49 protein-coding genes (1 of these 49 running past the window's edge) are annotated in these 56,096 nt (G+C 70.2%); 26 read left to right on the top strand and 23 right to left on the bottom strand.

Features of this window, described 5'->3' with window-relative positions; genetic code table 11:
- A partial coding sequence (locus AB4Z01_RS16255; RefSeq protein ID WP_441694510.1) for an IS66 family transposase occupies window positions 1-205 on the top strand: 205 nt, incomplete at its 5' end.
- Window positions 206-414: 209 nt separating this feature from the next.
- Here the strand turns inward: AB4Z01_RS16255 and AB4Z01_RS16260 are convergent.
- From AB4Z01_RS16260 to AB4Z01_RS16270, 3 genes are read right to left on the bottom strand one after another with little or no spacing between them, the layout of a single operon-like run.
- On the bottom strand, window positions 415-1,713 hold the full coding sequence (locus AB4Z01_RS16260) for an MFS transporter (RefSeq protein ID WP_441695391.1): 1,299 nt from the start codon (window positions 1,711-1,713) through the stop codon (window positions 415-417).
- 36 nt (window positions 1,714-1,749) lie between these two features.
- Window positions 1,750-1,950 (bottom strand): DUF2783 domain-containing protein, encoded by a 201-nt coding sequence (locus AB4Z01_RS16265; protein WP_441695393.1) that lies wholly within the window; start codon window positions 1,948-1,950, stop codon window positions 1,750-1,752.
- Window positions 1,947-3,521 (bottom strand): FAD-dependent oxidoreductase, encoded by a 1,575-nt coding sequence (locus AB4Z01_RS16270; RefSeq protein ID WP_441695396.1) that lies wholly within the window; start codon window positions 3,519-3,521, stop codon window positions 1,947-1,949. Before AB4Z01_RS16270 ends, AB4Z01_RS16265 begins: the two co-directional genes overlap by 4 nt.
- Window positions 3,522-3,659: 138 nt before the next feature.
- Between AB4Z01_RS16270 and AB4Z01_RS16275 the strand changes: the two genes are divergently transcribed.
- Together AB4Z01_RS16275 and AB4Z01_RS16280 are read left to right on the top strand one after the other, a co-directional pair.
- Window positions 3,660-4,610 carry an MBL fold metallo-hydrolase gene (locus AB4Z01_RS16275; RefSeq protein ID WP_441695398.1) on the top strand — a complete coding sequence of 317 codons (951 nt, stop codon included), beginning with the start codon at window positions 3,660-3,662 and terminating at the stop codon, window positions 4,608-4,610.
- 206 nt (window positions 4,611-4,816) lie between these two features.
- Window positions 4,817-5,587, top strand: coding sequence for a helix-turn-helix transcriptional regulator (locus tag AB4Z01_RS16280; protein WP_441695400.1), 771 nt, complete (start codon window positions 4,817-4,819; stop codon window positions 5,585-5,587).
- Here the strand turns inward: AB4Z01_RS16280 and AB4Z01_RS16285 are convergent.
- Window positions 5,584-9,264 carry a beta strand repeat-containing protein gene (locus tag AB4Z01_RS16285; protein ID WP_441695403.1) on the bottom strand — a complete coding sequence of 1,227 codons (3,681 nt, stop codon included), beginning with the start codon at window positions 9,262-9,264 and terminating at the stop codon, window positions 5,584-5,586. The genes AB4Z01_RS16280 and AB4Z01_RS16285 overlap by 4 nt on opposite strands.
- Window positions 9,265-9,559: 295 nt before the next feature.
- On the opposite strand from AB4Z01_RS16285, the gene AB4Z01_RS16290 reads away from it, so the two are divergent.
- The gene (locus tag AB4Z01_RS16290; protein ID WP_441695405.1) at window positions 9,560-10,189 is read left to right on the top strand and encodes a hypothetical protein; all 630 of its coding nucleotides are present in this window, start codon (window positions 9,560-9,562) and stop codon (window positions 10,187-10,189) included.
- Window positions 10,190-10,491: 302 nt separating this feature from the next.
- Here AB4Z01_RS16290 and AB4Z01_RS16295 read toward each other — a convergent pair whose 3' ends face one another.
- A complete protein-coding gene (locus AB4Z01_RS16295) occupies window positions 10,492-12,762 on the bottom strand; it encodes a calcium-binding protein (protein WP_441695407.1) in 2,271 nt (756 codons plus the stop codon).
- Window positions 12,763-13,026: 264 nt separating this feature from the next.
- Here AB4Z01_RS16295 and pdxR point away from each other — a divergent pair, with 264 nt between their 5' ends.
- Window positions 13,027-14,538, top strand: coding sequence for a MocR-like pyridoxine biosynthesis transcription factor PdxR (gene pdxR / locus AB4Z01_RS16300; RefSeq protein ID WP_441695410.1), 1,512 nt, complete (start codon window positions 13,027-13,029; stop codon window positions 14,536-14,538).
- A 363-nt stretch (window positions 14,539-14,901) separates the two neighbouring features.
- Entirely contained in the window at window positions 14,902-15,846 is a 945-nt protein-coding gene (locus AB4Z01_RS16305) for a hypothetical protein (protein WP_441695412.1), read from the top strand.
- A 328-nt stretch (window positions 15,847-16,174) separates the two neighbouring features.
- Here AB4Z01_RS16305 and AB4Z01_RS16310 read toward each other — a convergent pair whose 3' ends face one another.
- From AB4Z01_RS16310 to AB4Z01_RS16345, 8 genes are all read right to left on the bottom strand, one after another.
- Window positions 16,175-17,107, bottom strand: coding sequence for a dihydrodipicolinate synthase family protein (locus tag AB4Z01_RS16310; RefSeq protein WP_441695414.1), 933 nt, complete (start codon window positions 17,105-17,107; stop codon window positions 16,175-16,177).
- Window positions 17,104-18,072 carry an ABC transporter ATP-binding protein gene (locus tag AB4Z01_RS16315; protein WP_441695417.1) on the bottom strand — a complete coding sequence of 323 codons (969 nt, stop codon included), beginning with the start codon at window positions 18,070-18,072 and terminating at the stop codon, window positions 17,104-17,106. The genes AB4Z01_RS16310 and AB4Z01_RS16315 overlap by 4 nt, the downstream gene beginning before the upstream one ends.
- A gap of 2 nt (window positions 18,073-18,074) precedes the next feature.
- Complete coding sequence (locus AB4Z01_RS16320; RefSeq protein ID WP_441695420.1) at window positions 18,075-19,091, bottom strand: ABC transporter ATP-binding protein; 1,017 nt, start codon at window positions 19,089-19,091, stop codon at window positions 18,075-18,077.
- Window positions 19,092-19,099: 8 nt separating this feature from the next.
- The gene (locus AB4Z01_RS16325; RefSeq protein WP_441695422.1) at window positions 19,100-20,026 is read right to left on the bottom strand and encodes a dihydrodipicolinate synthase family protein; all 927 of its coding nucleotides are present in this window, start codon (window positions 20,024-20,026) and stop codon (window positions 19,100-19,102) included.
- Between the two features lie 15 nt (window positions 20,027-20,041).
- Window positions 20,042-20,926, bottom strand: a complete 885-nt coding sequence (locus AB4Z01_RS16330; protein ID WP_441695425.1) for an ABC transporter permease — start codon at window positions 20,924-20,926, stop codon at window positions 20,042-20,044.
- 1 nt (window position 20,927) lies between these two features.
- On the bottom strand, window positions 20,928-21,908 hold the full coding sequence (locus tag AB4Z01_RS16335) for an ABC transporter permease (protein WP_441695427.1): 981 nt from the start codon (window positions 21,906-21,908) through the stop codon (window positions 20,928-20,930).
- A 117-nt stretch (window positions 21,909-22,025) separates the two neighbouring features.
- Window positions 22,026-23,591: an ABC transporter substrate-binding protein gene (locus tag AB4Z01_RS16340; protein WP_441695430.1), complete on the bottom strand. Its 1,566-nt coding sequence runs from the start codon at window positions 23,589-23,591 to the stop codon at window positions 22,026-22,028.
- Window positions 23,592-23,616: 25 nt separating this feature from the next.
- Window positions 23,617-24,333, bottom strand: coding sequence for a FadR/GntR family transcriptional regulator (locus AB4Z01_RS16345; RefSeq protein ID WP_441695433.1), 717 nt, complete (start codon window positions 24,331-24,333; stop codon window positions 23,617-23,619).
- A gap of 85 nt (window positions 24,334-24,418) precedes the next feature.
- On the opposite strand from AB4Z01_RS16345, the gene AB4Z01_RS16350 reads away from it, so the two are divergent.
- From AB4Z01_RS16350 to AB4Z01_RS16405, 12 genes are read left to right on the top strand one after another with little or no spacing between them, the layout of a single operon-like run.
- Window positions 24,419-25,390, top strand: a complete 972-nt coding sequence (locus AB4Z01_RS16350; RefSeq protein WP_441695436.1) for a Gfo/Idh/MocA family protein — start codon at window positions 24,419-24,421, stop codon at window positions 25,388-25,390.
- Window positions 25,387-26,403, top strand: a complete 1,017-nt coding sequence (locus tag AB4Z01_RS16355; protein ID WP_441695439.1) for a Gfo/Idh/MocA family protein — start codon at window positions 25,387-25,389, stop codon at window positions 26,401-26,403. The genes AB4Z01_RS16350 and AB4Z01_RS16355 overlap by 4 nt, the downstream gene beginning before the upstream one ends.
- 59 nt (window positions 26,404-26,462) lie before the next feature.
- Complete coding sequence (locus AB4Z01_RS16360; protein ID WP_441695442.1) at window positions 26,463-27,242, top strand: GntR family transcriptional regulator; 780 nt, start codon at window positions 26,463-26,465, stop codon at window positions 27,240-27,242.
- Entirely contained in the window at window positions 27,239-28,744 is a 1,506-nt protein-coding gene (locus AB4Z01_RS16365; protein ID WP_441695444.1) for an ABC transporter substrate-binding protein, read from the top strand. The genes AB4Z01_RS16360 and AB4Z01_RS16365 overlap by 4 nt, the downstream gene beginning before the upstream one ends.
- Before the next feature lie 2 nt (window positions 28,745-28,746).
- Window positions 28,747-30,240: an ABC transporter substrate-binding protein gene (locus AB4Z01_RS16370; RefSeq protein WP_441695447.1), complete on the top strand. Its 1,494-nt coding sequence runs from the start codon at window positions 28,747-28,749 to the stop codon at window positions 30,238-30,240.
- Between the two features lie 19 nt (window positions 30,241-30,259).
- On the top strand, window positions 30,260-31,186 hold the full coding sequence (locus AB4Z01_RS16375) for an ABC transporter permease (RefSeq protein WP_441695449.1): 927 nt from the start codon (window positions 30,260-30,262) through the stop codon (window positions 31,184-31,186).
- Complete coding sequence (locus AB4Z01_RS16380; protein ID WP_441695452.1) at window positions 31,183-32,043, top strand: ABC transporter permease; 861 nt, start codon at window positions 31,183-31,185, stop codon at window positions 32,041-32,043. Before AB4Z01_RS16375 ends, AB4Z01_RS16380 begins: the two co-directional genes overlap by 4 nt.
- 7 nt (window positions 32,044-32,050) lie before the next feature.
- Complete coding sequence (locus AB4Z01_RS16385) at window positions 32,051-32,836, top strand: SDR family NAD(P)-dependent oxidoreductase (RefSeq protein ID WP_441695454.1); 786 nt, start codon at window positions 32,051-32,053, stop codon at window positions 32,834-32,836.
- 10 nt (window positions 32,837-32,846) lie between these two features.
- On the top strand, window positions 32,847-33,737 hold the full coding sequence (locus tag AB4Z01_RS16390) for a polysaccharide deacetylase family protein (protein WP_441695457.1): 891 nt from the start codon (window positions 32,847-32,849) through the stop codon (window positions 33,735-33,737).
- Window positions 33,734-35,287: a gamma-glutamyltransferase gene (locus AB4Z01_RS16395; protein ID WP_441695460.1), complete on the top strand. Its 1,554-nt coding sequence runs from the start codon at window positions 33,734-33,736 to the stop codon at window positions 35,285-35,287. The genes AB4Z01_RS16390 and AB4Z01_RS16395 overlap by 4 nt, the downstream gene beginning before the upstream one ends.
- A complete protein-coding gene (locus AB4Z01_RS16400; RefSeq protein ID WP_441695463.1) occupies window positions 35,277-36,263 on the top strand; it encodes an ABC transporter ATP-binding protein in 987 nt (328 codons plus the stop codon). The genes AB4Z01_RS16395 and AB4Z01_RS16400 overlap by 11 nt, the downstream gene beginning before the upstream one ends.
- Entirely contained in the window at window positions 36,260-37,222 is a 963-nt protein-coding gene (locus tag AB4Z01_RS16405; RefSeq protein ID WP_441695465.1) for an ABC transporter ATP-binding protein, read from the top strand. Before AB4Z01_RS16400 ends, AB4Z01_RS16405 begins: the two co-directional genes overlap by 4 nt.
- Before the next feature lie 19 nt (window positions 37,223-37,241).
- Here AB4Z01_RS16405 and AB4Z01_RS16410 read toward each other — a convergent pair whose 3' ends face one another.
- Both AB4Z01_RS16410 and AB4Z01_RS16415 read right to left on the bottom strand, forming a co-directional pair.
- Window positions 37,242-38,606, bottom strand: a complete 1,365-nt coding sequence (locus AB4Z01_RS16410; RefSeq protein ID WP_441695468.1) for an SLC13 family permease — start codon at window positions 38,604-38,606, stop codon at window positions 37,242-37,244.
- Window positions 38,607-38,659: 53 nt separating this feature from the next.
- Entirely contained in the window at window positions 38,660-39,343 is a 684-nt protein-coding gene (locus AB4Z01_RS16415) for a GntR family transcriptional regulator (RefSeq protein ID WP_441695471.1), read from the bottom strand.
- A 133-nt stretch (window positions 39,344-39,476) separates the two neighbouring features.
- On the opposite strand from AB4Z01_RS16415, the gene mdcA reads away from it, so the two are divergent.
- The 8 genes from mdcA (at window position 39,477) to AB4Z01_RS16455 (ending at window position 46,773) form a co-directional block, all read left to right on the top strand.
- Window positions 39,477-41,117: a malonate decarboxylase subunit alpha gene (gene mdcA / locus AB4Z01_RS16420; RefSeq protein ID WP_441695474.1), complete on the top strand. Its 1,641-nt coding sequence runs from the start codon at window positions 39,477-39,479 to the stop codon at window positions 41,115-41,117.
- Between the two features lie 6 nt (window positions 41,118-41,123).
- Window positions 41,124-41,996 (top strand): triphosphoribosyl-dephospho-CoA synthase, encoded by an 873-nt coding sequence (locus AB4Z01_RS16425; protein ID WP_441695477.1) that lies wholly within the window; start codon window positions 41,124-41,126, stop codon window positions 41,994-41,996.
- Entirely contained in the window at window positions 41,984-42,277 is a 294-nt protein-coding gene (locus tag AB4Z01_RS16430) for a malonate decarboxylase subunit delta (RefSeq protein WP_441695479.1), read from the top strand. The genes AB4Z01_RS16425 and AB4Z01_RS16430 overlap by 13 nt, the downstream gene beginning before the upstream one ends.
- On the top strand, window positions 42,274-43,119 hold the full coding sequence (locus AB4Z01_RS16435) for a biotin-independent malonate decarboxylase subunit beta (protein WP_441695481.1): 846 nt from the start codon (window positions 42,274-42,276) through the stop codon (window positions 43,117-43,119). Before AB4Z01_RS16430 ends, AB4Z01_RS16435 begins: the two co-directional genes overlap by 4 nt.
- Window positions 43,116-43,940 carry a biotin-independent malonate decarboxylase subunit gamma gene (gene mdcE / locus AB4Z01_RS16440; RefSeq protein WP_441695483.1) on the top strand — a complete coding sequence of 275 codons (825 nt, stop codon included), beginning with the start codon at window positions 43,116-43,118 and terminating at the stop codon, window positions 43,938-43,940. The genes AB4Z01_RS16435 and mdcE overlap by 4 nt, the downstream gene beginning before the upstream one ends.
- Window positions 43,937-44,695 carry a malonate decarboxylase holo-ACP synthase gene (locus tag AB4Z01_RS16445; protein ID WP_441695485.1) on the top strand — a complete coding sequence of 253 codons (759 nt, stop codon included), beginning with the start codon at window positions 43,937-43,939 and terminating at the stop codon, window positions 44,693-44,695. The genes mdcE and AB4Z01_RS16445 overlap by 4 nt, the downstream gene beginning before the upstream one ends.
- Window positions 44,692-45,618 carry a malonate decarboxylase subunit epsilon gene (gene mdcH, locus AB4Z01_RS16450; RefSeq protein WP_441695486.1) on the top strand — a complete coding sequence of 309 codons (927 nt, stop codon included), beginning with the start codon at window positions 44,692-44,694 and terminating at the stop codon, window positions 45,616-45,618. The genes AB4Z01_RS16445 and mdcH overlap by 4 nt, the downstream gene beginning before the upstream one ends.
- Before the next feature lie 225 nt (window positions 45,619-45,843).
- Entirely contained in the window at window positions 45,844-46,773 is a 930-nt protein-coding gene (locus tag AB4Z01_RS16455; RefSeq protein WP_441695487.1) for a LysR family transcriptional regulator, read from the top strand.
- Here AB4Z01_RS16455 and AB4Z01_RS16460 read toward each other — a convergent pair.
- The 8 genes in view from AB4Z01_RS16460 to AB4Z01_RS16495 are tightly spaced (at most 42 nt apart) and all read right to left on the bottom strand, a layout consistent with a single transcriptional unit that may run on beyond the window.
- Window positions 46,671-48,128 carry an MmgE/PrpD family protein gene (locus AB4Z01_RS16460; protein ID WP_441695489.1) on the bottom strand — a complete coding sequence of 486 codons (1,458 nt, stop codon included), beginning with the start codon at window positions 48,126-48,128 and terminating at the stop codon, window positions 46,671-46,673. The two genes, AB4Z01_RS16455 and AB4Z01_RS16460, sit on opposite strands and share 103 nt — an antisense overlap.
- A 12-nt stretch (window positions 48,129-48,140) precedes the next feature.
- The gene (locus AB4Z01_RS16465; RefSeq protein ID WP_441695491.1) at window positions 48,141-49,169 is read right to left on the bottom strand and encodes a serine hydrolase domain-containing protein; all 1,029 of its coding nucleotides are present in this window, start codon (window positions 49,167-49,169) and stop codon (window positions 48,141-48,143) included.
- Window positions 49,166-49,954: an ABC transporter ATP-binding protein gene (locus tag AB4Z01_RS16470; RefSeq protein WP_441695493.1), complete on the bottom strand. Its 789-nt coding sequence runs from the start codon at window positions 49,952-49,954 to the stop codon at window positions 49,166-49,168. The genes AB4Z01_RS16465 and AB4Z01_RS16470 overlap by 4 nt, the downstream gene beginning before the upstream one ends.
- Window positions 49,951-50,817 (bottom strand): ABC transporter ATP-binding protein, encoded by an 867-nt coding sequence (locus AB4Z01_RS16475; protein ID WP_441695495.1) that lies wholly within the window; start codon window positions 50,815-50,817, stop codon window positions 49,951-49,953. The genes AB4Z01_RS16470 and AB4Z01_RS16475 overlap by 4 nt, the downstream gene beginning before the upstream one ends.
- Complete coding sequence (nikC, locus tag AB4Z01_RS16480; RefSeq protein WP_441695497.1) at window positions 50,810-51,730, bottom strand: nickel transporter permease; 921 nt, start codon at window positions 51,728-51,730, stop codon at window positions 50,810-50,812. Before nikC ends, AB4Z01_RS16475 begins: the two co-directional genes overlap by 8 nt.
- Window positions 51,731-51,738: 8 nt before the next feature.
- Window positions 51,739-52,812 carry an ABC transporter permease gene (locus AB4Z01_RS16485; RefSeq protein WP_441695498.1) on the bottom strand — a complete coding sequence of 358 codons (1,074 nt, stop codon included), beginning with the start codon at window positions 52,810-52,812 and terminating at the stop codon, window positions 51,739-51,741.
- 4 nt (window positions 52,813-52,816) lie between these two features.
- Window positions 52,817-54,451, bottom strand: coding sequence for an ABC transporter substrate-binding protein (locus AB4Z01_RS16490; RefSeq protein WP_441695499.1), 1,635 nt, complete (start codon window positions 54,449-54,451; stop codon window positions 52,817-52,819).
- A gap of 42 nt (window positions 54,452-54,493) precedes the next feature.
- Window positions 54,494-56,096: the 3' portion of an ABC transporter substrate-binding protein gene (locus AB4Z01_RS16495; RefSeq protein ID WP_441695501.1), read on the bottom strand. It continues 32 nt past the right edge of the window; 1,603 of the gene's 1,635 nt are visible here — the last part of the coding sequence; the start codon falls outside the window, past its right edge — the gene reads right to left on this strand; the stop codon is at window positions 54,494-54,496.

The raw sequence follows: 56,096 nt of genomic DNA on the forward strand, positions 1-56,096 counted from the left end.
GTTCACCAACAACGAAGCCGAGCGCGATGCCCGGATGATGAAACTCCGACAGAAAATCTCCGGCGGGTTCCGCACATCTCAAGGCGCAGACAACTTCGCCACGCTCCGCACCCTCATCGGCACCGCTCGAAAGCGCGGATGGAACCTGCTCGAAACACTGTCATCCTGCCCAACACAACTCATCCATAACCTCAACTCCGCCTAATCACGCCTGCACCTGGGCAGTTACGCGCAGCGAAGCAATCCATCGGGCCGCAAGGGCGGAGGCATGGATTGCTTCGTCGGCTTCGCCTCCTCGCAATGACGGTAAGGAATAGGCGTTGTGAAAAGGGCCCGCACGCGGCAGATGCAAATAGAGTGCGCCACGCCCCTTCGGGGTTCGCCATGACGGTTCAGCATTTTCAGCCGTTGGAATTACGCCAGACGGACGGCGTAGCGCCGGTGGAGCAGCCCGGCGAGGAAGGCGAAGGCGGCGACGGCGGTAAGGTACAGCCCGGGCGATGCCGGGTCGCCGGTGGCCGACAGCAGCCAGGTGGTGATCAACGCCGAAAGCCCGGCGAAGATCGCGGCGGCGATGTTGTAGGCCAGGGCGACGCCGCTGAATCGGACCTCGGTCGGGAACAGGTCGGTCAGAAGGGCGCCGAAGGTACCGTTGGCGAAGGCGCCGACCAGACCGATCGCGGCCAGCAGCAGGACGATGTCGACGCTGTGTCCGATCATCGCCTGATAGGCGGGATAAGCGCCGAGCGCGATCGCGGCGGCGCCGATGCGGTGCAGGTAGCGCCGCGGCACCGCGTCGCCGGCCCAGCCGATGGCGAGGATGGCGACCGAGAGCAGGCCGACCGCGACGTTCACCGCGAAGGAGGCGCTCACCGGATCATAGCCCGCGACCTTGGTCAGGTAGGGCGTCAGTGCCACCATCACCAGACCGTTATAGGCCTGGACCAGGGCGGCCACACCGATTCCGACCAGGAGTGGCCCGGGGAAGCGGCGGACAATCTCCAGCGCCGGCAAGCGGGCCGGCCGCTGCCGCATGCTGCGAAAGGCCGGCGTCTCCTCCAGCGCCCGGCGTAGCACGACGCTGATGGCGCCGAGCACGCCGCCGACGGCGAAGGCGATGCGCCAGCCGTAATCCTCCATCGCCGTCGGGGCCAGCACCCCGTGCAGCAGCGCGCTGATCGAGGTGCCGAGGAAGACGCCGGTGTTGGCGCAGAAGATGACGATGCCGCAGGCCAGCCCGGCCCGGCGCGGCGCGGTTTCGACCACATAGGTCAGGGCACCGGGCATCTCGCCGCCGACGCAGAGCCCCTGGATGAAGCGCAACGCGGTGAAGATCAGCGGCGCCGCAAGGCCGATCGCGGCGTAGCTGGGCACCACCGCCATGGCGAGGGTGACGCCGGTCATGATCAGCAGCGACGCCATGAACGACCGCCGCCGGCCGGCGCGGTCGCCGATATGGCTGAACACCAGCCCGCCGAGGGGGCGGGACAGATAGCCGATGGCGAAGACGGCGAAGGCGCTGATCAGCGAGACCATCGGGTCGTCCGAGGGAAAGAAGGTCGCGGCGATGTACTGGGCGAAGATGCCGTAGATGATGAAGTCGTAGAATTCGAGGCCGGCGCCGAGGCTGGCCAGGACCACCACCCGCCAGTTGATCGTGCCCGCCTGCGGTGGTGTCGTGGCCCGCCCCCGCAAATCCGATTGCAGCGTCATCTGCCCCTCCCTGGTGTTGGTTGCCGCGCCGGCGGATCAGGCCGACGGCCTGGCCTGACCGATGGCGGCGATCACCGCCTCCGGATCGCCGGCCAGATTGGCCAGGATCAGCACCAGCCGGGCGTTCAGCGCCGCGCTGGCGGCGAAATCCAGCCCGTCATGCGCCTGCAGCAGCGCGGCGTAGATGTCGTCGCCGCGGCCCGTCAGACGGTCGCGACCGAGATCATGGTCGGTCATGAGCCTCCTCCCCTCGCCCGCGCCAGCGCTGCTCGAATTTCCGCCGTCGAGGCGCCGGTCAGCCGGGCGGCGACATGCTGGTCCGGCCGGATCAGGTACAGGGCTTCGCCGTAGCGGGCGGCGGCGAAGCCATGCGGATCGCGATCGGCACCGACCCGCACTACCGGCAGGCCCGTGCCCTGCGGCACCGCGACACCGCCGACCGCCAGCAGGCTGAAGCCGCCGCCGAGTTGGTTGAGAAGGAAGGCCTCGCCGTCCAGCTGCGCGTCCAGGCATACCGCGCCTGGCGCCAGCAGCCCTTCGGCACCTTCGGCCGGCGTCTGCAGCGACAGCCCGTTCAGCGCACAGGGCAGCGACAGCCGCCCGGAATTGACCAGCCGGCGGGCGAAGGCGTGGTCGGCGGCGAGGTCCAGCACCGCCGCGCGGAACACCCGCTCGATCTCGCTCTTCGGCGTCATGAAGCGGGTGGCGCGCGCCGAGTTCAGGATGTTCTCGTCCGCCGCCCGCACCCGTTCCTCATCATAGCTGGCCAGCAGCGCCGGCGGCGCCTCTCCCCGCAGCACCAGGGCCAGCTTCCAGGCCAGGTTGTCGGCATCCTGGATGCCGCCATTGCCGCCGCGGGCGCCGAAGGGCGAGACCACATGGGCGGCATCGCCCAGGAAGATCACCCGGCCATGCACGAAGCGCTCCAGCCGGCGGCACTGGAAGCTGTAGACCGACACCCAGTCGAGCTCGAACGGCCGGTCGCCGACCATCGCCCGGATGCGCGGGATCACCCGCTCCGGCTTGCGCTCCGCCTCCGGGTCGGCATCGGGGCCGAGCTGCAGGTCGATGCGGTAGATGTCGTCCGGCTGCTTGTGCAGCAGCGCCGATTGGCCGGGATGGAAGGGCGGCTCGAACCAGAACCAGCGCTCCGGCGGGAAGCCCGCCCTCATCTCGACATCGGCGATCAGGAAGCGCTCCTCGAAGGCCTGGCCGATGAAGCCGAGCCCCAGGGCGCCGCGGATGGTCGAGCGCACCCCGTCGCAGGCGAGGAGGTAGCCGGCCTCGATCGCGTAGCCGCCATCCGGGGTCTCGACCTGGACCCGCACGCCGTCGCCGCCCGGCTCGACGCCGGTGACGCGGTTCTTCCAGCGCAGGTCGATCAGCTCCGGAAAATCGGCGCAGCGCTCCACCAGATACTGCTCGACGTAATATTGCTGCAGGTTGATGAAGGCCGGCATCTTGTGCCCTGGCTCGGGCTGCAGGTCGAAGGCGTAGACCTCGCGGTCGCGGTGGAACAGCCGGCCGACCTTCCAGGTCACGCCCTTGGCCAGCATCCGTTCGCCGATGCCGAGCCGGTCGAAGATCTCCAGCGTGCGCTTGGACCAGCAGATGGCGCGGGAGCCGACCGAGACCACGTCGTTGTCGTCCAGCACCACGCTCGGCACGCCGTGCAGCGCCAGGTCGATTGCCGCCGCCAGCCCGACCGGGCCGGCGCCGACGATGGCGACCGGATATCGCCGCCGGCCGCCGCCGGACAGCTCCGGCGGGGTGCGCACCGCGAAGCGCTGAGGGACGTATCGGGCCATGGGCCTCCCCTGCTCCGGCTCTCCCGGCCGTTTGCCCAGGATGATGCGTCGAAGGGCCCGAGTCTGTCCTCAGATCTGAGGACAGCGCAGACGGCGCGGCCGTCCTATGCTGGCCGGAACAACGCGGGAGGACCGTCCATGTCCAAGAGCTTCGCCTCGGCCGGCGACCTGGCCGAGAAGCCGATCTCCTTCACCCAGCTGGGCGACGGGCTCTATGCCTTCACCGCCGAGGGCGACCCGAACACCGGCGTCATCATCGGCGACGACAGCGTCATGGTGATCGACGCCCAGGCCACGCCGGTGATGGCGCAGAAGGTGATCGAGCGCATCCGCGGCGTCACCGACAAGCCGGTCAAATACGTCGTCCTCAGCCACTATCACGCGGTGCGCGTGCTCGGCGCCTCGGCCTATGGCGCCGGCGAGATCATCGCCTCGGAGACCTGCCGGGCGATGATCCATGAGCGCGGGCAGGAGGATTGGGATTCCGAGTTCGGCCGCTTCCCGCGGCTGTTCCAGGCGGCGGAGTCGATCCCCGGCCTGACTTGGCCGACGGTGACCTTCAAGGACCGCATGACCCTCCATCTCGGCCGCCGCCGGGTCGACCTGCTGCATCTCGGCCGCGCCCATACCGCCGGCGACATCGTCGCCTGGGTGCCGGATGCCGGGGTGATGTTCTCCGGCGACATCGTCGAGTACCGCTCCGCCTGCTATTGCGGCGATGCGCATTTCGGCGACTGGCCGGGGACGCTGGACGCCATCGCCGCGCTGCGGCCGGAGGCGCTGTCGCCCGGCCGCGGCGACGCCCTGGTCGGCGCCGCCAGGGTGGCCGAGGCGATCGAGCTGACCCGCGACTTCCTGGCCAGCACCTACCGGCCGGTCGCCCGGGTCGCGGCGCGCGGCGGCTCGCTGAAGCAGGCCTGGGATGCCTGCCGCGCCGCCTGTGACGCGAAGTTCGCCAGCTACGCGATCTACGAACACTGCCTGCCCTTCAACGTCGCCCGCGCCTATGACGAGGCGCTGGGCATCGACACACCGCGGATCTGGACCGCCGCGCGCGACCGCGAGATGTGGGCCGCACTGCAGGGTTAGCCGGCCGATGTGGTAAGAGATCGTTTGGAAATGCGCTGGTGTGAGTCGGCTGGCGGTGGTGTCGAGAACCGGCGCGCAGCGGACGTTATAGTCCGTGAGCACCGGAAGCGCAGAAACCGCCGCCAGACGGCCGCGCCAGTAGCGTTTCCAGACGGTCTCTAAGCTCCGCGCCAAAGGCGGGGGCTGGCCCCCGCGAGGGAGGAGCGATGGAGCGGATCGAAGCGCCGGACGCGCCATGGACGGCGGATGCCGACCTCCAGGCCGGCATCGTCGATGCGCTGGGCACGCCGGAATTCGGGCCGGCGGTGCTGCACGCCCTCGGCGCCATGGCCGGGGTGGAGGAGATCTTCGCCTTCCGCCGGACCGATGACGGCACCCTGCCTGCGGTGATCCTGTCCGCCGGCGCCGGGTCGCAGGCCGGCGACCGGGCCGAGGCCTATCGCCGCCACTATTTCCGCTTCGACCCGCTGAACACCGTGTTTCAAGCCGTCGACCGCGCCAGCCTTTGCCTGCGGGTGCGGCCGGACGACATCGCCGACCGCGACTACCGGCGCGACTGCTATGCCCGTCCCGGCTTCGTCGAGAAGCTGTCGATCCTGCGTCCCGGCCGCGGCGGCTGGACCACGCTCAGCCTATTTCGCCATGGCGGCGCCTTCTCCACCGGCGAGGCGCAGGGCCTCCGCGCCTTCGGCCGGCTGCTGCTGCCGCTGATCGAGGCCCATGGCCGGGCCTTCGGCGCCGACCGGCCGCCGCCCGGATCGGCCGCGGCGGTCGAGGTGCGGCTGCACGGCCTGTGCCCGGCGCTGACCGGGCGCGAGCGCTCGGTCTGCGCCCGCACGCTGATCGGCATGACCGCCGAGGGCATCGGCCTCGACCTCGGCATCCGGCCGACCAGCGTGCTGACCTATCGCCGCCGGGCCTATGAGCGCCTGGGCATCAGCACCGCCCTGCAGCTCGCCGCCCGGCTGTTCCACTAGAGCAGGAAGTCGCTGGCCGTCAGAGCATGGTCGGAGGTGACGTTGATGGCGAAGTCCGAGACCTTGTCGCCGTTGACGTCGACATAGACCACCTGGACCGAACCCGCCGTCACCACCCGCAGCTCGCCGGCATGGTGGGTATAGTCGCCGGTGCCGAAGGTGAAGGCGGTGTCGCCGTTCGTGGAGTTGCCGTCGGCGTCGATCGCCGACAGGTCGATCTTGTCGCCGGTCGAGAAGTCCAGGATCGCGTCTTTGCCGAGGCCGGACACCGCACTGTCGGACAGGGCGGTGTAGACGAAACGGTCCGCCCCGGCGCCACCCTTCAGCGCGTCGCCGCCGCCGCCGCCGGTCAGAACATCCCCGCCGCCCATGCCCCACAGGGTGTTGGCATTGGCGTCCCCGGTCAGGGTGTCGGCTTGGGCCGAGCCGACCACCTGCTCGATGCCGCTCAGCGTGTCGCCCGCGGCGTCGCCACCCGAGAAGACGCCGGTCGCGAGGTTGATCGTCACTCCGGCGGCCGAGCCGGCGTAGCTGGCCGTGTCGATGCCGAGGCCGCCGATCAGTGTGTCGGCCCCGGCCGCGCCTTCGAGCGTGTCGTTGCCGTCGCCGCCGTCGAGCTGGTCGTTGCCGGTGCCGCCCAGGATGTTGTCGTTTCCGGCCTCGCCGAAGACCTGGTCGTTCTCGCTGCCGGCATCGACCGAGTCGTCGCCGATGCCGCCATGGATGATGTCGATGCCTGCGCCGCCGACCAGCCGGTCGGCCCCATCGCCACCGCTGAGATTGTCGTTGCCGCCCTCGCCGGAGAGGCTGTCGTCGCCGCCATTGCCGACGAGCGTGTCGTCGCCGAGCTCGCCGCCGATGACGTTGCGGGCGTTGTCGCCGGTCAGCTGGTCGGCGTTGCTGGAGCCGTAGAGGTTCTCGATCCCGCTCAGCATGTCGCCTGCGGCGTCGCCGCCCGAGGTCGCGCCGGTCAGCAGGTTGACCGACACCGCCGCGGTCGAGCCCTGGTAATTGGCGAAGTCCGAGCCGCCGCCGCCGGTCAGGACATCGGCCCCGCCCCCCCCGCGCAGCACGTCGTCCCCGGCACCGCCGCTCAGCGCATTGGCGAAGCCATCGCCGAACAGCTTGTCGACGAAGGCCGAGCCGGTGACGTTCTCGATGCCGAACAGCGTGTCGCCCTGGGCATCGCCGCCCAAGCCCGTGCCGACCCCGAGGTCGATCGTCACCCCGGCCGAGGACGTGCTGTAATCCGCCGTGTCCACCCCGGCGCCGCCGCCGATCCGGTCCGCTCCGGCGCCGCCGCGGATCACATCGTCGCCGAGATCGCCGCGCAGGTCGTTGGCCCCGGCATTGCCGATCAGCGTATCGTTGACGACCGAGCCGATCAGGTTCTCGATGTTGGTCAGCGTGTCGCCCTGGGCGTCGCCGCCCGTGCCGGTGCCGGCCGAGAGATCGACCTGGACGGCCGCGGCCGACCCGGCATAGCTCGCCGTGTCGATGTCGTTGCCGCCGCGCAGCTGATCCGCGCCGCCGCCACCGAGCAGCACATCGTCGCCGTCGCCGCCAGCGAGGAGATTCGCCCCGGCATCGCCGGTGAGGGTGTCGGCAAAGAGGGTCCCGAAGACGTTCTCGATGCCGGACAGCGTGTCGCCCTGGGCATCGCCGCCCGTGCCCGTCCCGGTCAGCAGGTTGACCGAGACCGCCGCCGAGCCGGTGTACTCGACGCTATCCACCCCGTTGCCGCCACCGAGGACGTCGGCGCCGGCCCCGCCATGGAGCAAGTCGTCACCGTCGCCGGCCGTCAATGAATTGGCGCCGCCGTCGCCGGTCAGGGTGTCGTTGAAGCCCGAGCCGACGAGGTTCTCGATGCCGGTCAGCGTGTCGCCCTGGGCATCGCCGCCCGCGCCGGTGCCGGTGGCCAGGTTGGCGTTCACCCCGACGGCCGAGCTGTCGTAAAAGACCGTGTCGACGCCCGCCCCGCCGTCGATGGCGTCGGCGCCGGCGCCGGCGTTGATCAGGTCGTTGCCGTTGCCGCCGCTGACGGCGTCGTTCCCCGCGGCGGAGCGGATCGTATCGTCGCCGTCGGCCCCCGTGAGCGCATTGGCGCCGCCGTCGCCGGTCAGCGTGTCGTTGAAGGCCGTGCCGATGACATTCTCGATGCCGGTCAGCGTGTCGCCCTGGGCATCGCTACTCAGCCCGGTGCCGAGTGCGAGGTTGACCGTCACCCCGCCCGCCGAGTTGCCATAGGTCGCCGTGTCGATGCCGCCGCCGCCCTGCAGCGCGTCCGCGCCGCCGCGCCCCTGCAGCACGTCGTCGCCGGCACCGCCATTGAGGGTGTTGGCCCCGGCGTCGCCGTTGATGGCGTCGGCGAAGGCCGAGCCGGTGACGTTCTCGATGCTGCTATAGGTGTCACCACCGGCATCGCCGCCCAGGCCGATGCCGTTGGTCAGGTTGACGTTGACCCCGGCGGCGGAGAAGGCATAGGCCGCCGTGTCGCTGCCGTTGCCGCCCTGCAGGGTGTCGGCGCCGACCAGACCTTCGAGCACGTCGTTGCCGTTGCCGCCGTCGAGGATGTTGTTCACCCCGTTGCCGTACAGGGTGTCGTCGAAGTTCGACCCGATCAGGTTCTCCATGTTGGCGAAGGTGTCGCCCTCGGCCCAGCCCCCGTGGCCGACGCCTTGCAGGTTGGCGATGACCCCGGCGGTGGACCCGCCATAGGTCACCGCGTCGGTGYCGGCGCGGCCGTCGAAGAAGTTGGCCGCGGCGCTGACGCCGAAGAAATCGTCGAATGTCGAGCCGATCACGTTCTCGACCCCGATCAGCGTGTCGCCCTGCGCATGGCCGCCGGACGCGACGCCGTTGTCCACATTGACGATGACCGCGGCGCTGGAGTTCTCGTAGCCGGCGGTGTCGCTGCCCGCGCCGCCGTTCAGGACGTCGCCCAGCGCCCCGCCCTGAAGATAGTCGTCACCGGCGCCGCCGCTCAGCGAGTCGACGCCGCTGGTGCCGATGACGTTGAGAAAATCGTCACCAACCAGGGTGTCGTTCCCATCACCGCCATTGAGCGTGTCGTCGCCGCCCAGCCCGCCCAGGGTGGAGCCGCCCACGGCGGCGGTCAGGACGTCGTTGAAATTGGTGGCGATGATGGCCTCGAAGTTGGCGAAGGTGGTGCCGGCGGCCCCCCCGCCGCCGATGCCGGTGGCCACGTTGATGATCACGCCCGAGCCGGAGGTGCGGCAGTCGAGGAAGTCCCCGCCGGCGCCGCCATCGAGAAAGTCGGTGCCGCCGCTGATCGAGATGATGTCGGTGCCGCCGCCGCCGCTGATGGAGTTGCTCCCGGCATCGCCCCCGAAGATGTCGTTGAAGTTGGAGCCGATGATGGCCTCGAAGCCGGTCATGGTGTCGCCCACGGCTTCGCCGCCGAAGGCGCCGCCGTTGATATTCACCCACACCCCCCCGGTGGCGTTGGCGAAGCTGAGCGTGTCGAAGCCCGCGCCGCCATCCAGGATGTCGGCGCCCAGGCCGCCCGAGATCGTATCGTTGCCGCCCAGGCCCGTGAGCGTGTCGTTCCCGTCGAAACCATTGATGATGTCGATGCCGTCGGCATTGCCCGGGTTGCCCGGATCGGTCCCGGTGAGGGTGTTGTTGCCGGCATCGCCATTGAGGGTCTGGGTCACGGAACATCCTCCACTGTCGGGTCGGCGCCCCCCTTCCTGAGGGGAGCGTCCGGATGAGCCCGGGGGGCCGGGCAGTCACGCGCTGAAGAGGATTTAGCAGGAATACCACATATTCTGTTAGGTCCAGATCAGACAAACCCATGGGTCCAGATGCGGATTCCATGGGTCCAGATGGGACCTATCGATGAGTCCAGATGGCCGCCGGCCACCTGACCTCGTCATCCGATCCGACATCCCCCGCAGTAAACACATTGTTCAGTTGTATTAATCAGCAACAACGTTCATGCTATGTTCCATGGACAAGGCGCAGACCGATCGGATGTCGGAAGCCCCGGCCACTCCCCAGGAGGAGCGGGCGGCGCGGCATCTGCGCATGCTCGCCCGGGCGGCCGAGATCCAGATGGAGATCATGGAGGCGACCCGCACCGAAGCGGTCGAGGCGCCGCAGCCCGGCGCCGACTATTGCAAACGGATCGCCGTCGTCGCCAAGTCGCTGCGGCAGACCGTGCTGCTGGAGGACAAGCTCTCCCGGCCGCGCGAGGAGCGGCCGAAGGCCGAGGTCGGACGGGGCGACAGAGCGCGGTCCCGGATGCGAGTGACCCTGGCCATGGGCGCGGCGGCCATCGATGGCGTCGAGGGCGAGGAGCAGGACGAAGCCAACCGGCGCTTCGACGAGATGACCGAGCGGCTGGAGCGGCCGGAATTGGTGGAGTTGATCGAGACCTGCCCGACGTCGGTCGCCGTGGATCGGCTGTGCCGGATGTTCGGGTTGCCCCTGGAGGTGGACCGCTGGATCGAGATGGGCGACGCGGCACTGGCGGAGATCGCCACCTGGCCGTCGGACGGCGTCCATCCACCTGCGGATCCGCCGTGGCCTCGCTCCGCTGCCTCCGGCCGCAGGCCCAGGCCGCCGGATACCGGGTGAGCCGCTCGCGCACTCACCACCTCCACCAGCATTCAGCATCCATGAGCGCGGCCTTCCACACTCCCCCTCCCCTTGCGGGAGGGGGTTGGGGGAGGGGTCTGCGCGCGTCCGCGCGCCAATGCGCAGAGGACATCATGGCCGAAGCATCAGAGTCCAGGCCGGCCTTGATGGTGAAAACCCCCTCCCCCTGCCCCCTCCCGCGAGGAGAGAGGGAGAGTAGAAGGGATGGATTGGCTCGAACGGCGGTATTCTGAAAAGGCCCTTTGTCGAGGGGCGCGCCTCGCGATGTCGAGGGAGACCGGCTACAGCACGAAATCCGCGGCGGTGAGGGCGTGGTCGGCGGTGACGTTGATGGCGAAGTCCTGGATCTTGTCGCCGTTGACATCGGCATAGACCACCTGGATTGCGCCGGCGGTGACGATGCGGATCTCCCCGGCATGGCCGGTGAAGCCGCCGCTGCCGAAGCTGAAGGCGGTGTTGCCGTTGCTCGCGTTGCCGTCGGCGTCGATCGCCGACAGGTCGACCTTGTCGCCGGTGGCGAAGTCCCGAATCGTGTCCTTGCCGAGGCCGGAGGCCGCGCTGTCGGACAGGGCCGCGTAGACGAAGCGATCGTTGCCGACGCCGCCCTTGAGCACATCGCCACCGCCGCCGCCGGTGAGCACGTCGCCGCCCCCCATGCCCCACAGGGTGTTGGCGCCGGCATTGCCGGTCAGCGTATCGGCCTGGGCCGAGCCCAACACCTGCTCGATGCTGCTGAAGGTGTCGCCCGCGGCATCGCCGCCGGAGACCGCGCCGGTCGCCAGGTTCACCGTCACCCCGGTTGTCGAGCCGGCATAGCTCGCCGTGTCGATGCCGGCCCCGCCGGTCAGCGTGTCGGATCCCGCCGCGCCATCGAGCGTGTCGTTGCCGTCGCCGCCGTCAAGCTGGTCGTTGCCGGTGCCGCCATAGAGGGTATCGTCCCCGGCCTCGCCGAAGACCTGGTCGGCCTCGCTGCCGGCATCGACCGAGTCGTTGCCGATGCCACCATGGATGGTGTCGATGCCCGCGCCGCCGACCAGGCGATCGGCGCCGTCGCCGCCGTCGAGACTGTCATTCCCGGCCTCGCCGGAGAGCGCATCGTCGCCACCATTGCCGACGATCATATCGTCGCCGAGCTCGCCGCCGATGATGTTGCGGGCATCGGTGCCGGTGAGCTGGTCGGCATTGCTGGACCCGTACAGGTTTTCGATGCCGATCAGCGTGTCGCCGGCGGCATCGCCGCCCGAGACAGCACCGGTCAGCAGGTTGACCGTCACCCCCGAGGCCGAGCCCTGGTAGTTGGCGAAGTCAGAGCCGTTGCCACCGCTGAGAGCGTCGCCGCCGGCCCCGCCGCGGAGCGTGTCGTCGCCGTCGCCGCCGGTCAGCGCATTGGCGCCGGCGGCGCCGTACAGCCGGTCGGCGAAGGCCGAGCCGACGATGTTCTCGATCGCGTTCAAGCTATCGCCCTGGGCGTCGCCGCCCACGCCGGTACCCGCCGCCAGGTCGATCTGCACGCCGAGGGCCGAGCCGTCGTAATAGACCGTGTCGATGCCGTCGCCGCCATTGAGGACGTCGGCGCCGGCATAGCCGTTGATCAGGTCGTTGCCGGCACCGCCGCTGATGGCATTGGCCACGGCATTGCCTTGCAGGATGTCGGCGAAGGCCGAGCCGATGATGTTCTCGATGTTCTGCAGCGTATCGCCCTGGGCGTCGCCGCCCGTGCCGGCGCCGGCCCGCAGGTCGACGGTCACCGCCGCGGCCGAGCCGTCGTAATAGACCGTGTCGACGCCGTCGCCGCCGTTGAGGACGTCGGCGCCGGCATAGCCGTTGATCAGGTCGTTGCCGACGCCACCGTCGATGGCATTGGCCACCGCATTGCCTTGCAGGACGTCGCCGAAGGCCGAGCCGGTCAGGTTCTCGATGTTCAGCAGCATGTCGCCCGCGGCGTCGCCGTCCGAGCCGGTGCCGGTCCGCAGGTCGGCGGTGACCCCGGCGGGGGACAGGACATAGGTCGCCGTGTCGGTGCCGGCGCCGCCCTGCAGGGTGTCGGCGCCGGCGCGGCCTTCGAGCAGGTCGTCGCCGCCGCCGCCGTCGAGGACGTTGACCACGCCATCGCCGCGCAGGGTGTCGGCGAAGGCCCCGCCGGTCAGGTTCTCGATGCTGGTCAGCCTGTCGCCCTGGGCCCAGCCGCCGACGAAGCCCTCCGTCAGGTTGACGTTGAGCACGCCCGTGGCGTCGTCATAGACAGCGGTGTCGATGCCGGCGTTGCCATCCAGCCAATCCCCGCCGGCGCCACCCCTGAGCAGGTCGTCGCCGTCCATGCCGTGGAGACGGTCGACGCCATTGCCGCCTGAGATCGTGTCGTCGTCGCCGTAGCCGAAGAGCGTGTCGGCACCGTCGCCGCCGAAGAGCGTGTCGTCGCCGCCCAGGCCGGAGAGCAGGTCGTCGCCGGCGAGGCCATTGATGATGTCGATGCCGTCGAGGTTGGCCGGATTGAGCGGATCGCTCCCGGTGAGGAAGTCGTTGAAGTCGGTGCCGTTGATGGTCTGGGTCACGGGACGTCCTCCTGCTTGTCGGGTCGGTGCCGCCCGTTCTGCGGGGCGGCCAAACAGCCAAAGGCGCCCGGTGGAGCCGGGCGGGGCGCGGACGGTCAGGATTTAGCAGATTTCCCGCATACCCGGTTAGGTCCAGATTCGACAGACCATGGGTCCAGATGCGGTTCCGATGAGTCCAGATGGCCCCTGTCGATGAGTCCAGATTGCGCCAGGGGATAAAATACGATCTTATTCAATCCAGGGTTGGTGGTGCAGGAGAGGCCTGTGGCGGCCGACGATATTCTGTGGCGGCAATTGCTGACGCTGTCGCGCCGGCCCGATTTGACGCTGCAGGCTCAGCTGCGCGGCGCCATCGCCCAGGCGGTGCTGGACCGGCGGCTGCCGCCGGGTGCCGAGCTGCCCTCGTCACGCCGGCTGTCCGAGATCCTCGGGATCAGCCGCAACACCGTGATCCAGGCCTATGACCAGCTGACCCAGGAAGGCTTCATCTCGGCGCGCAGCCGGTCCAAGCACATCGTCGATCCGGCGGCGCTGGTGAATGCCGCGCGGGCGGCCGGGGTGCGGACCGATGCGCCGATTCGCCGGCCGGACTGGACCGCGCGGCTGACCAGCCGCCCGTCCCGCACCCGGCATGTGATGAAGCCGGTCGACTGGTACAATTACCGCTTCCCCTTCGTCTACGGCCAGCCAGACCCGACCCTGTTCCCGATCGCGGAGTGGCGCGAGGTGGTGCAGCTGTCGCTGCGCTCGGTCGCCATCCGCGACTGGGCCGGCGACCGCGTCGACGCCGACGACCCGCTGCTGATCGAGCAGTTGCAGAAGCGGATCCTGCCGCGCCGCGGCATCTGGGTGTCGCCGGAGCAGATCCTGGTCACGATCGGGGCGCAGCAAGCGCTGTACCTCGCCGCATCGCTGCTGCTGAAGCCGGAGCGGACGGTCGGGATCGAGCAGCCGGGCTATCCCGACATCCGCAACCTGTGCCGGCAGTTCGGCGCCCGCACCCTGCCGCTGGCGATGGACCATCACGGGCTGCGGCCGACCGGCAGCCTGGCCGAATGCGACATGCTGTTCGTGCAGCCGAGCCACCAGAACCCGACCACGGTGACCATGCCGCTGGCGCGGCGGCAGGAGCTGCTGCAGGCCGCGTCGGTGCACGACCTGGTGATCGTCGAGGATGACTACGACAGCGAGCTAACCTTCGTCGGCGAGGCCACCCCGGCGCTCAAGGCGCTCGATCGCGACGACCGGGTTATCTATGTCGGCAGCGTGTCGAAGACCCTGGCCCCGGGGCTGCGGCTGGGCTACGTGGTCGGGGCGCCGGAGTTCATCGCCGAGGCGCGGGCGATGCGGCGGCTGACGTCGCGGCACCCGCCGGCCAACAACCAGCGCGCGGTGGCGCTGTTCCTGCAGCTGGGCCATCACGACTCCGCGATCAAGCGGCTGATCGCCGCCTATCGCGAGCGCGCCGACGCGATCGGCGAAGGCCTGCGCAGCCATCTGCCGGAGTTCGAGTTCCGGCCGCCGGCCGGCGGCTCCGCGCTGTGGGCCGAGGGGCCGGCCGACGTGTCGATGACCGCGGTCGCCGCCGCCGGGGCGCCGCAGGGGCTGTTGCTGGACCCCGGGGCGGTGTTCTTCGACCACCCGCTGCCGCCGGAGAATTTCCTGCGCTTCGGCTATTCCTCGATCCCGGTCGACCGCATCGACCCCGGCATCCAGCTGCTGGCCAGGCTAGTCCGCGCCGAACGCCACGGCGCCCTGCAGGCCGGGGTGGGGTGACACCGGCGGTGGAAGGTGGCCTCTCCCGTTTGCCAGACCTTTTCAGAATCCAGCCATCCGACTCGACCTATGCCTTTAATCCTCCCCCTCCCCTTTGCGGGAGGGGGCTGAGGGAGGGGTCCGCGCGCGTCCGCGCGCATGGGCAGTGAACAGAGATCGCCATCCGTGCCGATCCTCCGACGATCCAGGCCGGGTCGAGCCGAGAGCCCCCTCCCTCTACCCCCTCCCGCAAGGGGAGGGGGAGAGTGGAAAGCGTGCGTCGGTTCAGATGATCGAATTCTGAAAAGGTCTCGCAAGCGATGACGATGCAACCGGCATGCGATTCCGCTTGACTGCATGTTCCCTTTTTGTTCTAATCAGGACATGATCGATGCCTCCTCAGCCGGGACTCCCTCCGCCGCCTCGCCGTCCACGGACGAGCGGGAGGCCGAGGTGCTGTCCGGGCTGACGAAGCTCGCTCTGGAGATGGCCCGGACCTTTCAGGATCGAGGCCTCGCCGCCCTCGCGGCCGGCGATCTCGACCGCGCCGGCAAGGCCGAGGCCCGTTTCAGCACCCTCTTCCTCGCCATCCGCCGCGCCGTCGCGCTCACGCTGCGCCGCTGGCGGGAGGACGCCGCGGCATGGCCGGGCGCGGTCGAGGCCGACACCGCGATGCTATCCGAGCTGATGGAGCTCGCGGAGGCGCTGGCCCGCGGCTTTCACGCCCAAGCCCTCGCCGCCCTTGCGGCCGGCGATCTCGACCGCGCCGGGGATGCGGAGACCCGCTTCAGCAGCCTGTTCCTCGGCATCCGCCGCGCCATCGCGCTCAAGGCCAGGTTGCGGCAGCAGCGGGAGCAGGCACGGCGCGACGCCGAGATCCGGCGGAAGGCCCGGCAGGACGAGAAGGACGACCGACGCCAGGCCGTCGCCCAGGGCGTCGCCGCCGCCATCGCCGCGGTTCCCGACGCCGACGCCCAGGAGCGGCTGACCGCCGAGCTCCGGGAAAAGCTGACCGAGGACGAGCGCATCGATGTCGACCTCGCCGACACCGCCTTGCCGATCGAGGCCCTGATCGCCAGCCTGTGCCGGGCCCTCGGCCTCCCGCCCCTCGGCACTCCTCCGGCCGGCGGCCCCGCCGCGGCGAAAGCCGGGGCCGATGGTGCGGGCGCCGGCCCGAAGGGCGAGCGCCGGATGCACAGCCTCGCCACCGGCGGGTCTTCAACCAGAACCGGCAGCCTGTCCCGGCACCGCCTGGGGATAACCGGCCGGCCGCCGGCACCGGACCGACAGCCGCGCCCGAACCTGCTCCGCCCCCGCGGTCCGCCCTGATCGGCCGACGCCCGCCGAACGCCGCCGCCAGGACAACGAGTGCAACACTGGTGGCCCTCTGCAGATGCTCGCCCACATTCACCGGCACGGCCGACCGGAAGACCGGTCGCCGTGGCCGGAGGCATGCGCGCGGTGTTCTCCGCGTGCGGATCGCAATGCCTTGACCTGAAAGAGATTCCCGCTTCCGCGGGAATGACGACGAGGGGAACGGTTGCTGTTCTGAAAAGGTCTCGCAAGGGAGACCTTTCACAATAGCCGCGCCTACTCTTGTTAGTCCCCCCTCCCCTTGCGGGAGGGGGGACTTATTGAGTTTCGGAGAGTGTCTCAGCTAAGCCGTGAACAGCTCCGGCATCATCGACCGCGCCATCGGGCGGAGGCGATCCGCCTCGGCTTCGTCGATCCAGCGATAGGGGCGGCGCAGCCGGGTGCCGACTGGCCCCCAGCCGCCGATCGCGGCCAGGAGCTTGTCGAGCGCGGCATTCGAGTAGCCATGCAGGTTGCGGAACGGCACGACGTGTTCGTCCATGAAGCGACAGATCCGGCGTTCAAGCTCGAGCGCTGCATCCAGATCGCTCGCCATCCGGTCGGTCCAGGCCTGGGCCCCCGCCGGGCTGAGGCAGGCGACGTTGGAGAAGGCGCCGGCGGCAACGCCGTGCCTCGTGCCGGTGGCGAGATGGTGGCCCGGGACGAACAGCGCGGTACCGGACAGGCACTGCTTCGCCGCCGCGTACCAGGCGTCGTCGCCATCCGCCAGCTTGATGCCGGCCACCGCCGGCACGGCCCGGACCAGCCGGCCGAGCTCGTCCGGCGCCAGAACCCGCTTGGCGTGCGGCGGGTTGTAGAGGATCAGCGGCACCCCGCGGGCCACCTCGGCCATCAGCTCGAGGAAGTCCAGCGCCTCCGGCTCGGTCACCGGCCACCAGTCCGGCAGCACCACCTGGATCGCCGCCGGGCCGAGGTCCCGTGCCAGCGTCACCCGCTCCCGCGCCAGGCTCGGGTCCGGCTGGCAGGCGCCGATCACGAATTGCATGCCGGCGGCCCGGCACTTCTCGGCCAGCAGCGCCTGGATCGCCGCGTATTCCGCCTCGGTCTGGTTGTGCAGCTCCCCCGCCGTGCCGTTGGAATAGATGCCGTCGACCTGCGCCGCGACCAGCAGGTCGATCTCCTCGGCCAGCCGTCCGAAATCGATGCTCTCATCCGCCGCGATCGGCAGCAGCAGCGTCGCCCAGTTGCCGCGCAACACGGCGTTCCGCCCGGTCATCGGCTGACATCCTGGCGGATGCAGGCCTTGAAGTGGCCGGGCTCGACCTCCTCCAGCACCGGCACCTCGCGGGCGCAGGCTTCGACCGCGTGCGGGCAGCGGGTGCGGAAGACGCAGCCGGAGGGCGGGTTGGCCGGGCTGGGGATGTCGCCCTTCAGGATCTGGCGCTGGCGCGGGCGGTCGGGGTCCGGGTCGGGGATCGCCGACAGCAGCGCCCGGGTGTAGGGATGCTTCGGCGCGGCGTAGAGCCGGTCGCTCGGCGCGATCTCCATGATCCGGCCGAGATACAGCACGATCACCCGGTCGCAGATGTACTCCACCACCGCGAGATCGTGCGAGATGAACAGCATGGTCAGGCCGAGGCGCAGCTGCAGGTCGCGCAGCAGGTTGACGATCTGCGCCTGCACCGAGACGTCGAGCGCAGAGACCGGCTCGTCCGCGACCAGGAACTCCGGCTCCAGCACCAGGGCGCGGGCGATGCCGATGCGCTGGCGCTGGCCGCCGGAGAACTCATGGGCGTAGCGCTCGACCGCGTCGGCCGGCAGCTCCACCGCCTCCAGCGCCGCCCGCGCCTTGGCCAGCCGCTCGCGGCCGGTGCCGATGCCCTGGATCGCCAGGCCCTCGGTCAGGATCTCGCCGATCGTCATGCGCGGCGACAGGCTGGCGAAGGGGTCCTGGAAGATGTACTGCATCCGCCGCCGCTGCCGCCGCAGCGCGGCGCCGGACAGCTTGGTCAGGTCCTGGCCGTCGAACACGACCTCGCCGGCCGTCGGCTCGATCAGCCGCAGCACCGACCGGCCGATCGTGGTCTTGCCCGAGCCGGATTCGCCGACCAGCCCGACCACCTCGCCGCGGCCGACCTCGAAATGGATGTCGTCGAGCGCGCGCACCACCGGGCCGCGGCCGAAGGTGCCGGGGCCGAAATGCTTGGCCAGGCCGCGCACGGCGAGAAGCGGATCGGCCATGGTCAGAGCTCCTGCCAGCGGATGCAGCGGCTGGTGTGGCCGGGGCCGACCTCGGCCGGCGCCGGCACCGCGGCGCGGCAGGCCTCGATCACATGCGGGCAGCGCGTGGCGAAGGCGCAGCCGGGCGGCATGGCGGCCAGGCTGGGCACCGTGCCGGGGATGGTGGCCAGCTTCTCGCCCGCCGCCTTCAGCCGCGTCGCCTCGCCCAGCTTCGGCACCGAGGCCAGCAGGCCGATGGTGTAGGGGTGGCGCGGGTGGCGGAACACCTCGCGCACCGGCCCGGTCTCGACGATCCGGCCGGCATACATCACCGCGACGCGATGGGCGATCTCGGCGACCACGCCGAGATTGTGGGTCACGAACAGCACCCCCATGCCGCGCTGGTCCTGCAGCCGGCGCAGCAGGTCGAGGATCTGCGCCTGGATGGTGACGTCGAGCGCGGTGGTCGGCTCGTCGGCCAGCAGCAGCGTCGGGTCGCAGGCCAGCGCCATGGCGATGGTGGCACGCTGGCGCATGCCGCCCGACAGCTCGTGCGGATACTGCGCCGCCCGCCGCTTCGGGTCGGGGATGCCGACGCTGTCGAGCAGGTCGACCGCAGCGGCCCAGGCTGACCGGCGGTTGCGGCCGAGATGGATGCGGACCGGCTCCGCGATCTGGTCGCCTATGGTGTAGACCGGGTTCAGGCTGGTCATCGGCTCCTGGAACACCATGCCGATGTCGTTGCCCCGGATCCGCCGCCGCGCCTCCCCGTCCAGCGTCGCCAGGTCCCGATCCCGCCCGTCCTTGCCACGGAACCGGATCGACCCCGCGGCCACGCGCCCGGCCTTGGCCGGCAGCAGTCCCATGATGGAGAGGCTCGTCACCGACTTGCCGGAGCCGGACTCGCCGACCAGCGCAACGGTCTCCGCCGCGCCGATGGCGAGGTCGAGATCCGCGACCGCGGTCACCTCGCGCCCGCGGATGCGGAACACCGTCCGCAGCCCGTGGACGTCGAGGATGGGGTGCTGAGCCTCTGCCATCAGGGTCCTCAGGCCAAGAGGCCGGTCGCCTGCAGGATGGCCTCGACCTTCGCGGCCTCGGCATCGTTCAGCGCCCGCTGCGGCCGGGCCATGACGTTGGTGTCGATGATGCCGAGGCGGCGCATCGCGGTCTTGAAGCCGCCGACGCCGGCCGACCCGGCGCTGGTGCGCGGCAAGCTGACCCAGACGATCTCGAACAGGCGGCACAGCCGCTCCTGCTCCACCCGCGCCGCCGCCCAATCGCCCTTGCGGCACAGGTCGTAGAGGCGGACATAGCCGTGCGGGTCGACATTGGCGAGGCCGGGCACGATGCCGTGGGCGCCGGCGGCCAAGGCGGAGTCGCAGACGATCTCCGACCCCGTCATCATCGCGATCTCCGGCCGGTCGGCCAGGTCCAGCAGGGCGAAGCGGAAATTGCCGTCGTCGCCGCTCGAATCCTTCAGCCCGGCGATGGTGCCCTCGCGGGCCAGCGTCACCACGCCGGCACGGTCCAGCTTGACATGGACACAGACCGGGATGTCGTAGGCGATCACCGGGACGTCGATGGCCTCGCGGATGTAGCGGAAATGGTCGACCACCTCCGGCGCGCTGGTGCGGGCATAGAACGGCGCCGTCACCACCACGGCATCGACGCCGATCGACTGCGCCACCTTGGCGTGGCCGATGACGCGGTCGGTGGTCGGGTCGATCACCCCGGCCAGCACCGGCACGCGGCCGTTCGCGACCTTGACCGCGTGCTCCAGGATCTTCCGGCGCGTCGCCTCATCATGGAACACCACCTCGCTGGTGGAGCCGAGCACGAACAGCCCGTGCACGCCGCCGCCGATCAGATGCTCGAGCACGCGGGTGAAGGAGGGGTAGTCGACCTGGAAATCCGCGGTCAGCGGGGTGACGACGGGCGGGACGACGCCCTGGAAGGCTGGGGCTGAGGCCATGACGGGTCTTTTCGGTCAGTTGAGTTCGGAACGGGGGTCGAAGGCGTCGCGCAGTCCGTCGCCGACGAAGTTGATGGCCAGCACGGTGATCACCAGGGCGGCGCCCGGGAACAGCCATTGCCAGGGGTACTGCTCCAGCACCACGGTGCTGCGGGCGGCGTTCAGCATGTTGCCCCAGCTCGCCTCCGGCGGCGGCACGCCGAGGCCGAGGAAGGACAGGCCGGCCTCGAGCAGGATGGCGGCGGCGATCTGCAGCGTGGCGTAGACCACCAGGATGTCGATCGAGTTCGGCAGGCCGTGCCGCCACAGCAGATGGCCGAGGCCGGCGCCCATGCCGCGCGACGCCACCACGAAGTCGCGCTCGCGCAGCTCCATCAACCGGGCCCGCACCATGCGCGCCAGCACCGGCCAGGACAGCAGCGAGATGACGATGATGGTCGGCACGATGCCGGCGCCGGTGATCGAGGCCAGCACCAGCAGCGAGATCACCGGCGGCAGGGTCATGGCGAGGTCGACGAAGCGCATGATCGCGGCATCGGTGAAGCGCCCGGCCATGGCCGAGATCGAGCCGACCAGGAAGCCGATCACCACCGAGATCGCGACCGAGACCACCGCCACCAGCAGCGAGATGCGCCCACCCTGCAGCACCCGGACCAGGATGTCGCGGCCGACGCCGTCGGTGCCGAGCCAATGGGCCGCGCTGGGACCCTTGTTGAGGGCCAGGAGGTCGATCTCGTTCGGCTTGTGGCCGAGGATCAGCGGGTAGGCGACGATCAGGACCAGCATCGGCACCAGGATGGCGATGCCGGCCAGCGCGGCGCCGTTGGCGGCGAAGCGGCGGAAGGCGCGGGCCAGCGGGCCGTTGCCGCCGCGGGAGCGCGAGGTTTCCACCACTGCCATCTCAGGCCACCTGGATCCGCGGGTCGATCGCCGCATAGGCGATGTCGGTCAGCAGGTTGGCGAGGATCACGCAGGCGCCGACCACCAGCGTCGCGCCCATGATCACCGGATAGTCGCGGGTCTCCACCGCGCTGACCAGCAGCAGGCCCATGCCCGGCCAGTTGAACACGCTCTCCAGGAAGATGGCGCCGCCGACGGCGATGCCGATGGTCGACCCGATCAGGGTGACGACCGGCAGCAGCGCGTTGCGCAGCGCGTGCTTCACGATCACCCAGAACTCCCTGACCCCCTTGGCGCGGGCCGAGCGGACATAGTCCTGGTTCAGCACCTCCAGCAGCGAGGCGCGCATGTAGCGCATGATCAGCGCGGCATGGCCGATCGACAGCAGCAGCGCCGGCAGGATCAGGTGGCTGGCCAGGTCGCCGAGCGAGAACGGCGCGCCGGGGGTCAGCATGCCGCCGGACGGCGCCCAGCGCAGCAGCACCGAGAAGACGTAGAGGCCGACCAGCGCGGTCAGGAAGGCCGGGCTGGAGATGCCGAGGAAGGCTGTGACCGACAGGCCGAGATCGGTCGCCGAGTTGCGCTTGACGGCGCCGATGATGCCGGCGCCGATGCCGACCACGATGGCGATCGCCAGCCCCGTCCCCATCAGCAGCAGGGTCGGCCCGATCCGCTGTGCGACCAGGCCCAGCACGGTCTCGCCATTGCGCTGCAGCGAAAAGCCGAGATCGCCGCGCAGCGCTCCGCCGAGCCAGGCCAGGTACTGCACCGGCAACGGCTGGTCGAGGCCGAGACGGGCGCGCACGGCGGCCATCTCCTCCTGCGACATCGCCACATTCGGGTTGATATAGGCGTCGATCGGGTCGCCGGGCGCGAGCCGGAGCAGGATGAAGATCAGCAGGCTGAGTGCGATCAGCATGCCGACCCCGACCGCGAGGCGACGAAGGCAGAAGTTCAGCATCTCGCGTTCCGAAAAGGCCATCTCTCCAGTGAAAAAACCGTCATTGCGAGGAGGCGAAGCCGACGAAGCAATCCAGGGGCCGGGGCAAACGGCCCTGGATTGCTTCCCCCGACTCGAGGCCGGGGTCGCAATGACGATCTATTCAATCGCCCACTTCTCCGGATGGGCAGCGAAGGGGCCGCCGGCGGGGGCCGGGATCCAGACGAAGTCCTTCAGCTTGGCTGAGGCGACGCCGTAGCGCTTGGCCACCCACATGGTGGCCCAGGGCAGGTTGGCGTTCATCGCCTTGCACACGGCCTGATAGCGTTCCGGCCGCTTGGAATCGTCGGTCTCGTTCAGCGCGGCGTCGAAGGCGCCGGTCAGCTCCGGCATGCGGATGCGCAGGAAGTTGGCGCCGGCCGGCGGGATCTGCTTCTCGTTCAGGCCGATGTTGATGGCGCTGGGGTCCGGCCCGTTCTGCAGCCCGGCATAGACCATCGGGAACTGCGACCAGTCCGGGCTCTGGGCGTAGATGGTGGCGTTGTAGGTCGGCGTGTCGACCGCCCGCGGCACCACATTGATGCCGACCTGGGCCAGCATCGCCTGCACCGCGGCCAGCACGTTCGATGCCAGCGGCGTGTTGTAGTAGGTCAAGAGCGGGATCGGCTTGTCGCCGTTGATCTTGTCCCAGCCAGCCTCGGCCAGCAGCTGCTTCGCCTTCTCCGGATCATAGCCATAGCTGTCGATGCCGGAGGGCAGCAGGTGGTTGGCGACATAGCCGCAATTGGCGATCTCGGCGGCGCCCTTGTACAGGCTCTGCACGATCGCATCGCGGTTGATCGCGTGCATCACCGCCTGGCGCACGCGGACATCCTTCCACAACGGCACCTCCTGGTTGAAGCCCAGGTAGTTGACGACGTAGGAGTTGCCCTCGATCACCTTGAAGCCGTCATTGCCCTGGAAGGTGGCGACGTCGTCGGCCTCGACATAGCTGAAGGCGATCTCTCCGGAGCGCAGCGCCGCTACCGCCGCCGCGGTGTTGGCGAAGTAGCGGTTGATGATCCGGTCCGTCACCGGCTTGCCGCCGCGGTAATCGGCATTGGCGGCCAGCTCGACATACTGGTCGGTGACGTAGCGCGAGAACTTGTAGGGGCCGGTGCCGATCGGCGACTTCGACCACCATTCATGCTTGGCCAGCGACGCCGACGGAATGTCCTTCAGCGCGTGCTGCGGCAGCATCATCAGCTGGGTCAGCGTCGCCAGCAGGCCGGCATTCGGCGCCGACAGCTTCAGCACCGCGGTCTTCGAATCCGGCGTCTCGACCGAGGCGATGGCGCCGAGGCGGGCGGTGAAGACCGTGCCGGTGGCGCCGTTCTTCGCCGTGTCGATGGTGAACTTCACATCGGCCGAGGTGAAGGGCTGGCCGTCATGCCATTTCGCGTCGGCCAGCTTGAAGGTGTATTGCAGCTTGTCGGCGCTGACCTCGTAGCTCGACGCCAGGTCGCCGACGATGCTCTCCAGCTTGTCGTCGTTGATCACCAGCGGCTCGAAATACAGGCTAAGCCAGGTGAAGCCGCCGGTGGCGGAAAGCGGGTTGAAGTTGCCCTGGAAACCGCCCGGGCCGACATCGAACCCGCCGGTGATCGTCGACGGCTCCTGCGCCACGGCGGGTGCGCCCGGCGCCCAAGCCATGGCGGCGGCAAGCGCCAGCGCGGATGCCAGCATCCCGAATCTCATCATGTCCTCCCTGTCAGTTTTCTGCTTTCGCGCCCTTCCGGGTCGCGAGGAGACGGGCGATCCCGTCATAGTGTTGGTCGAGCCGGCTGCGGGCCGCGGCCCCGTCGCGCGCCTCGACCGCAGTGTAGATTTCCTGATGATCCCGCCAGGTCGCCATCGGATCGGCATTGGCCAGGTTCACGAAGTCGGATGCCTTGTAGAAGGCCATCCAGAACACATCGATCAGGCTGGTCAGCATGCGGTTGTTCTGGCAGCGGAACAGCAGGTGGTGGAATTGCTGGTCCTCCTCGGCGAAGCTCTCGTTCCGCTCGGCCCGGCGGCGCATGCGCTCGACCGTGTCCTTCAGCTCCGCCAGGTCCGCCTCGCCGATCAGCTCGATGGTCTTGCCGATCAGCCCGACCTCCAGCACGCGGCGGATCTCCAGCACCTCCTCGACCTCGCGCAGGGCGCCGCCCAGGCCATAGGCCAGGTTGGCCAGCAGCGGCTCGAACGAGAACGCCTTCACGAACACGCCGATGCCGCGCCGCGTCTCCAGGATGCCGAGCGATTCCAGCGCCTTGATCGCCTCGCGCACGGAGTTGCGGCTGACCCCGAGCTGCTGCGCCAGATCGTTCTCCGGCGGCAACGGCGCGCCGGGGGCGAGGGCGTTGTCGTCGATATAGCTCTTCAGGCTCTCCTGAACCGAGACATGGAGCAGCGGCGGCCGGGCGAGCGGCTTGATCTCCTTCATCGGCGGCATCCCAGGATCAGCATGGCTTGATGGTTGCCGACTTGTAGGATATCTGTCAAGGCCATAAGCCAAGAGGGAGGATGGGATGGCCCGGGTGGCCTTGGCGGGCGTGGGGCATTGGCATGCGGGCATGCATCTGGAGGCGGCCCGCGCGGCGGGTGCCGAGGTGGTCGCCGCCTGGGACCCGGACCCCGCGGTCGCGGCCGGATTCGCCGCGAAGCACGAGGTAGCCCACCAGCCCACGGTCGCGGCGCTGATCGCCATGAAGCCCGAGCTGACAGTGGTCATGGGCCGACCGGACCACGTGCCTGATTTGGCCCTGGCCTGCATCGAGGCGGGCCTGCCGATCGTGCTGGAGAAGCCGGCCGCGGTGTCGACCGCCGCCCTGGAGCCGCTGGCAGAGGCGGCGCGCGGCCTGTTCGTCGCCGTGCCCCTGCCCAACCGATGCGGGCCAATCTGGGCGGAGATCGAGGCACTGGAGGCCGCCGGCCGGCTCGGCCCGGTCTCGCACGCCCAGTTCCGCATCGTGAACGGCCCGCCGCAGCGCTACAGGCTGGACGGCGTGCCCTGGGTGCTGGACCCGGCGATCGGCGGCGGCGGGGCGCTGCGCAACCTCGGCATCCACGGCATCGACGCTGCGCTGGCGCTGGCCGGCGGCGTCGATCTCGCCATCGTCTCGGCCGCGGTCGACCGGCGCCTGCATGGCGAGGCGGTCGAGGAGTACGCGATCGTCACCCTCCGGGCGCCGGACGGCATGATCGCGACGGTCGAGGCCGGCTACACCTATGCCTCGATGGCGCCGGGCGGCGATTTCGAATGGCGGGTCTCGGCCCGCAACGCCACCCTCATCGACCGCGGCGATAGCTGCCGCGTCGCAACGCTCGACGAGGGGCAGGTGCGCGACCTGGCGCCGATCCCGCCGGCGGACCGGTACAAGGCCTTTATGGCCGACACGCTGGACCGCTTGGCGCGCAACGCGGCGCCGGCGGTCGGGATCGGCGATTATCTGCAGGCCATGCGCCTGATCGACCGGGCTTACGCGGAGGCAAGAGCATGATCGGCATCGGCATCATCGGCGCCGGTTATTTCGGCGCGATCCATGCGCGCGCCATCGCCGTCGTGCCGGGCGCGCGGGTCGCGGCGGTCTGCCGCCAGGACATCGACGCCGCCCGGGCCTTTGCGCGGGAGCATGGCGGCACCGCCCATGCCCATTGGCAAGCGCTGCTGGACGACCCGGCGGTCGACGTGGTGCTGATCGCGACGCCGCATCACCTGCATGCCGAGATGGCAATCGCCGCGGCGCAGGCGGGCAAGCACATCCTGCTGGAAAAGCCGATGGCGCCGACGGTCGCCGAATGCGACGCGATCAACGCCGCGGTCGAGCGGGCGGGCGTCCATCTGATGGTCGGCCACGTGCTGCATTTCGCCCTGCCCTGCCTCGCCGCCCGGGAGATCATCACGTCCGGCGATATCGGCCGTCCGGTGCTCGGCAGCAGCTGGCTGATCAAGCTGTGGATGGAGGCGAACCGCCAGCCCTGGCACCTGTCGCGCCAGACCGGCGGCGGCATGCTGCTGACCGCCGGGATCCATGCGCTTGATCGGCTGGTCTGGCTGATGGACGGCCCGGTGGCGGCGGTCTCGGCCATGGCCGGCACCCATTTCCACGACCAGGAGGCCGACGACACGGCGCTGATGCTGCTGCGCTTCGCCGACGGACGGATCGGCCAGGTGGCGAGCGTCGGCTACCGCAACGGCGGTGTCGGCTTCGCCATGGACCTGGTCTGCGAGGCCGGGGCGCTGCGTCTCGATTTCGACCAGGGCGTCGCGATCGGCCGTGGCGGCGCCTGGACCCCGGTGCCGAACTCGATCGAGCCGGACTGGGCGCAGCGCGCGGTCGAGCGCGAGTGGCAAGCCATGCTCGCCTTGATCGCCGGCACCGGGCCGAACCCGGCGGATGGCGCCTATGCCCGCCATCTCATCGCTTGCATCGAGGCGGCCGGGCAGTCCGAACGGTCCCGCCGCGAGGTCGCACTGCCAGCCACCCCGACAAGAATTCCTAATTCAGGATAGCTTTGTAAAATCTCAGATTCGTCTTGTGAGATGTCACGTACAATGCCACGCTGCCCGGCATGTACGATTCGTCCTCGCCCTTCGCCCAGATCCGGCCCCCCGGTGCCGAGCCGAAGACGGCTTTCGCCCTGAAGCGGCTGCGCCGGGCCGTCATCGAATGCGAGCTGCGGCCGGATGCCGAATGCTCGGAGCCTGAGCTCGCCAAGCGCTTCGGCCTGGGCCGCGCCGCCGTCCGCACCGCCCTGACCACACTGGCGGCCGAAGGGCTGGTCGCGGTCGAGCCTCGCCGCGGCTGGCGTGTGGCGCCGCTCACCGGCGCGCTGATCGGCGACGTGATCCGTGCCCGGAAAGCGGTCGAGCCCGGCTTGGCCGACCTCCGGCTTTCGCCCGCCGCCGTCGCCGGACTGATGGCGCTGACCCGCATGGGCGTCGCGCTGCAGGGGCGCGAGGACCGCCAGGCGCTGGTCACCTTGCGCGCCACCGACCGTCAGATCCTGGACCAGCTGGCCAGCCAGGCTGGCGGGCTGGTCGGCGGCTGGCTGGACCAGGTCTGGAACCAGGCGGACCGGATCACGGCCTTCTTCGACCTCGCCGGGCGACACCACCAGCCGATCGGACGGGAACCGCTGATCACTGCCCTCGCGGCTGGCGACGCGGCGGCGGCGCGGCGCGAGATCGCGGCCGCGATCGCTTCCTTCCAGGACTTCGCCACCGACGCCCTGTTCTCCCTGTCCTCGTCCCTCGACGTGGCGGGGAGCGCCGGGCGTCAACGACAAACCAGGCCGACAGCGCGCATGGCACGACCGGATCGGCCACAACAACAGGGGGACATCACATGACGCGGATCAATTGGCTCGGCGCGGGCCTGGGCGTGGCGCTCGGGGCGATGATGCTGGCGGCGGCGCCGGCGATGGCCAAGGACCGGCTCACCGTCGACCTGGTGAACGAGCCGTCCTCGCTAGACCCGCAACTGCAGTGGAACCCGGACAGCTACTACGTCTACCGCAACGTCTTCGACAACCTGGTCACCCGCGACGACAAGGGCGAGATCGTCCCGCAGGTCGCGACCTCCTGGAAGTATCTCTCGGATACCGAGATCGAGTTCCAGATCCGCGACGACATCACCTTCCATGACGGGCAGAAGCTGACGGCGGAGGACGTCGCCTTCAGCGTCCGCCGCATCACCGACCCGAAATTCGCCAGCCCGCAGCTGGGCCAGTTCAACAAGATCACCGGCGCCGAGGCGACCGGCCCGACCACGGTCCGGCTGAAGACCGACGGCCCCTACCCGGCCCTGCTGGCCCAGCTGGTGAAGCTGTCGATCGTGCCGAAGCATGTGGTCGAGGCGGTGGGCAACGACGCCTTCAACCAGAAGCCGGTCGGCAGCGGTCCGTACAAATTCGAGGGCTGGCAACGCGGCGTCGCCGTGACCCTGACCCGCAACGATTCCTATTGGGGGCCGAAGGGGCCGTTCCAGACCGCGGTGTTCCGCGCCGTCCCGGACGCCTCCACCCGCGTGGCCGACCTGCAGGCCGGCACCGCGGACCTCGTCGTCACCCTGGACAGCGACCTCGCCGCCCAGATCCAGGGCTCGGACAAGGTCAAGCCGCTGGTGGTGCTGACCGAGCGCGTCGCCTATCTGCGGCTGAACCCGCTGAAGCCGCCCTTCGACAACCCCAAGCTGCGGCAGGCCGTGGCCTATGCCATCGACAAGCAGGGGCTGACCGAGGGCATCCTGGGCGGCTACGACAAGCCGGTCGCGGAGCTGCTGACCCCCGCCCATGTCGGCTGGACCGAGGGCATCGAGGGCTTCCCCTACGATCCGGAGAAGGCCAAGGCGCTGGTCGCCGAGGCCGGCGATGCGGCGAAGGCCGAGGCCGAGCTGTCCACCGCCCCGGTCTACGACCAGCGCATCGTCCAGGCGGTGCAGCAGCAGCTGGCGGATGTCGGCCTCAATGTGAAGATCACGATGACCGACATGGCCAGCTACCTGAAGCGGTCGCAGGGCAAGCCGCAGGAGGGCGCGAGCATCACCTTCGGCCGCTGGTCCTGCGCCTGCCAGGATGCCGACGGCGTGCTGTTCCCGCTGCTGCACAGCAGCAGCGGCTGGTCCAATTACCGCAACCCCGAGGTCGACAAGCTGCTGGTCGAGGCGCGCTCGACCCTGGACGACGCCACCCGCCTCGACCGCTACGCCAAGGTCAACGAGATCGTCGCCACCGAGGTGCCGGCGCTGCCGCTGTACCAGGCGGCCATCATCTACGGCGCGGCCAAGGGGCTGAACTGGCAGCCGACGCCGAATGAGAGCCTGTTCCTGAACCGCATGTCCTGGGCGGACTGACGATGGCAAGCAGACTCAAGGCCTGCCTGCTCGGCGCGGTGCTCGCACTGGTTGCGGTGCCGGCGCTCGCCGAGGCCAAGGACCGCTTCGTGGTCGACCTGGTCAACGAGCCGTCGACGCTGGATCCGCAGCTTCAATGGAACCCGGACAGCTACTACGTCTACCGCAACATCTTCGACAACCTGGTCACCCGCGACGACAAGGGCGAGATCGCCCCGCAGATCGCGACGGCCTGGAAGGTGCTGTCCGACACCCAGGTCGAGTTCGAGATCCGCGACGGCGTCACCTTCCATGACGGCAGCACGCTGACGCCGGAGGATGTCGCCTACAGCGTCAGCCGGATCATCGATCCGAAGCTGGCCAGCCCGCAGCGGGGCCAGTTCGATAAGATCGTGAAGGCCGAGGCGAACGGCCCGCACAGCGTCGTGCTGACCCTCGCCGGCCCCTACCCGGCCCTGCTGGCACAGCTGGTGAAGCTGTCGATCGTGCCGAAGCATGTGGTCGAGGTGGTCGGCAACGACGCCTTCAACCTCAAGCCGGTCGGCAGCGGGCCATACAAGTTCGACGGCTGGCAGCGCGGCGTCGCCGTCACCCTGACCCGCAACGACGCCTATTGGGGCCAGAAGGGGCCGTTCGCAACGGCGGTGTTCCGGGCCGTGCCCGACGCCGCCACCCGGCTGGCCGACATCCAGGCCGGCAGCGCCGACCTGGCGGTGTCGCTCGATTCCGACCTGGCCGGCCAGCTCGAGGCCTCGGGCAAGGGCAAGCGGCTCTATACGCTGACCGAGCGTTTGGCTTATCTGCGCCTGAACCCGACCAAGCCGCCCTTCGACGACCCCCGGCTGCGCCAGGCCGTGGCCTATGCCGTCGACAAGGAAGGCATCACCGAAGGCATCCTCGGCGGCCTGGACAAGCCGATCGGGCAGATGCTGACACCGGCGCATTTCGGCTGGTTCGAGGACATCCCCGGCCTGCCCTATGACCCGGACAAGGCCAAGGCCCTGGTCGCCGAGGCCGGCGGCTCGCCCAAGGTCGAGATCGCCACCGGCGCCTTCTTCGACCAGCGCGTGGTCCAGGCCATCCAGCAGGAGCTGGCCGATGTCGGCTTCGATGCCAGCATCAAGCTGGTCGACACCCCGACCTTCCTGAAGCTGATCCAGCAGGGCGCGCAGGGCGGCCCGGTCCTGGCCGTCAGCCGGTCCTCCTGCGCCTGCCAGGATGCGGACGGGGCGCTGTACCAGCTGTTCCATTCCGGCAATTCCTGGACCATCGTCGAGAGCAAGGAGCTCGACGGCTGGCTGGACGACGCCCGGTCGACGCTGGACGCCGACCGGCGGCTGACCGACTACCGCAAGGTCAGCACCTTCATCGCCAAGGAGATCCCGGTGGTGCCGCTGTTCCAGACGGTGGCGATCTACGGCGCCGCCAAGCCGCTGCAATGGACGCCGACGCCGAATGAGAGCCTGTTCCTGAACCGCATGTCGTGGTCGGAGTGAGGGAGGACCGGCACCCGGCATGACCGCCTTCCTGCTCCGCCGCCTGGGCCAGGCGCTGCTGACGATTTTCGGCGTCGCCACGCTGATCTTCTTCCTGCAGCGCCTGACCGGCGACCCGACCTACCTGCTGGTGCCGGACACCGCGACCCAGGCGGATATCGAGGCGCTGCGCCATGCGCTGGGCTTCGACCGGCCGCTCTGGGTGCAGTACCTGTCCTTCCTGGGCGAGATCGCCCGCTTCGACCTGGGCCGGTCGGTGGTGCAGCACGTGCCGGTCCTGGACATTATCGCCTCGCGCCTGCCCTACACCCTGGCATTGGCGGCCGGGGCGCTGCTGATCGCCTGCGGCATCGGCATCCCGGTCGGGGTGGCGCTGGCACTGTGGCGCGACCGCTGGGCCGCCCGGCTGCTGGCCGGGCTGGTGCTGGCGGCGCAGAGCATGCCGACCTTCTGGAGCGGCATTCTGATGATCCTGGTCTTCGCCGTCACGCTGGGCTGGCTGCCGCCTTCCTCCACCGGCGGGATCGACCATCTGGTGATGCCGTCGGTGGCGCTGGGCCTGCTCAGCATGGCGACCTTCGCCCGGGTGACGCGGACGGCCCTGCTGGAGGAGCTGTCGAAGGACTATGTCCGCACCGCCCGCGCCCGCGGCGCCGGGACCGGGCGCCTGCTGCTGCGCCACCTGGCCCGCAATGCCTCGATCCCGATCATCACCGTCGCCGGGCTGGAGATCTCGAACCTGCTGGCCGGCGCGGTGATCGTCGAGACGGTGTTCGCCTGGCCGGGGCTGGGGCAGCTGACGGTGCAGTCGATCCTGGCGCGCGACTTCCCGATCGTGCAGGGGGTGGTGCTGCTGGGGTCCTTCGTCACCGTCGCGCTGAACCTGCTGACCGACGTCCTCTACACCGCCGTCGACCCGCGCATCCGGCTGGGGAATGCACGATGAGTGCCGCCGTCGATACATCTCCGGCCCCTGCCGCGCGTCGGCCGCTGCGGCGCGCCTTGCCCTTCATCATCCTGCTGGCGCTGTTCGCCCTGGCCGCGGTGCTGGCGCCGCTGGTCGCGCCCTACGACCCGAATGCCCAGAACCTGCTGGGCCGGCTGAAGCCGCCGGGCACCGTCGCCCGCAACGTGCACTATCTGCTGGGCAGCGACGAGCTCGGCCGCGACCTGCTGAGCCGCCTGGTCTGGGGCGCCCGGATCTCGCTGCTGGTCGCGGTGCTGTCGGTGCTGATCTCCGGCATCGTCGGCACTGTGCTCGGCATGCTCGCGGGGTATATGCGCGGGCCGGTCGAGATGGTGGTGATGCGGGTGGTCGACGTGTTCCTGTCGGTGCCGGCGATCCTGCTGGCCATCATCACCGTCGCCGTGGTCGGGCCCGGCCTCTTGAACGTCATCCTGGTGCTGGCCCTGACGCGCTGGCCGCGCTACGCCCGCGTCGCCTACGGCCAGACCCTGTCGATCGCCGGCCGGCCCTATGTCCGGCTGTCGGCCTTCATGGGCGCCGGGCCGCTGCGCGTGCTGTTCCGCCATATCCTGCCGAACATCCTGGGCGCCGTGACCGTGGTGGCGACGCTGGAGTTCGGGCTGATGGTGCTGTTCGAGGCCGGTCTGTCCTTCCTCGGCCTCGGCGTGCAGCCGCCGACGGCCAGCTGGGGCGCGATGCTGTCGACCGGCCGCAACTACGTCGCCACCGCCTGGTGGATCGCAACGTTCCCCGGCCTCTGCCTGTTCCTGCTGGTGCTCGCCGCCAACCTGATCGGCGACGCGCTGCGCGACCGTCTCGACCCCCACAGCCGATGAGGTGACCATGAACATCCCGAGCGATCTGAACGGCAAGCGCGTGGTGGTGACCGGCGCCTGCGGCGTGGTGGGCAGCTGGATCGCCGCCGCCTTCGCCGAGGCCGGCGCCAGCCTGTGCCTGACCGACACCTCGGAGCCCGATCTCGACCGCCTGGCGATGAACCTGAAGGGCGACCGCTTCACGTATGCGGCCGACCTGCGCCAGGAGACGGAGATCGACGGGCTGGCCGCCGAGATCGCCGTCCGCTGGGGCACGGCGGACATCCTGGTCAACAACGCCGGGGTCTATCCCAGCGGCTTCCTGCTCGACATCGATGTCGCGGAATGGGACCGGATCTTCGACGTCAACCTGCGCGCGCCCTTCCTGCTGACCCGCGCCCTGGCCAGGCAGATGATCGCCGCCCAGGCCCGCGGCAGCATCATCAACATCTCCTCCGGCGCCTCGCGCAAGATGCGGCGGACCGTGGTGCCCTACTGCGTGTCCAAGGCGGCGCTGGACCGGCTGACCAAGGGCTTCGCGCTGGAGCTGGCGGAGTTCGGCATCCGGGTCAACGCGGTCGAGCCCGGCTTCATCGCCGGCAGCAAGGTCAGCCTGCTGACCGAGGAGCATGTCGAGGCGACCAGCGGGTCGATCCCGCTCGGCCGGCCCTCCTCCGCCGCCGATGTCGGCAATTCCGTGCTGTTCCTGGCCAGCGATGCCGCCGCCTACATGACAGGGTCGACGCTGACGGTCGACGGCGGCAACTCGATCGGGTCGATGACCGTCTACCAGGCCAAGAAGTCGCCGCTCTAAGGAGGATCCGATGGTCCAGCCCTGGCCGCGCTACCAATGGCCGGAAGGTCGTGACAGCGCCTTCTGCTTCACCGTCGATGTCGATGCGGATTCGCCTTATCTCTGGCAGCAGCGGGCGCCGGAGGCGACGCGCTCGCTGGGCCAGCTGGAGCAGCGCCGCTTCGGGCCGCGGCTGGGCATCTGGCGGCTGCTCGACTTGGCTGACCGCTTCGGCATCAAGGGCAGCTTCTTCGTGCCCGGCGCGGTGGCCGAGGCCAACCCCGAGCTGCTGCCCGCCTTCCTGGAGCGCGGTCACGAGATCGGCCTGCATGGCTACTTCCACGAGATCGTGGCGCAGAGCAGCGACGCCGAGTTCACCGGCGCGCTGGAGGCGGCGATCGAGGTGTTCCGGCGCCAGACCGGCGCGGTGCCGAAGGGCTTCCGCTCCCCAGCCTGGGAGATGACGCCGCACATGCTGGCGGAGATCCGCCGGCATGGATTCTGGGACAGCTCGCTGGCGGGCGCCGACCACCCCTATGAGATCGACGGCGTGGTCGAGGTGCCGGTGCAATGGGCGATCGACGACGCCGTGTTCTTCAAATTCTCCGGCGGCGGCACCGACCAGTGGCCGCCCGAGGCGCCGGGGCCGATCCTGGAGGGCTGGCTGGACGAGTGGGAGGTCCTGCGCCGCCTCAACGGGCTGTTCATGCTGACCGTCCATGACTGGATCTCCGGCCGTGCCCAGCGGCTGCGGCTGCTGGAGCGCCTGCTGGAGCGGATCACCACAGCACCCGGCGTCTGGATCGCCACGGTCGGCGAAGTCGCGGCCTGGCATGCCGGGTCGGCCAATGCCGGGCGCTTCGTCGCCGCCTCCGACATCCCCGGCCCGGTGGAGCCCCGCCGCTTCGGGCGTACGGCATGAATGTGAGCGCGCGCAAGACCGAGATCCGCAGCCGCCACGGCCTGGTCGCGGCCCAGCACCGTTATGCCGCCGAGGCCGGCGCGGCGGTGCTGGGCCGTGGCGGCAACGCCATGGACGCGGCGGTGGTGGCGGCGCTGGTGCTGAGCGTGGTCGAGCCCTGGCTGTCGGGCATCGGCGGCGGCGGCTTCCTGTTGCATGCCGATGGCTCGAGCGGCGCGGTCTCGGCGCTGGATTTCAACGTCCGCACCCCGGCGGCGCTGAACCCGGCCGACTATCCGCTGGCGGGGGCCGACACCGGCAACTGGTTCCAGTGGCCGTCGGTGGTCGAGGACCGCAACCTGATCGGCGGCCCCTCGATCTGCGTCCCCGGCGCCGTCGCCGGCCTGGCCGCGGCGTTGGAGCGCTTCGGCAGCATCGGCTGGGCCGAGGCGCTGGCGCCCGCCATCGACCATGCCGAGCGGGGGCTGGAGATCGACTGGTACGCCGCCTTCTGCATCTCGATCGAAGCCGCAGCCCTCGGTCGTTTCGCGCCGACGGCCGCGCTGCTGCTGGAGGACGGCGAGGCGCCGAAGGCGGCGGATGGAAAGCACCGCCCGATGTCGGCCAAGGCGCAGATGCTGCGGCGGCTGGCGCAGGAAGGCGCCCGAGACTTCTACGAAGGCGAGATCGCGCGCGACCTGGCGGGCGACCTGGCCGAGGCCGGGTCGCGCATCATCGCGTCCGACCTCGCCGCCTACCAGCCGCGCTGGGCCGAGCCGCTGCGCGGCGCCTATCGCAGCCGGGACGTCTGGGCCATGCCAGGGCTGAGCGGCGGCCCCAGCCTGCTGCAGGCGCTGGACCTGCTGGCGCCGCGCACCGGCTGGGGCGACCGGCCGGACGCTCGGGCGGCGCTGGCCTATGCCCGGGCGGCGCGCGAGGCCTACCGCCGCCGCCTGACCGGCATGGGCCATGCCGGCCTCAGCAGCGATCCCGGCTGCACCAGCCATGTCAGCGTGGTCGACGCGCAGGGCAACATGGTCTCGCTGACCAACACCCTGCTGTCCCGATTCGGGTCGAAGGTGGTGCTGCCCCGCGCCGGCATCCTGATGAACAACGGGATGATGTGGTTCGACCCGCGGCCGGGCCAGCCGAACTCGATGGCCGGAGGCGCCCAGCCGCTTGCGAATATGTGCCCGCTGATCCTGGGCCGCGACGGCCGGCCGGAGCTGGCGATCGGCGCCGCAGGCGGCCGGTCGATCTTCCCGGCCCTGCTGCAGCTGATCTCCTACGTTGTCGATTACGGCATGACGCTGGAGGAGGCGTTCCACACGCCGCGGGTCGATGCCAGCACCCCGACCATCAAGGTGAATGCGGCCGCGGCGCCGGATGTCGCTGCCGCCGTCGCCCGCGACTTCCCCGTGCAGATCGTCGAGGATACGCTGTATCCGGTGAACTTCGCCATCGCCTCCGCTGCCGCGCGCGATCCAGGGACCGGCGAGACGGTCGGCATGGCCCACCCGACCAGCCCCTGGTCCGGCGTCGCGGTCGGAGGACCGGCCGATGCCGACTGAGGCCCCGCCCCTGCTCGCCATCGACGGGCTGCGGGTCGCCATCGGCGGCCGGTCCGTGGTCGATGGGGTGTCGCTGTCGATCCGCCGCGGCGAGGTGCTGGCCCTGGTCGGCGAGAGCGGCTGCGGCAAGAGCCTGACCGCCCTGTCGGTGCTGCGCCTGCTGCCGGCCGCCGCGCGCGTCGCCGGCGGCTCTATCGCCATGGAGGGCACCGATCTGTTGGCACTGGACGAAGCGTCGCTGCGCGACCTGCGCGGCAACCGGGTGTCGGTGATCTTCCAGGAGCCGGTGGCGTCGCTGAACCCGCTGGTCCGGGTCGGCGACCAGGTGGCGGAGAGCCTGCGGCTGCATCGCGGCGCCTCGGCCGCCGCCGCCCGGGCCGAGGCCGTGGCCATGCTGGCGCGGGTCGGCATCGCCGATCCGGAGCGGCGGGCCGGGCAGTTCCCGTTCGAGCTGTCGGGCGGCATGTGCCAGCGGGTGATGATCGCGTCGGCCCTGATCTGCCGGCCGGAGATCCTGATCGCCGACGAGCCGACAACGGCGCTGGACGTCACCATCCAGGCGCAGATCCTGGATCTGCTGAAATCGCTGCGTGCCGAGGCCGGCAGCGCCATTCTGCTGATCACCCACGACATGGGCGTGGTCGCCGACATGGCCGACCGGGTGGCGGTGATGTATGGCGGCACGGTGGTCGAGAGCGGGCCGGTCGATGCGATCTTCGACGCCCCGGCCCATCCCTACACCAAGCTGCTGCTGGCGACCGTGCCGCGGCTGGACGGCCCGCGCCGCGAGGAGCTGAAGACCATCGCCGGCGCGGTGCCGGATGCGGCGAGCTGGCCGCAGGGCTGCCGCTTCCGCACCCGCTGCCCGCTGGCCGATGAGCGCTGCGCCGAGGCGCCGCCGCTGGAGCCGGCGCAGGGCGATCCCGGCCACCTCGCCGCCTGCTGGCATGGCGACCGCGTCGGGGCGCTGGCATGACCCCGCTCCTCTCGGTCCGCGACCTGGCGGTGCATTTCCCGGTCCGCGGCGCCGCCAAGGGCGCCGTGGTCAAGGCGGTGGACGGCATCTCGCTCGACCTCGAGGCCGGCCGCACCCTGGCGCTGGTCGGCGAGAGCGGCTGCGGCAAGTCGACCACCGGCTACGCCATCCTCGGGCTGGAGCGGGCGACGCGCGGCACCGTCGCCTTCGAGGGCCGCGACGTCACCCACGCCGCCGCGGCCGAGCGCCGCGCCCTGGCCGGCGCCATGCAGATCGTGTTCCAGGACCCCAGCGCCGCGCTGGACCCAAAGATGCGGATCGACGCCAGCATCGCCGAGCCGCTGGCGATCCGCGGCACGCCCGGTGCCGAGCGCCGGCGGCGCGTGGCGGAGCTGCTGGACCTGGTCGGCCTGCCGGCCAGCTACGCCCAGCGCACTCCCAACGAGCTGTCGGGCGGGCAGCGCCAGCGTGTGGTGATCGCCCGCGCCCTGGCGCTGTCGCCGAAGCTGCTGGTCTGCGACGAGCCGGTCTCGGCGCTGGACGTGTCGATCCGCTCGCAGATCCTGAACCTGCTGGTGCGGCTGCAGGACCAGCTCGGCCTGGCCTATCTGTTCATCAGCCACGATCTGTCGGTGGTGCGCCACATCGCCGACCGGGTGGCGGTGATGTATCTCGGCACCATCGTCGAGCAGGGCGACACCGACTCCGTCTTCGCGGCGCCGCGCCATCCCTATACCGAGGCGCTGCTGTCGGCGATCCCGCTGCCCGATCCGCGGGCCCAGCGGCAGCGCCGCAAGATCATCCTGTCCGGCGACCTGCCGAGCCCGCTGGCCACGCCCGCCGGCTGCCCCTTCGTCAGCCGCTGCCCGATCCGGGTCGAGGAGTGTGCCGCCATCCGCCCGGCGCTGCGCCCGGCCGAGGGCGGCACCGAGGCGGCCTGCCTCGTCCGAGCGGGATGACGGCAGCCGTGGTGCTGGGCTACAGCAGCCCCGGCACCACCAGCGCCAGCCAGGCCAGCAGCGGTCCGACCACCACGACGATGGCGCTGTAGATCAGCATCTGCCGGAAGAAGGCGTCGCGGTCGATGCCATGGGCGTTGGCCACCACCAGCGCGCCGTTGGTCGAGAACGGGCTGACATCGACGATGGTGGTCGAGATCGCGATCGCCGCCACCATGCCGGGCACGCCGAGATGGCCCTGCATCAGCAGCGGCACGGCCAGCGGGATGGTGGCGCCCAGCACCGCGACCGACGAGGCGAAGGCCGAGACCACGCCGGCGACGTAGCACAGCAGCAGCGCGCCCAGCAGCGGCGCCGCCATGGCCGAGACGCCGCCGCCGACATAGTCGACCGCGCCGGTCTTCTGCAGCACGCCGATATAGGTGATGACGCCGCCGATCAGCAGCACGGTCGACCAACTGATCTTGTCGACCGCGCCCTTCTGCCCGCGCGGGCAGACCAGGGCCAGGACCACGGCGACGCTCATCGCCACCAGCCCGACATTCAGGCTGAAGGCCAGCGAGGCGACGGCCAGCACCACCAGCCCGGTCAGGGTCAGCGCCTGCTCGCGGTCGAGCGCGACGTGATGGTCCTCGCCCTCGCGATGCACGGCTCCCGGCCGGGGGTCGGCTGGCCGCGCCGGCGTGCCGCCATGGCCGCGGACGGAGACCGAGGCGCCGGCCGGCGCGGCGTCGACCAGGCCTTCGAAATCATCGGACGGGCGCCGCACCGGCAGCCGGTGGCCGCCGAACACGAAGAAGATCACCAGCGCCACCGCGGCGTTGAAGGCCAGGCTGGACAGGAACAGCACGATCTCGTCGCCCGGCAGCCCGGCGTTCTTCACCACCTGGTTGGTGATGCCGCCATAGATGCTGATCGGGGAGAAGCCGCCGCCCTGGGCGCCGTGCACCACCATCAGCCCCATCAACATCGGGTGGATCTTGTAGCGGGCGGCGAAGCGCAGCGCGATCGGCGCGATGATGGCGACCGCGCCGGGGCTGACCGCGCCGATGGCGGTGAGCACGGCGGAGACCGCGAACATCACCCAGGGGATGACCGAGATGCGGCCGCCGACCAGCCGCACCGCGTAATGCACCAGCCAGTCGACCGTGCCGTTGTTCTGGGCGATGGCGAAGAGATAGGTGATGCCGACCAGGGTGACGAACAGGTCGCCCGGAAAACCGGCCAGGATCGCGGTCGCGGCTGCGGCCGGGGTCGCGTCCGAGAACACGGTTCCGACCAGGAAGGCCATGGCGAAGCCGAGGGCGCCCATGTTGATCGGCAGGGCGGTGGCGATGACGAACATCACCACCAGCCCGATGATGGATGCGATCTGCGCAGACACGTTTCCTCTCCCGTCGTTCTGGTTTTGCGGTAACCGTGCCGTGCCCCCGGACGTCAGCCCGTCCGGTCGGGCTCCAATGTCAGGAAGCGCGCCAGGGCGCTGCCGGCGTTCAGCATGTGCTCGCGCATGGCGAAGGCGGCCTCCTCCGGGTCGCCGCGGGTCATCGCCCGCAGGATCCGGCCGTGCTCGTCGCGCGACTGGCCCAGGCGGTTGGGATAGCGCAGCTGGGTCCGGCGGAACGGCAGCAGCCGGGCGCGCAGCTGCAGTGCGTGCTCGACCAGGAAGCCGTTGTGGGTGGCGCGGTAGATGCCTTCGTGGAAGGCCAGGTTGAAAGCGTCGTAGCCGGCGATGTCGCCGGACTGCAGCAGCGCCTCGGACGCCTCGTGCAGCTCGATCAGCCGGCCGCGCTCCAGCGCCGTCATCCGGTTGGTCGCCATCCGCGCGCACATCGCCTCGATCTCGGCCGTGACCTCGAACATCTCGGACAGGGTCTCGATCGTCATCGGCAGCACGACGATGCCGCGGCGCGGCCGGATCTCGACCAGCCCGGCGGCGGCCAGGTGGCGCACGGCGTCGCGCACCGGCGTGCGGGAGGCACCGTAGGTCTCGGCCAGCTGTGCCTCGTCCAGCACCGTGCCGGGCGGCAGGCGGCCGGTGGAGATCTCGTCGGTCAGCGCCAGGCGGATCCGCTCCGACAGCGAGGCGCGATCGTCAACGGGCGTATTCTCAGGGACCAAATCCAGAGCCTCCCGTGCACGTTAACTGAATTTAATGGCACAAGCGTATTCCAACATCTTGCCACAATGCAATCTCCGTATTTATATTCGACGGCAGAGACGGTATCTGTATACGCCACCCGCGGAGAGACCGATGGAAGCCGCACGGACCTGGTCGACCCTGGCCTCGCACAAGCAGAGGCGCCTGGAGCGGGCGGCGGCCTTCGCCGACGGTCCGGTGCTGAAGCCGGATCGGATCGGCGACGCGCTGACGGCGCTGCTCGAGCCGGGCGACCGCGTCGCGCTGGAAGGCGACAACCAAAAGCAGGCGGATTTCCTGTCCCGCTCCCTGGCCGCGCTCGACCCCGCCAAGGTCCACGACCTGCACCTGCTGATCTCGACCCTCGGCCGGCCCGAGCATCTCGACCTGTTCGAGCGCGGCATCGCCCGCAAGGTCGATTTCTCCTTCGCCGGGCCGCAGAGCCTGCGCGTGGCGCAGCTGCTGGAGGACGGCAAGCTCGAGATCGGCGCGATCTACACCTATGTCGAGCTCTATGCCCGGATGTTCGTCGACCTGACGCCGCAGGTGGCGCTGGTCTGCGCCGAGCAGGCGGACCGGCACGGCAACCTCTACACCGGCGCCAACACCGAGGACACGCCGACCATCGTCGAGGCCACGGCCTTCCGCCACGGCGTGGTGGTGGCCCAGGTCAACGAGATCGTCGACGAGCTGCCGCGGGTCGACATCCCGGCCTCCTGGGTCGATTTCGTGGTCGAGGCCGACCGGCCCTTCGCGGTCGAGCCGCTGTTCACCCGCGACCCGCGCCATATCGGCGAGCTGCAGATCCTGATGGGGATGATGATCATCCGCGGGATCTACGAACGGCACGGAGTCACGTCCCTCAACCACGGCATCGGCTTCGACACCGCGGCGGTGGAGCTGCTGCTGCCGACCTATGGCGAGAGCCTGGGGCTGAAGGGGAAGATCTGCCGCAACTGGGCGCTGAACCCGCATCCGACGCTGATCCCGGCGATCGAGAGCGGCTGGGTCGAAAGCGTCCACTGCTTCGGCAGCGAGGTCGGGATGGAGGATTATATCCGCGCCCGGCCGGACATCTTCTTCGTCGGCCGCGACGGCAGCCTGCGGTCGAACCGCGTGTTCTGCCAGCTGGCCGGGCAATACGGCGTCGACCTGTTCATCGGCTCGACCCTGCAGATGGATGCGGACGGCAACTCCTCCACCGTCACGCTGGGCCGGCTGGCCGGGTTCGGCGGCGCGCCGAACATGGGCCACGACCCGCGCGGCCGCCGCCACGCCAGCGCCGCCTGGCTCAGCCTGATGACCTCGAAGGCGCCGGTCGCCCGCGGCCGCAAGCTGGTGGTGCAGTCGGTCGAGACCTTCAAGTCGGGCGGCGTGCCGGCCTTCGTCGAGACGCTCGACGCGGTCGAGGTCGGCCGCAACAGCGGCATGCCGATCGCTCCGGTGATGATCTATGGCGACGACGTCTCCCATGTCGTGACCGAGGAGGGCATCGCCTATCTCTACAAGGCCGAGGGCGGCGAGGAGCGGCGCGCTGCCATCGCCGCGGTGGCCGGCGCCACCGAGATCGGCCGGCGGGCGGAGGCGAAGCGGACCGCCGACCTCCGGGCCCGCGGCATCGTCGCCTATCCCGAGGATCTCGGCGTCAGCCGGCTGCAGGCCAACCGGTCACTGCTGGCGGCGCGCTCGATCGACGACCTGGTGGACTGGTCCGGCGGGCTGTACCAACCGCCCGCCCGGTTCCGCAGCTGGTGACCGGCCATGGGCATCACCCTTCCCCTGGCTGTTGAGCCCGCCGCCGCGCTTGATCCCGACACCCTCGCCGATCTCGCCGCCTGGGCGCTGGTCGAGGAGGCGGAGCTGACCCCGAAGCCCGGGCTGGTCGACCGGCGCGGCCCCGGCGCGCATCGCGACCTGGACCTGGACACGCTGCGCCGCAGCGCCCGGGCCCTGCGCCCGGCCTTCCGGGCCATGGCCGAGGCCGCCCGAGGTCGCGTGCCGGACCAGGCGCTGCGCGAGGAGCTGGCCGCGATCGGCCGGGTCGGGGAGATCCACATGATGGCGGCGACCGGCGGCAGCAACACCCATCGCGGCGCGATCTGGGCGCTGGGGCTGCTGCTGGCTGGGACGGCGATCGCCGGTTCGGCCGACCCTTGCCGCATCGCTGCGACGGCCGCCGCCATCGCGCAATGGCCCGACCGCTTCGCGCCGCAGCGTGCAAGCAACGGCGAGAAGGTACGGCAGGCGCATGGTGCCGCCGGCGCCCGCGGCGAGGCGCAGGCCGGCTTCCCGCATGTCGTCGCCGTCGCCCTCCCCGCCCTGCGGGCCAGCCGCTCCGCCGGGGCCAGCGAGACCGAGGCGCAGTTGGACGCGCTGCTGGCGGTCATGGCGTCGCTGGACGACACCTGCCTGCTGCATCGCGGCGGCCGCCCGGCGCTGGAGGCCGCGCAGGCCGGCGCCCGCGCCGTGCTGGCCGCCGGCGGCACCGCGACCCCGGCCGGCTGCGCGGCGCTGCAGGCGCTCGACGCCGACCTTCTCGCCCGCTGGGTCTCGCCCGGTGGATCGGCGGACCTGCTGGCCGCCACCCTGTTCCTCGACCGCATCGACCGGAGCTTCGCCCCATGGAACGCCTGAGCTTCGACTACCCCGCCACCGCGACCGTGCCGAAGCGCGCCCATGTCGGCGTCGTCGGCTCCGGCAATCTCGAGGTGCTGATCGAGCCCTCACCGGACGGCCAGGCCCATATCCGCATCACCACCAGCGTCGACGGCTACGGCGCGGTGTGGCGGGTGGTGCTGGACCGCTTCATCGCCCGCCACGGCGTCGCCGCCGCGGTCGAGATCAACGATTTCGGCGCCACGCCCGGCATGGTGGCGCTGCGCCTGGAACAGGCGGTGGAGGCCACGAGATCATGAACGCCATCGCAACCCGCAACAGCTTCATCGAGCTGACTGCCCGCGACCGCGCCCAGGCGCTGCTGGACGACGGCAGCTTCCGCGAGATCCTCGGGCCGTTCGACCGCCTGGTCTCGCCCTGGCTGCCGCTGCAGGGCATCACCCCCCAGTCCGATGACGGGGTGGTGCTGGCCCGCGGTCGCATCGACGGCCAGCCGGCCGTCGTGGCCGCGATCGAGAGCGCCTATCAGGGCGGCAGCATGGGCGAGGTCGCCGGCGCCAAGATCGCCGGCGCCCTGGAACGGGCGCTGGTCGACCACGAGCGCGGCATCCCAACCCGGCCGGTGATCCTGTTCGAGACCGGTGGCGTGCGGCTGCAGGAGGCCAATCTGGGCCTCGCCGCCATCGCCGAGATCCAGGCTGGAATCGTGGCGCTGCGGCCGCACGTGCCGGTGATCGGGGTGATCTCCGGCATGGTCGGCTGCTTCGGCGGCATGTCGCTGGCGGCGACGCTGTGCAGCACGCTGATCGTCACCCGGCAGGCCCGGCTCGGCATGAACGGGCCGGAGGTGATCGAGCAGGAGGCCGGGATCGAGGAGCTGGATTCCTCCGACCGCAAGCTGATCTGGAGCCTGATCGGTGGCGAGCAGCGCCAGGCCGCCGGCTTCGTCGACACGCTGGTCGCGGATGACGCCGGGGCGATCGCCGACGCCGTGCGAGCCGCCTTCGCCGCCGGCCTGCCGAAGCAGCATCGCAGCGCTGCGGTAGAGCTGTACCGGGCGCGGCTGGCGGCGATCGACCCCGCCGCGCCGCCGACGCCGGAGCAACTGAGAGGCCTGTGGGGCGAGGAGAGCGTGTCATGAGCAACTCATCCGACAGCCGGGGCCGGCTCTGGCTTTCAGTCCTGGCCGGCCCGGGAGCCGCGGTCGAGGGCACGTCGACCGTGCTGATCGCCGACGCACCGCTGGGCGGTGAGACCGCGCGCTTCATCGCCGTGGTGCCCGACCCGGCCAACCGCTTCCCACGGGCCCGGCACGGCGAGGTCGCACTGGAGGAAGGCTGGGGCCTGGCCGCGGCGGTGCGGGCCGTGATCGAGGCCGACCGAAATGGCACCCGGCGCCCGATCGTCGCCGTGGTCGACGTCACCAGCCAGGCCTATGGCCGGCAGGAGGAGATGCTGGGCATCCACCTGGCCTGCGCCGCGGCGGCCGACGCCTATGCCGCGGCCCGGCTGGCCGGCCATCCGGTGGTGGCGCTGCYGGTCGGCAAGGCGATGTCCGGCGCCTTCCTGGCCCATGGCTACCAGGCCAACCGGATCCTGGCTTTGGCCGATGACGGCGTGCTGGTGCATGCGATGGGCCGCGAGGCCGCGGCCCGCGTCACCCGCCGCACGGTCGCCGAGCTCGACCGGCTGGGCGAGCAGATCCCGCCGATGGCCTATGGCATCCGCAGCTACGCCGGGCTCGGCCTGCTGCACCGGCTGATCGAGGGTGTTTCGGCTGAGGCGCCGGACGCTGCGGATGTCGAGCGGGTGCGGGGCGAGCTGACGGCGGCAGTGGCCGACATCCGTGCCGGCGGCACCCGCGACCTGTCCTCCCGCCTGACCTCCCCGGCGGCCCAGCAGGGCCGGGCCGCCTCGATCGAGGTGCGCCGACGCCTGGCCGAGCAATGGGACGTGGCGTGAGTCTGGTCGCAGTTCTTCACAACCCTTCACCTCGTCATCCCCGCGAAAGCGGGGATCTCCTCACGTCTTGGTCGGAAAGGGATTCCCGCTTTCGCGGGAATGACGTCCAAGAGAAAGGGGAGAGTTGTGAAGGGCCTTTTCAACCGCACGACCTGCTGCGGGTCGATCCCGTCGCTGTCGTCGAGTTAATCCGGGAACTGCCCGGCTGGGCAGCGGCGTCGCTAGCAGTGGTGCCCTGGGTCGTCGTGCGTCGAACCGTGTCTTACGACGGCCTGTTCCCGGTCGGCATCCGCGGAGATCGGCGTTCCGAACGCTGCGCCGCCTGGATACCGCCGGGCGCAGTCGTCGAGTGCCGCACACCTGAGGATCTGGCCACTGCCCGAGCCTGGGAGAAGCATCCGCGCCGGACCGAACTTCCGGCTCTGTCTGCGCTCGACGCCGTCGCCGCCCTGCTCGCCGGACTGGAGTGGGGCCCGGCCGGCAGCGTCGGTTTCGAGCTCGCCACCGGCCGTCTCGCGGCGCATTCGGACAGCGACCTCGACATCGTCCTGCGCGCGCCGGGCCGGATCGGCCGCAGCGAGGCCGGCCGCCTGCTGGCGGCCCTGGCCACGCTGCCGGTTCGCGTCGACGTCGCGGTGGAGACACCGCTCGGCGCCTGCAGCCTGGCCGAGATCGCCGCGGGCGGCGCCGTCGTGGTCAAGACTCCCATCGGGCCACAGCTGGTCCGCGATCCCTGGGCCGAGCTGGCGGCATGAGTCTCGCCTTCCTGTTCCCCGGCCAGGGGGCACAGAGCCCCGGTTTCCTGCACCGGCTGCCGGAGCACCTCGCCGTCGCAGCGACGCTGGCAGAGGCCACGGCCGTGCTCGAACGGGAGGTCCTGGAACTGGACGGCGACGCCGCCCTGCAATCGACGGTGGCGGTACAGCTCGGCCTGCTCGTCGCCGGCGTCGCCACGGCGCGAGCCCTGGCGGCGGAGGGCGTCGTCCCGGCCATGGTCGCGGGCCTGTCGGTCGGGTCCTTTGCCGCCGCGGTAACGGCGGGGGCGATCGGCTTCGCCGACGCGCTACACTTGGTTGACTGCCGGGCGCGGTTGATGGAGCAGGCCTGCCCGGCCGGGTTCGGCATGGTGGCCGTTACCGGCCTGCCGCAGCGCCGGGTGGAGGCGATCGTCGCCGAGGCCGGCAAGATCGCCCCCCTCTATCTCGCCAACCTCAACGGGCCGGCGGAGTTCGTGCTGAGCGGCGCCGACGCCGCGCTGGACCGCGCGATCGAGGCGGCGCAGCAGGCCGGCGCACGGCGGGCGGAGCGGCTGGCCGTGGCCGTGCCGTCGCATTGTCCGCTGATGGACGGGGCCGCGGCGGACCTGACGGCGGCGGTCGAGTCGGTCCCGGTAACAGCGCCGCGCATCGCCATCGTCGGCAACCGGCGGGCCCGGATGCTGCGCGACGGTGCCGCGGTGCGGGAGGAGCTGGCGACCAACCTGGCCCATCCCGTGCGCTGGTCCGACAGCGTCACCCTGATGGCCGAGCACGGCGCCACGGCCTTCCTGGAGATGCCGCCCGGCACGGTCCTGACCCGTCTGGCCGCGGCGGAATTCCCCGACCTGGACAGCCGTTGCATGGAAGGTCTGTCGCTGCCCGGCGCCGTGGTATTCACCGCCCGCGCCGGAGAGCGGTGACAGCGCCTGCAAAGGACGCCTGTCCTCGGAGCCTCCGGCCCACGCAGTGATCACATCTTCGGATCGTGCCTGGTAGGCTGCCTGCATGCGCTGCGGTTCCACAGTTGCCGCGAATGACGCAGTATCACGCTGCGAGGACCGTCGGTGTCTTACCCGGCCAGTCCCGGTCCCATCCCGTCGAGATCGCGTGTCGGAGCTGCCCCGAACCCCGAGCGGAGGCCCTTGATGGAAGTCAAATGGCTGGAAGATTTTCTCAGCCTGTCCGCGACATCGAGCTTCTCCCGGTCCGCGGAGGAGCGCCACGTCACGCAATCCGCCCTGAGCCGCCGCATCCGGCAGCTCGAGACCTGGATCGGCGTGCCGCTGTTCGACCGCACCAGTTATCCCGTGCGCCTGACCCCGGAGGGCCAGGATTTCCTGCCGCGGGCGCGAAAGATCCTGGACCTCGTGCACCAGACCCGGATCGACCTGCAGCACCGGCACGACGCCGTGGCGGAGACCCTGTCCTTCGCGACGCTGAACACCCTCTCCCTGACCTTCTTCCCGACCTGGATCCGGCGGCTGGAGAGCCAGCTCGGCCCGCTGCGCACCCGCTTCGAGACGCGGCCGACCTTCGCCGGCATCATCGCCACGCTGCTCGACGGCCATTGCGACTTCCTGCTGACCTACGCCCATGAATCGGTGCCGCTGATGAGCGACATCGCCTATTGCGAGCACCGCTGCCTGGGCGAGGAGCGGGTCATCCCGGTCTCCGCGCCCGACGCCCGCGGCCGGCCGCTGCACGCGATCGACAGCGGCGGCGGGCCGATCCAGTATCTCAGCTACGGCACCGGCTCCTTCTTCGGCCACGGGCTGGTCAAGCTGTTCGCCGGGCGCCCGCTGCCGCTCGCCGTGGTCTATGAGAACGCGATGTCGGCCGGGCTCAAGGCGATGGCGCTGGCCGGGCGCGGCTTGGCCTGGATCCCGGAAAGCCTGATCGCGGAGGAGTTGCGCTCCGGCACCCTGGTCCGGGCCGGCAACCCGACCTGGACACTGGATGTCGAGATCCGCCTCTACCGCGCCTCGGCCACCCGCCCCTGCGCCGAGCGATTCTGGTCCGCCGTTCCAGACTGGCGGGACACGACGCCCCTGCCCCGCCGGATCTCGGCGGTCTGACCGAGCGGCTGTTCCAGGAACGCCAGGCTGTCCTGCTCATCCAGCCGGTCGAGGCGGTCATACAGGTGGTCGGCCTTGTCGGCGCCGAGCGTGCCGCGGCAGCAATCGGCGAACTTGGCCCGGCGGTCGGCATCGTCGAACGGGTCGGCGATGGTGCCCTTGGCCGCGCCGCGCTCGCCCGCCAGCACCCTTCCGTCGGTGAGGCGGACCGTGACCCGGTGCGGCAGCGGCCGCGCCCGCTCCGCCTCCGCCTCCGCCTCCGCCGAATGGGAGGTCATGCCGATGCGCGGCAGCAGGTCACGCACCGGCTTGGCCCCCACCGCCTCGGGGGTGAAATCCGACAGCTCCAGCCGGTCCTTCAGCAGCGCCAGGGCGACGCAGTATTGCATCGAAAAGCGCGCCTGCATCTCGTCCGCAGGATTCGGATAGGCGAGGTTGCGCTGGTTGACGAGGCCGACCAGGGTGTCCACCGCCGCCACCTCCCCCGCCGCGAAGCCGTGCTGTGCCTTGAGGTCGAGCACGATGTCGACGGCGTTGTGGGTCGAGCCGCAGCAGGGGTGGCGCTTCGGCATCAGCCCCTCGCTCTCGATCACATGCGGCGTGCCGATCGCGACCTCGTCCCAGCCCGTGGCGTCCGGCCCGCCGAACAGCTCGCGGAAGCCCTGCGGCGCCTCCAGGATGTCGAGCCGGCCGGTCATGCCGCATTCCGCCAGCGCCGCCGCCTCGACCGCGTTTCGCGCCGCCAGCCCGGCGTGCAGCGGCTTGGCCGGTGTGCCGAACTGGCCCTTGACCCCGGCGGCCATGCTGACGGCGAGGCTCATCGCCCGGGCGATGCCGGCCTCGTCGAGTGCGCACAGCCAGGCCACGCCCGCCGCCGTGCCGATGCAGCCGACGGTCGAGGTGGAGTGCCAGCCGGCGGTGTAGTGCGACGGGTTGACCCCGCGTCCGACCGCGGCCTGCGCCTCCAGCCCGACCAGATAGGCGTCGACCAGCGCCCGCCCCGACAGGCCCCGGACCAGCGCCGGACCCAGCAGCGCCGGCACCAGCACCGCCGAGGCGTGACTGCAGGCCGGGCGGAAGTTGTCGTCATAGTCCAGCGCATGCGCCGCCGTGCCGTTGACCAGGGCGGACAGCGCCTCCGCCGCCTGCCCACCGCCGACCAGGGTGCAGCGCGGGCCGTCGGCGATCGAGCCGGCAAAGGCGGCGCGCACCGCCTGCACCGACGGATCATCGCCCCCGGCCAGCATGCAGCCGATCGTATCGGCGATGGCGTGGCGGGCCCGCAGCCGGGCGAGATCGCTGAATTCGATCCCGGAGCGGCCCCAGCGCGCGATCGCCTCGATGATGCTGACCATGGTTCCTCCGGCTCAGGCGGCCATGCCGGCCCTGCGGGCGTCGAGGATGAGGGCGAGCAGCCGGCCGAATTGGAACCGGTCGATCTCCTGTCCCTTCGCGGCGGTGTCGGCGCGGTGGACGATGACGAGGTCGAGCGGCGGGATGACGACGCAGTAGTGGCCGCCGGAACCCCAGGCGCTGTAGGTCCCTTCGGGCACGATCACGCCCGGGAAGGCGATGCCCTGCCGCGCCACCCACCACATGTAGCCATAGGCGCCGTGGGTTCCGGCATCGGAATAGGGCAGCACGCTGGCCGCCACCCAGCCCTGCGGCACCACCTCGCGGTCGGCCCAGCGGCCGTCGCGCAGGAACAGCAGTCCGAAGCGGGCGAGATCCCGGGTCGACATCCGGAACGGATAGGCCGGATGGACCGAGCACGGGTCGGGCTGCAGCCAGCCATCCGCCCGCTCCGTATCGAAGCGGAAATCCTGCAGGCCCAGCGGCCCCGCGATCCGGTCGCGGAAGGCGGCGTGGATGCCGAGGCCGGTCAGCTGCGTGTAGACCGTGCCGAGCGCGTTGAAGTCCCAGTTGCTGTAGCACCACACCGTGCCCGGCGCGTGGGCATGGCGCGGCGGCTTCAGCGACTTCATCCAGGGCGTCTCGTAGCCCGCCGGATGGAAGATACCGGACCGGGCGGTCAGCAGGTCGTAGACCGTCGCCTGCTTCTCGCGCTCGCTCAGCCCCTCGCGGTCGTCGATGCCGAGCTTGTCCAGGGTCAGCGACAGGTCGATGGCGTCGTCGCCGCGATGCGTGCCGATCAGGGCGCTGAGGAAGCTCTTGCGGATCGAATGGCACAGGTAGCGCCGGGTGACGTCGCCGCGGCTGGCGATCACCCGGCCGCCCTGCACGATCATCAGGGCGGCGGTGCCGATCCGGTCGGCATGGGACCAGACCCGGTCCAGATGCTCCAGCGACCAGCCGGCCGACCGGATGTCCTCGACCATCTCCCAGATCGCGCCGGGCCAGTGGTCGGCCAGTTCGGCTGAGATCAACAGTCTCACGGTGCCACCGACTCCCCCACCACCGGCGCCGGCCGGTAGCCGGTGCTCGCTTCCAGGAAGCGGCGCGTGTAGTCGTCCTGCGCCTGGCGGGCACGGACGCCCTGCGCCGTCATCTCCTCGACGATCCACCCCCCGTTCATCATCGCGATGCGGTCGCAGAGATGGGCGATGACCGGGAGGTCGTGGGTCACCATCAGATAGGTCAGGCCGCGGTCGCGCCGCAGCGCCTTGAGCAGGTTCAGGATCTCGGCCTGGACCGAGACGTCGAGCGCCGAGGTCGGCTCGTCCAGCAACAGGATCTCCGGCTCGATGATCAGGCTGCGGGCGATGGCGACGCGCTGGCGCTGCCCGCCCGACAGCTCGTGCGGATAGCGGTAGCGGAAGCCGCGGCCGAGGCCGACCGCATCCAGCGCCGCGTCGATCCGCTGCTCCTGCCGGTCGAAGCCGTGGATCCTGAGCGGCTCGGACAGCACCGCCCGCACCATCTTGCGCGGATGCAGCGAGGCATAGGGGTCCTGGAACACCATCTGGACCCGGCGGAAGAACGCCTTGTCGCGCTTGCGCGGCACCTCGCGGCCGCGGAACAGGATCGACCCCTGATAGCCGGTGTTGAGCCCCGCCAAGGCGCGCAGGACGGTGGACTTGCCGCAGCCGGATTCGCCGATCAGGCCGAAGGATTCGCCCTGGCGCAGGACGAAGGAGACGTCGTCGACCGCGGTCATCGCCGCGGCGCCGGAGCCGAAGGTGACGCGCAGGCCGATCGCCTCCAGGATCGTATCGGTCATGCCGCGGCTCCCGCCTGGAAGGTCGGCCCGTCGAGCCAGGCCGGGTCGCGGCTGGGCACCCGCAGCGTGTCGACCGGCCGGTCGAGCTGCGGCAGGCTGTCCAGCAGGGCCCGGGTGTAGGGATGCTGCGCCCGACGCAGCTCCTTCGCCGGCAAATCCTCCATGATCCGGCCGGCATACATCACCAGCACCCGGTCGCAGAAATCGGCCACCAGGTTGAGGTCGTGGCTGATGAACATCAGCCCGGTGCCGCGCCGGGTCACCAGCTCGTCGAGGATGGTCAGCACCTGCCGCCGCACCGTGACGTCGAGCGCCGAGGTCGGCTCGTCGGCAATGATCAGATCAGGCTCGGGGATCAGCATCATAGCGATCATGATGCGCTGCCCCATGCCGCCCGAGACCTCGTGCGGGAACAGGCGGAACACGCGCTCGGGGTCGCGGATATGGACGGCGTCCAGCATCTCCAACGCCCTTGCCTGCGCCACGCGCGCGCCGACCCGGTGGTGCAGCCGGTAGGCCTCGGTGATCTGCTTTCCGACCCGCATCAGCGGGTTCAGCGAGAATTTCGGATCCTGCAGGATCATCGAGATGCGGTTGCCGCGGATCGCCCGCATCCGGCGCTCCGAGGCGGCGAGCAGATCGATGCCATCGAAATCGAGCCGCCTTGCCGTCACCCGCGCCGCCTTGGGTGTCAATTTCATGACCGAACGGCCGGTCAGCGATTTGCCAGAGCCGGATTCGCCGACGATCCCGACCTTCTCGCGCCCGACAGCAAAGGAGATGCCGCGCACCGCCTGGATGGTGCCGCGGCCGCCGGGGAAGTCGATGCGCAGATCCTCGACCTGCAGGAGCGGCTCAGCCATGGCGGGGATCCAGGATGTCGCGCAGCCCGTCGCCGAACAGGTTGAAGGCCAGGCTGGTGAGCAGGATGGCGCAGCCGGGGATCGCCGCGATCCACCAGCTGGTCAGCACGAATTCGCGGCCGCTGGACAGCATCGCCCCCCATTCGGGGCTGGGCGGCTGCGCCCCGAGACCGAGAAAGCCGAGGCCGGCGGCGGTCAGGATGATCGCCGCCATGTTGAGCGTGATCCGCACCACCACCGAGGGCAGGCACATCGGCACCACATGGGACAGGATGATCCGCAGCGACGACGCCCCCTGCAGCCGGACCGCGGCGATGTAGTCGGAGGACCGGATCGACAGCGTCTCGGCCCGCGCCAGCCGCGCGATCGGTGGCCAGGCGGCGAGCGAGATGGCGATGATCGCGTTCTGGATGCCGGGCCCGAGCGCGGCGACGAAGGCCAGCGCCAGGATCAGGCTGGGGAAGGCCAGGAAGATGTCGACGACGCGCATCAGCACGATGTCGACCCAGCCGCCAAGATAGCCCGAGGTGGTGCCGATCAGCAGGCCGATCGGCGCCACGATCAGCGCCGTCAGCACGGCGATGTAGAGCGTGATCCGGGCGCCGAAGACGATGCGGCTGAACACGTCGCGGCCGAGCTCGTCGGTGCCGAGGAAATGCGCGGCCGAGGGCGGCTGCAGCCGGGTGGTGAGGTCCTGGGCGTAGATGTCGTGGGTCGCGATCAGCGGCGCGAACACCGCCATGACCGCGATGACCAGCAGGATGACCAGCCCCAGCAGTGCCGGGGGGTTGCCCACCAGCCGCAGCAGCTTGAGCCAGAGCTGCTGGGCGCGGGCCTGCATCGGCGAGGCCGGGACCGGGGCGTGCAGCCAGGCCCTGATCGAGCCGGAGCGAAGGGCGGTGTTGCTAGGCATGTCCGCGCTCATCGGGTGCGAGGGTCGAAGATGCGGTACAGCAGGTCGCACACCAGGTTCAGCGTCACGAAGATCATGCCGATCAGGAGCGTGCATCCGACCACCGCGTTCATGTCGCCGGCCAGCAGCGTGTTGGTCAGGTAGCGGCCGAAGCCGGGCCAGGCGAAGACCGTCTCGGTCAGCACCGCCCCTTCCAGCAGGAAGGCGTAGGACAGGGCCACCACCGTCACCACCTGCACCGCGATGTTGCGGAAGGCGTGGATCCACACGGTGCGGGCCCAGGACAGGCCCTTGACCCGCGCCGCCACCACATATTCCTGGCCCAGCTGCTCGATCATGAAGCTGCGGGTCATCCGGCTGATATAGGCCAGCGCGCTGAAGCCGAGGATCGAGGCCGGCAGGATGACGTGGCTGAAGACGTTGCCAAACACCTCCCACTGCCCCCGCAGCGCGGTGTCGAGCAGCAGGAAGCCGGTCATCGGCTCGATGTCGAACTCGTATGTGAAGTCGATGCGCCCGGGCCCGCCGACCCAGCCGAGCGTGGCGTAGAACAGCACCAGCCCCATCAGCCCGAGCCAGAAGGTCGGCGCCGAATAGCCCAGGAGGCCGACCACACGGACGATGTGGTCGACCGCGCTGTCGCGGTACATCGCCGCCAGCACGCCGAAGGGGATGCCGAGGCCGGTGCCGATGATGATGGCGACCGTCGCCAGCTCCAGCGTCGCCGGGAACACCCGGGCGATGTCCTCGACCACCGGCTTGCCGGTGGTCAAGGCGGTGCCGAGGTCGAGGCTGACGATGTCGCGCAGGTAGCGCAGGAACTGGATCCAGATCGGCTGGTCCAGCCCGAGTTGCCGGTACACCGCGTCATAGGCGGCCTGGGTGGCGTTGTCGCCGAGGATGGCGGCGACCGGGTCGAGCGGCAGCATCCGCCCGATGAAGAAGGTCAAGGCGGCCAGCCCGAACAGGGTGACGGCGACGGACAGGACGGTCCGCCCGGCCGCCAGCGCCCAGGACGAGAGCGGGTTCCGTCCTGGGGCCGCAAGCCGGCGGGGGGTGGTGGCAATGGGTGCGTCGACCATGGCGCTACTTGGCGACGGTTTCGTAATAGGTCCGGAAGCCGTTCCAGCGCCAGTTCTTCAGCGTCTTGCGGATGCCGGCGACATTGTAGGTCTGGAACATGATGGCGAAGGGCCCCTCCTGCATCATCTGCAGCTGCAGGTCGCGATAGAGCGCGTTCCGCTTCTCCGGATCCGGCTCCAGCAGCGCCGCCTCGACCGTCCGGTTCGCGTCCTCGGAGGCAAAGGAGGCGTTCCAGCTCGGATTCTGGGTCAGCTTCGCCTCGGCCCGGTTGTCCGGGTTGTAGACCAGCCGCGAGGCGTTGCCATGCGCATCGGGAACGCTGGTCTGCCACGACGACATCGAGGTCTCGAAATCCCGGCCGCGCACCCGGCTGAACAGCTGGGCATTGGCCATCCGCTCCACCGTCAGCTCGACGCCGATCCGGGCGGCGTTCTGCTGCACGCTCTGCGCGACCGGCGCGGCATGCGGCAGGGTGCCGATGAAGACGCTGGCCTTGAAGCCGTTCGGATAGCCGGCCTCGGCCAGCAGCGCCTTGGCCTTGTCGAGGTCGAGCGAGAAGGGTTGCCCTTCGGTCTCATCCAGCGCGCCGACCGCGCCGATCTGGGCGAAGCTGGCCCGCGGCACGCCGATATTCGACATCACCGTCTTGGCCAGGCCGTCATAGTCGATCAGGTACCGCATCGCCAGGCGGACCTTCGGGTTCGCGAAGATCGGGTTGGCGTTGTTGAACGACCAGTAGAAGAGTTGCGGCCGGAGGACCCGGACGATCGACACGTCCGGCGATGACTCCAGGTCCTTCAGGTCTTCCGGCGTCAGGTCGCGCGCCACGTCGACATCGCCCTGGGTCAGCAGCAGGCGCTGGGTCCCCGCCTCCGCCACATGGCGGATCAGGATGCGCTTCAGGGCCGGCGCCTGGCCCCAGTAGGTGTCGTTCGCCTGCAGCACCACGGCCTCGCCGGCGTTCCACTGCGCCAACCGGTAGGGGCCGACGCATTCGGTGCGGGTCGTCAGATACTTGTTGCCGAGATCGCGATTCGCCTCATTGGCCAGGATGGTCTTGCGGTCATGGGTGAAGGAGACGCGGTTCGCGGCGATCCCCTGCAGCACCAGGTTGGTCGGGTAGGGCTTGTCGAGCTTGAGGACGAGGGTGGCGTCGTCCGGCGCGGTGATCTGGGCGTCGACCTTGTCCTTGGTAAAGCCGTACTCGTTCAGCGTCGCCGCGTTGCCGAAGCCGAGCTTGACCACACGCTGCATCGACCAGGCCGTGTCGGCCGCCGTCACCGGGTTGCCGGAGGGGAAGGTCGCCCCCTTGCGCAGATGGAAGACGATCTGCTGGCGGTCGTCGGACACATCCCAGCGCTCGGCGAAGAGCGGCACCGCCTTGGTCTCGTCCGCCGGATCGACATCGACCAGCGGATCGCAGGTGGTCTGCACGATCTCGTTGGTCACCACCTCGCCGATCTGGGCCGGGTCGAAGGTGCTGATTGCGTCGATATTCCAGGCCATGACCAGCGCGTTCGACGGCGTGGCCGCCCCGGCGGCGAACGGCGCCGCACCGAGGACGGCGCCGCAGACCGCGCCGAGGATGAGACGAAGCGGATGGGATCCGGGCGGCGCCGGACTCGAAGCAGCGGGCATCGTGGAGCCTCCGTGCTGTTCGGAAATCGGTGTCCGGCGCCGCTACTTGCCGGCCAGCTCGTAATAGGTGCGGAAGCCGTTCCAGCTCCAATCCTTCAGCGACTTGCGGACGCCGGCGACGTTGTACATCTGGAACATGATCGCCATCGGCCCCTGCAGCAGGATCTGCTTCTGCAGGTCGTGATAGATCGCGGTCCGCTTCTCCGGATCGCTCTCCAGCAACGCCGCGTCGACCTTCTTGTTCGCGTCCTCGGAATAGAAGGCGGCGCGCCAGGCCGGATACTGGGTCAGCTTGGCCTCGGCCCGGTTGTCCGGGTTGTAGACCAGCCGCGAGGCGTTGCCATGGGCGTCGGGCACGCCGGTCTGCCAGGCCTGCATCGCGGTCTGGAACTCGCGGCCGCGGACCTTGCTGAACAGCTGGGCGTTGGCCATCCGCTCCAGCGTCAGCTCGACGCCGACCTTGGCGGCATTCTGCTGCACGCTCTGCGCGATCGGGCCGGAATGCGGCAGGGTGCCGATGAAGACGGTGGCCTTGAAGCCGTTCGGATAGCCGGCCTCGGCCAGCAGCGCCTTGGCCTTGTCGAGGTCGAGCGAGAAGGGCTGCCCCTCCTTCTCATCCAGCGCGCCGACAGCGCCGATCTGGGCGAAGCTGGCCCGCGGCACGCCGGTATAGGCCATCACCGTCTTGGCCAGGCCGTCATAGTCGATCAGATAGCGCATCGCCAGGCGGACCTTCTCATTCGAGAAGATCGGGTCGGCGTTGTTGAAGGTCCAGAAGAACAGCTGCGGCTTCAGCACCCGGTCGACCGCCACGTCGGCCGAAGCCTCCAGATCCTTCAGATCCTCCGGCGTCAGGTCGCGCGCCACATCGACATCGCCCTGGGTCAGCAGCAGGCGCTGGGTCCCCGCCTCCGCCACATGACGGATCAGCACGCGCTTCAGCTTCGGCGCCTCGCCCCAATATTTGTCGTTCGCCTGCAGCACCACGGCCTCGCCGGCGTTCCACTGGGCCAGCTTGTACGGGCCGACGCATTCTGTGTGGGTGGCGAGGTACTTGTTGCCGAGGTCGCCATTCACCTCGTTGGCCATGATCGTCTTCATGTCCATCGTGGCGGCGACGCGGTTCGCGGCGATCGACTGCAGGATCAGGTTGGTCGGATAGGGCTTGTCGAGCTTGACCACGAGGGTCGCGTCGTCGGGCGCTGCGATCTGGCTCTCGACCTTGTCCTTGGTGAAGCCGTATTCGGTCAGCGTCGCCGCGTTGCCGAGGCCGAGCTTGACCACGCGCTGCATCGACCAGGCGGTGTCGGCCGCGGTGACCGGGTTGCCGGAGGGGAAGGTGGCGCCCTTGCGCAGATGGAAGGTGATCTGCAGCCGGTCGTCGGAGACGTCCCAGCGTTCGGCGAAGAGCGGGACCACCTTGGCCTCGTCCGCCGGGTCGAAATCGACCAGCGTGTCGCAGGTGTTCTTGACGATCTCGTCGGTCACCACCTCGCCGATCTGGGCCGGGTCGAAGGTGCTGATCGCGTCGATGTTCCAGGCCATCACCAGCGCATTCGCCGGCGTGGCGGCCCCGGCGGCGACGGGCGCCGCGAGGATGGCGGCGCCGCAGGCCGCGCCGAGGAGATGGCGGAGCGGAAGGGAT

The sequence above is a fragment of the Inquilinus sp. YAF38 genome (assembly GCF_052113205.1).
GTDB lineage: Bacteria > Pseudomonadota > Alphaproteobacteria > DSM-16000 > Inquilinaceae > Inquilinus.

What these genes read in the sequence shown, in the direction of transcription:
- AB4Z01_RS16370 (WP_441695447.1), top strand. Translation starts at nt 28,747, where the DNA reads ATGGCAAGCAGACTCAAGGCCTGCCTGCTCGGCGCGGTGCTCGCACTG.
- mdcH (WP_441695486.1), top strand. Translation starts at nt 44,692, where the DNA reads ATGAGTCTCGCCTTCCTGTTCCCCGGCCAGGGGGCACAGAGCCCCGGT.
- AB4Z01_RS16275 (WP_441695398.1), top strand. Translation starts at nt 3,660, where the DNA reads ATGTCCAAGAGCTTCGCCTCGGCCGGCGACCTGGCCGAGAAGCCGATC.
- AB4Z01_RS16355 (WP_441695439.1), top strand. Translation starts at nt 25,387, where the DNA reads ATGATCGGCATCGGCATCATCGGCGCCGGTTATTTCGGCGCGATCCAT.
- AB4Z01_RS16270 (WP_441695396.1), bottom strand. Translation starts at nt 3,521, where the DNA reads ATGGCCCGATACGTCCCTCAGCGCTTCGCGGTGCGCACCCCGCCGGAG.
- AB4Z01_RS16390 (WP_441695457.1), top strand. Translation starts at nt 32,847, where the DNA reads ATGGTCCAGCCCTGGCCGCGCTACCAATGGCCGGAAGGTCGTGACAGC.
- AB4Z01_RS16330 (WP_441695425.1), bottom strand. Translation starts at nt 20,926, where the DNA reads ATGGCAGTGGTGGAAACCTCGCGCTCCCGCGGCGGCAACGGCCCGCTG.
- mdcA (WP_441695474.1), top strand. Translation starts at nt 39,477, where the DNA reads ATGGAAGCCGCACGGACCTGGTCGACCCTGGCCTCGCACAAGCAGAGG.
- AB4Z01_RS16265 (WP_441695393.1), bottom strand. Translation starts at nt 1,950, where the DNA reads ATGACCGACCATGATCTCGGTCGCGACCGTCTGACGGGCCGCGGCGAC.
- AB4Z01_RS16360 (WP_441695442.1), top strand. Translation starts at nt 26,463, where the DNA reads ATGTACGATTCGTCCTCGCCCTTCGCCCAGATCCGGCCCCCCGGTGCC.
- AB4Z01_RS16385 (WP_441695454.1), top strand. Translation starts at nt 32,051, where the DNA reads ATGAACATCCCGAGCGATCTGAACGGCAAGCGCGTGGTGGTGACCGGC.
- AB4Z01_RS16400 (WP_441695463.1), top strand. Translation starts at nt 35,277, where the DNA reads ATGCCGACTGAGGCCCCGCCCCTGCTCGCCATCGACGGGCTGCGGGTC.
- AB4Z01_RS16260 (WP_441695391.1), bottom strand. Translation starts at nt 1,713, where the DNA reads ATGACGCTGCAATCGGATTTGCGGGGGCGGGCCACGACACCACCGCAG.
- AB4Z01_RS16340 (WP_441695430.1), bottom strand. Translation starts at nt 23,591, where the DNA reads ATGCTGGCATCCGCGCTGGCGCTTGCCGCCGCCATGGCTTGGGCGCCG.
- AB4Z01_RS16290 (WP_441695405.1), top strand. Translation starts at nt 9,560, where the DNA reads ATGGACAAGGCGCAGACCGATCGGATGTCGGAAGCCCCGGCCACTCCC.
- nikC (WP_441695497.1), bottom strand. Translation starts at nt 51,730, where the DNA reads ATGCCTAGCAACACCGCCCTTCGCTCCGGCTCGATCAGGGCCTGGCTG.
- AB4Z01_RS16490 (WP_441695499.1), bottom strand. Translation starts at nt 54,451, where the DNA reads ATGCCCGCTGCTTCGAGTCCGGCGCCGCCCGGATCCCATCCGCTTCGT.
- AB4Z01_RS16460 (WP_441695489.1), bottom strand. Translation starts at nt 48,128, where the DNA reads ATGGTCAGCATCATCGAGGCGATCGCGCGCTGGGGCCGCTCCGGGATC.
- AB4Z01_RS16475 (WP_441695495.1), bottom strand. Translation starts at nt 50,817, where the DNA reads ATGGCTGAGCCGCTCCTGCAGGTCGAGGATCTGCGCATCGACTTCCCC.
- AB4Z01_RS16395 (WP_441695460.1), top strand. Translation starts at nt 33,734, where the DNA reads ATGAATGTGAGCGCGCGCAAGACCGAGATCCGCAGCCGCCACGGCCTG.
- AB4Z01_RS16430 (WP_441695479.1), top strand. Translation starts at nt 41,984, where the DNA reads ATGGAACGCCTGAGCTTCGACTACCCCGCCACCGCGACCGTGCCGAAG.
- AB4Z01_RS16310 (WP_441695414.1), bottom strand. Translation starts at nt 17,107, where the DNA reads ATGACCGGGCGGAACGCCGTGTTGCGCGGCAACTGGGCGACGCTGCTG.
- AB4Z01_RS16325 (WP_441695422.1), bottom strand. Translation starts at nt 20,026, where the DNA reads ATGGCCTCAGCCCCAGCCTTCCAGGGCGTCGTCCCGCCCGTCGTCACC.
- AB4Z01_RS16320 (WP_441695420.1), bottom strand. Translation starts at nt 19,091, where the DNA reads ATGGCAGAGGCTCAGCACCCCATCCTCGACGTCCACGGGCTGCGGACG.
- AB4Z01_RS16455 (WP_441695487.1), top strand. Translation starts at nt 45,844, where the DNA reads ATGGAAGTCAAATGGCTGGAAGATTTTCTCAGCCTGTCCGCGACATCG.
- AB4Z01_RS16345 (WP_441695433.1), bottom strand. Translation starts at nt 24,333, where the DNA reads ATGAAGGAGATCAAGCCGCTCGCCCGGCCGCCGCTGCTCCATGTCTCG.
- AB4Z01_RS16405 (WP_441695465.1), top strand. Translation starts at nt 36,260, where the DNA reads ATGACCCCGCTCCTCTCGGTCCGCGACCTGGCGGTGCATTTCCCGGTC.
- AB4Z01_RS16485 (WP_441695498.1), bottom strand. Translation starts at nt 52,812, where the DNA reads ATGGTCGACGCACCCATTGCCACCACCCCCCGCCGGCTTGCGGCCCCA.
- AB4Z01_RS16335 (WP_441695427.1), bottom strand. Translation starts at nt 21,908, where the DNA reads ATGGCCTTTTCGGAACGCGAGATGCTGAACTTCTGCCTTCGTCGCCTC.
- AB4Z01_RS16435 (WP_441695481.1), top strand. Translation starts at nt 42,274, where the DNA reads ATGAACGCCATCGCAACCCGCAACAGCTTCATCGAGCTGACTGCCCGC.
- AB4Z01_RS16280 (WP_441695400.1), top strand. Translation starts at nt 4,817, where the DNA reads ATGGAGCGGATCGAAGCGCCGGACGCGCCATGGACGGCGGATGCCGAC.
- AB4Z01_RS16365 (WP_441695444.1), top strand. Translation starts at nt 27,239, where the DNA reads ATGACGCGGATCAATTGGCTCGGCGCGGGCCTGGGCGTGGCGCTCGGG.
- AB4Z01_RS16350 (WP_441695436.1), top strand. Translation starts at nt 24,419, where the DNA reads ATGGCCCGGGTGGCCTTGGCGGGCGTGGGGCATTGGCATGCGGGCATG.
- AB4Z01_RS16470 (WP_441695493.1), bottom strand. Translation starts at nt 49,954, where the DNA reads ATGACCGATACGATCCTGGAGGCGATCGGCCTGCGCGTCACCTTCGGC.
- AB4Z01_RS16375 (WP_441695449.1), top strand. Translation starts at nt 30,260, where the DNA reads ATGACCGCCTTCCTGCTCCGCCGCCTGGGCCAGGCGCTGCTGACGATT.
- AB4Z01_RS16315 (WP_441695417.1), bottom strand. Translation starts at nt 18,072, where the DNA reads ATGGCCGATCCGCTTCTCGCCGTGCGCGGCCTGGCCAAGCATTTCGGC.
- AB4Z01_RS16305 (WP_441695412.1), top strand. Translation starts at nt 14,902, where the DNA reads ATGATCGATGCCTCCTCAGCCGGGACTCCCTCCGCCGCCTCGCCGTCC.
- AB4Z01_RS16380 (WP_441695452.1), top strand. Translation starts at nt 31,183, where the DNA reads ATGAGTGCCGCCGTCGATACATCTCCGGCCCCTGCCGCGCGTCGGCCG.
- AB4Z01_RS16425 (WP_441695477.1), top strand. Translation starts at nt 41,124, where the DNA reads ATGGGCATCACCCTTCCCCTGGCTGTTGAGCCCGCCGCCGCGCTTGAT.